The sequence below is a fragment of the Olsenella sp. Marseille-QA0557 genome (assembly GCF_965119725.1).
Classification (GTDB): domain Bacteria; phylum Actinomycetota; class Coriobacteriia; order Coriobacteriales; family Atopobiaceae; genus Coprovicinus; species Coprovicinus avistercoris.
On the sequence record NZ_CBCPMI010000001.1, the window covers coordinates 1,844,531 to 1,902,201 of the forward strand.

The following is a 57,671-nucleotide window of genomic DNA, read 5'->3' on the forward strand; positions in this document are numbered from 1 at the left end:
CAAAATAATTGCAAATGTAGTGAGGCCAGCAACATTAAGAATAATTCCCGCAAAGAAAACGAGAATCCACATGCTGGATGCCGCATTAACAACTGGAACAAGAGCGCTGCGCATACGCATAGGCACATAACCTGTAGCTCGTTGTAGAGCATGGCCAGCCTCATGACAGGCAACCGCCACCGATGCCACGGAGCCACCCGTGAGGTTTTCACGCGAGAGATGCAAGTTGTTGTCGCGAGGATCATAGTGGTCGGTAAGTTCTCCCGCCACAGGCACAATGCCAACATTAGTAACCCCTTGTGCATGCAACATATCGGTTGCTACCTGTGCGCCCGTCTCCCCCATCTGCGCGGGGACCTTAGACCAACGAGCATACGTCCTTTTGATATAGGCCTGAGCACCTAATCCAATAGCTGTGCAGATGATAATAAGCAGTAGATAACCGGTGTTAAATCCACCATATGGATACCCATAAAACATTACAAATCTCCTCCTCACCATGCCTGTTTTGCCGTTGGAGAGTGACAGGCTTGGTTGGCACTTTTATACCCAACAGGCAGCATTGTGACAACACAATCTGGTGGCTAAAGTATCTCCACGCGCCCTTCCTTAACAGTCAAACCTACCTGACCGTCAAGCAAGCGCTTCAATAAGTCACCCACCAGCTCAGAGCGCCAGGATTGTGAGAGTCGAGAAGAAGCAGGATCAAGTGCAAACTCATGAAGATCATCCCGCGTCGCAATAAGCTGTGTTGCAACCCCAGAGCGTTCTGAGACAAGCCGCACCAGTGCATACATGAGATCCATTACGCTTTCAAGATCCGCTGAAGGACGCGGACGCCTTTCCTGTCGCGGCGTTTTTTCAATAGGACAGGCGCGACCTCGACGCACAGCTTCCACGACAGTTTGAGCATCACGCTCTGAGAGATGATCCATTCCTCGAATTTTGAGAAGACGATCAACAGACACTGGCGAAAGTTTGCAGATTTCAACAATAACTTCGTCAGACAACACCCATTTACGCGGAATATCGCGATTTTCTGCACACAGATCTCGCCAAGCACAAACTTCTCGAGCAACCGACAGCTGGCGACGAGTCAGTGATCCAGATCGTTTGAGCTTGAGGTATGCCTTGCGTGGATCATGACGATAACGAGCAGGATCTGCCAGATCCTCCATCTCAGGTAACACCCAACCTAAGCGATTGAGACGAACGAGTTCATCGGTCATCTGCTGATAAATGCTGGGTAAATAACGAACGTCATCTTCTGCATATTCAAGCTGTTCTTCATCAAGAGGTCGATGCGACCAGTCGGTCAGAGAGGCAGCTTTTGGTAGATGCACGCCGGTATACGCCTCCACCAGCGCTCCATAGCCCATCTGCATGCGATGTCCTAAAAATGCAGCTGCAAGCTGTGTGTCAAAAACAGGATGGACATGGCAACCCAGCGCATGATCGATAACTTCCAGATCCTGCGAACAAGCATGAAAGACCTTTGTGACATCTGGGTTGACAAGCAAATCCACCAGACAAGAAAGGTCTTCAAGAGCCAAAGGATCAATTGCCGCACAACCTCCCTCATAGCCCACTTGTATAAGGCAGAGCTTGGGATGATAGGTGCGTTCACGCAAAAATTCAGTATCAATTGCAACCACACGAGCAGAGGCTGCCTTTTCAATAAATGTCTGCAACTGATTTGAATCGGTTATGTACACGTGCAGTCCTTAAATGGTCCGGTTTCAGTTTCGAGCAAAAACCGCTACTATACAAAGTCATTCCATTGCACACTCCGCTCTCAAAGATGGCATAGTGTATGAATCGACCTCATGCGGTTCCGTTCGTATCATATGCCATAACAACATTTTTTGCGGGTGATCAGAAAACGGAAGGGCGTGAAGTGAGGGCACTAATCATTCATAACCAGATGTCAGGCTTTGGTTCTGACGCCATTTATGAATTTCAACGAGCATTGCTTCATGCAGGAGATGAGGCAACGTTTCGTGTTCCCAGCCGTGACTTTTTGCCTGAAGATGTTGTTTCTGATGTAGACAATTACGATTTAGTTGTACTTTCTGGCGGGGATGGCACAATGGCATCGCTTCTCTATGCCTTGCGCAACCGTTCCATTCCTACCTGCATTTTTCCTTCAGGAACTTCCAACCTCACCTTTATCAATCTCGGTAATGCACCTGAACCTGCTTCAATCGCAAGGGCTTGTCGAAAATGCCGCACCATCCAAACCGATCTCGGTGAGATGAGTTGGATCGCTCCAGATGGCACCAAGCGTACAAAGGGGTTCTGCATGATGTCAGGCACTGGCTATGATGCCGATCTCATGCGAACGGCTGCAATAAATAAACAGAGTTTAGGTGAGGCAGCCTACTTTGCCGCCGCCCTTTCTAATCTCAATCCAACGGTTACGCACTTCACTATTACCGTTGATGGGATCGTACATGAGCGTGTTGGCATTGCTTGTATCGTGGCAAATAACGCCATGATTCAAAATGAAATAGAGATCATTCCTAACAACTCAATGACCGATGGTCTTCTCGATGTCATAGTCTTAGAGGTTTCACAACCTGTTGAATTGCTTCAGACAGGCGCAGCTGTGCTTTTTGATAAAGCTGGAACCAAGCGTGCACGCCCTCACATCGAAAGCTTTAGAGGACGATCGATCGATGTGTTGTCCTCCGATCCCATTCCTCTGCAGATTGATGGCGATCCAATGGAAGATGCTGTCACAGCTTATCATGCAGAGGTTTTACCTGGCGTAAATCACATCATTGTTGATGGACTTAGTCGCTATCGCGGGGAAGCAACTGAACCTGATCAGAGCTTCCCCGATGCATCTGTTATGCCCTTCCCTGCACTTTAGAACACAGAGAGTCCTTACGCGAAAATAACACCGATTTGCTCACGAATCTGATCCATCACTCGGAGAGATTCGAGGGTTACGCGCTCGGATTCTTCAATGGACATAATCTCTGCGTCCTGTCCACGCAAACCAGCCACAAAATCTTTGAGCTCGCAGGCGATGTTATTTGGTGCATCTTCAACATCTAAGGGATGCTCTACACCTTCACCCATTCCCCAGGCACCAGTAATGGGCTTTGGAATGACAAGAGAAACTGCACGAGGATCCGATTCGGTTGTAATGAGAATGGTGCCCTTTTCTCCTTCAATTTGAGAAGGAATATGATTATCAGAGGTTTTACCCCAAGAAAGATTTACAACCTTGTCTTTGTAGCCTAATAAGGCCTGTCCAGAAACATCAATTTGATGGTATGGCAGCGCTGTATCAATGCCAGGAACATCCACAAGCACGCCTGTTGCCTGCACTGTATCAGGCGCGCCAAAAAGGCCAATAGCAAACTCTACCGTATAGATACCAATATCCAACAGTGATCCACCAGCACGGCGAGGATCAAAACATGAAGGTGTCTGCCCGGACTGCAAAAGCTCCCAACGACCGGAGAACTTTGAAAAACGGATGGTTGCTGAACGAGTGGTGCCAATAGATTTCATGGTATCTCTTACAACACCAAAACCTGGATCATGGATGGAGCGCAACCCCTCCATAATCTGTACGCCCGATTCATGTGCAACTTGAAAAACCTCAAGGCCCTCTTTATATGTTGGGCAGAAGGGCTTCTCAAGTAATACATGCTTACCTGCACGTAAAAGACGAAGAGCTTGCTCATAATGAAGTGTATTAGGGCTTGCTATATAAACAGCATCTATCTCTTCACAAGCACCGAGTTTATCAAGGTCGTCAAAAAACAAATGGGCACCATGAGCCGAACCAAATTCCTGTGCCTTCTCAAGAGAGCGGGAATAGCAGCCAACGTAGGCAATGTCTTCAGGAAGCGTTGAGACCGCGTCAAGAAAAACTTCTGCAATGTGACTTGTGCCAATACTTGCAAAACGAATGGGTTCCATACCTCTCCAATCGTAAGGGTAGAAGCGCCCGATACAAACTTTGCATAACAGCAGTTCTTCATGCGTTAGTATGATTTTACTCTCTTGCAGATTGACCCTGTATTGTTTCTAGTTCTTTTTTAGGACAAGCGTATATCTATGTGTATTACCAAGTTCTCGCTTTTGAGGTAGAGTCCCGACAAGCACTATGCGCTACAGTGAGCGCAACGTTTATTACATTTTCGGGAGGCATACGTGATACAGATCTCAGGCATCTGTAAATCATATAAAACAGGTGATTTTGTTCAGCAGGCTCTTGATAATGTCTCTATTGCTTTTCGCGATAGCGAATTTGTTGCCGTCTTAGGTCCCTCAGGATCCGGCAAAACCACCTTTCTTAACATTCTGGGTGGTTTTGATCGGGCCGATAAAGGCACCATTATTGTTGATGGTATCTCCACTGAGAACTATCGCGATGCTGATTGGGATACGTATCGCAATCACCGTATTGGTTTTGTCTTCCAGAGCTATAACCTCATCCCCCATCAAACTGTCCTCGCTAATGTGGAACTCGCTCTTACGTTGTCAGGCGTTGGACGAGCAGAGCGCCGCGAGCGAGCTTTAGCAGCACTTGATCGCGTGGGACTTGCCGAACACGCCAACAAAAAGCCCAATCAGCTTTCCGGTGGCCAAATGCAGCGAGTGGCCATTGCTCGCGCTCTTGTTAACGATCCTGATGTAGTGCTCGCCGATGAACCAACAGGTGCGCTTGACACGGAAACTGGTGTGCAAGTGATGGACATCCTTGCAGAAGTTGCCCGTGATCGTCTGGTGATTATGGTCACCCACAATCCTCAACTTGCACATGACTATGCAACACGCATTGTCCAGCTTACCGATGGTCGCATCGTGGATGATTCGAATCCCTATATACCGGATGATTCAGATGCCGAGGGTAGCAATCACACACAAAGTGAAAATGACGAACTTGATGCACCTTCTGAAAAGAAGGAAAAGCAACAACGAGCTTCAATGAGTTTCTTGACCGCACTTGCCTTGTCTGCCAATAACTTACTCACCAAAAAAGGCCGCACCTTCATGACGGCATTTGCAGGATCTATTGGCATTATTGGTATTGCTGCTATTTTGGCATTGTCGACAGGTGTCAATAACTACATTGCCAAGGTGGAGGAAGACACCCTCTCAACCTACCCACTCTCCATTACGAAGCAAAGCTATGATTTCACAGGACTTCTCACCTCTGGAACTGAGGAAGCTGATACCGAGGCTTCTCAAAACCAATCCTCAACAACACAAGCAGTATCTTCCGATGATCAAAACATTCCCGGTGTAATGGTTCTTGGGGATATGTTTGCCAGCGTTCGCTCAAACGATCTCACGAGTTTCAAAAAGTTTCTTGATGAAGGCGGCTTAGCAGGTGACGTAAACGCCATTCAATATGACTATGGCATTACACCACTTGTTTATTCAGCTACCTCAGCAGAACCCGAACAGTTAAGTCCTGATGCTCTGAGTACAGCTATGAGCAGTGGCTCTTCATCAACTACGGTGGCGAGCTACGGTATGAGTTCCGGAGTGTTTAGTGAAATGCTCGATGATCAGGAACTTCTCAACGAACAATACGACGTCGTAGCAGGACGTTGGGCCGAAGGCACAAATGAAGCAGTTCTCGTTCTTGGTTCAAATGGCACACTCACAGACTACACACTTTACGGCCTTGGCATTCTTGATCCCACTGAGTTGGATAGCATGATGGACTCAATGATGAATGCCGAAGAAGTGCAAGTACCCGATCATGAAAATATTTCTCTGAGCTACGATGATGCTCTTAATCTGAGCTTTAAAGTCCTGAGCCCTGCCGACGTATGGCGAAAGAACACTGAAACAGGCGGCTGGACAGACATGTCAAACGACAGCGCCTACATGAGCCAGGCACTCGATAATGGTATTGACCTGCATATTGTTGGTATTGTCCAGCCTAAACCCACCGCAAATGCGACCGCCCTCTCGCAAGGCGTTGCTTATACTCCCGAGCTGACACAAGCACTTATAGATCGTGCGGCAAATTCTCAGATTGTTCAGGAACAACTTGCTCATCCTGATATCGATGTATTTACTGGTAAATCTTTTGAGCAACTGCGCGAAGAGGGTACCAGCGGCCTCGATTTATCCAGTATGTTTACCGTTGATGAACAGGCTCTTCAAAACGCTTTTTCATTTGATGCTTCCGCACTCGGAGACAGTCTCAATCTTTCGGGATTTGATTTCTCTGGTCTTAACCTGGGATCCATTGATATAGATCTTTCTGACATTAGCTCTCAAATTGATATGAGCAGTATTGCTGCTCATGCTCCGGTACCAGACTTCTCTGCCATTTTGGAAGGTTTGGCAACTGATTCCCCACTCACCCCAGAACAAACTGAAGAAGTCTCAGAAACAGCCGCTCAACTCGTTCAAGGTTTTCTTATTTGGACCAGCCGTCCAGAAAACGGTGGAGGGCTCGATCCTACCGATCCTAATTTTTCCTCTCAACTGGGAGCACAGCTTCAGGCATATCTCGCCACCGACGAGGCCCAACAGCTGCTTTCCAAGATTGCTGGCATTGCCGGGGATCCAGTAAGGGAACGCTTGGAACAAGAGCTCATGAGCTATGTTGAGCAGGACCTTGCACCATACTTTACGTCTGCCACCACACAGGTAGCAGAAAAACTCGGTAATGCTATCGCACAGCAGGTTGGTGAACAACTTCAAGCACAGCTCAGTAACGCTATGGGCCAATCTGCGCAGGCCTACGCAACACAGCTTGCCGCTGGAATGCAAAATGCTCTCACTATCGATGGAAATGCTTTTGCAAATGCAATTGGTTTCTCTATGACAGCTGATGATCTCTCTTCAATGCTTACCAGCTATGCCAATGCCAGTATGCTTACCTACGAAAACAATCTCTCGACACTGGGTTATGCCAATATCAACGACCCGGTTTCCATCCGTATTTACCCCATTAACTTTGAAGCAAAGGAGCGCGTGCTCACTGCCATAGATGCATATAACGATCGGATGGAAGCGGAAGGCAAACCCGATAGCACCATTACGTATACGGACTATATGGGTGTTCTTATGAGCAGCGTTACCGACATTGTCGACATGATCTCATTAGTGCTCATTGCCTTTGTAAGTATTTCTCTGGTTGTAAGTTCAATTATGATTGGCATTATCACGTATATATCAGTGCTCGAACGTCGAAAAGAAATTGGCATCCTGCGAGCCATGGGCGCATCAAAACGTAATGTCGCCAGCGTATTTAATGCAGAAACTTTTATTGAAGGACTTATTGCAGGTGTATTTGCAATAGCGGTGGTAGAACTAGTTTCTATTCCGGTTAATGCCTGGGTGTTACATGCCTTCGCCGTAGATTCAATTATGAGTCTCCCGGCTTCGGCAGCATTAAGCCTGATTTCTATTAGCGTCATCCTGACGGTAATAGCCGGCTTAATACCTGCCTCAGCCGCATCTCGTCGCGATCCAGTAGAAGCTTTAAGGAGTGAGTAGCCCTACCGCATATCAACAATTTTGGTACGAACATCTTGCACTGCATCATCATCGGCAAGCACAGAGATAATCGTCAAAGCAAAATCGATAGCGGTTCCCATACCTTGGCTTGTTATGAAGGAGCCATCAACAACAACGGGTTTATCAGCAACTACATGAGCACCGTGCTCTCCCAAAACATGCTGGAAGCCCGGATTTGAAGTTGCCATACGTCCATCGAGCAAGCCAAGCTCAGCAAGAATAGAAGGTGCGGCACAAATAGCACCAATAAGCAAACCGCGTTGCGCAAAATCTTTCAGTGCTTCGCATAACGGCTCACAAGCTCGAAGGTTTGGGGTGCCAGGGATACCTCCTGGAAGAACAATCATGTTGTAGTCGTTAAAGGAGAAATCTGCATCATATATGCTTCGATGACAGGTCAGCTTCACATTATGAGAAGAAGTAATCGTGCAATCGGCTGCGATAGATACCATGTCACATGGAATATGTGCACGAAACAGAAGATCTACAACCGTAAGACCTTCTACTTCTTCCAAACCCTCTGCAAACATAACTGCAACACGAGGATGATCCTTTTCCTCAATCATGCTGAATTCCTTTCTCGCTAGACATACCGAGTAGAGCATCTATGCTCAATCATAGAGATAGTTGCTTTGATTAATTGCGAGTGTTTTGATGACTAAAGAGAAACTCACCTTGTCTGTGCCTCCTCATACTCATCATAGTAAATCGATTGATACCAGCATTACTATTGCGATAAGACATAAGAAATAAATGCCTGATAAATAGGGGTAATCTTTCAGTACTCAGGACATGAAGCAAGACTGCACACTTCAAAAAATGCCCCAATAAACGTTTCAATTTGCAGTCATTTTCTGACGTAAGAGCAGGTCATTGCTAGTATGGAAGGGTAACAGCCCCCGGGGGGAGGCTGTAGTTCCGGCAAACTCGCAGAGATTGGAACTCTTAGATGAAGAAGGATCAGATTCTGCAAAACAGCGTCAACCTCAAGAGGGAGATGCATGTAACAGTTCACGGTGAGGCCGGCTACCCCATCATTGTCTTCCCTTCTCAGAATGCCATGGCAAGCAACTGGGAAGATTTCGGCATGATTGATGTTCTAGCTGACTACCTGGAATCAAATCAAATTCAGCTCTTTTGCCTTGATTCCGTTGATGCTGAGACATGGTCTAACACCAACGGCAATAACGAGCAGCGCGCTGAAACGCAAGAAGCATACTATCGCTATGTTTGTGACGAAGTAGTACCACTCGTACACCAAACGAATGGCTCTCAACTTCGTCCGCTTCTCGCTGGCACAAGCCTTGGCGCAACACAAGCAGTCATTCTCATGCTGCGTCGCCCTGATTTATTCCAGGGTTGCATTGCCCTGTCGGGTACGTACGATTCAGCCGATTTCTTTGGCGACTGGATGAACGAGACACTCTATCTCAATGCTCCAACAACATTCTTGCCTAACATGGCTTCAGATCACCCCTATGTCGATCTTTATAACAAGCGCCAGATTATTCTTTGCGCAGGCCAAGGCGCTTGGGAAGATGAGTCGGTTCGTACACAAGGCCTTCTTGATGCCGCTTTCCGAGATAAGGGCATTGATGCCTGGTGTGATTACTGGGGCGACGACGTTTCACACGATTGGCCTTGGTGGCATAAACAGATTCGTTATTTCCTCCCACTTGTCCTCGATAAGGTCCCCGCAGAAAGTGCTGAGCAGACCCCTGCAACAAAGGAAGAGATTCCTGTAAGCACAGAGCCTGCAAAAGCAGCACAAAAGGCGGCAGCCAAAGCAGCAGCCGTTATGGCAACTCCAGCACCTGCACCTGCAACAAAGCCCGTTACAAAACCCGCCGCTAAGAAGACCAGCAAGAAAGCAACCAGCGCTTCTTCTACGCAAAAATCGAGCACCACTAAAGCAGCAACAGTAAAAACGACAACAAGCAAAACTGGTGCCGCTAAGAAGACAACAGCAAGCACATCCAAAACAACTGCTGCAAAATCCTCGTCTACTAAAAAGACAATCCCTGCAAAAAAGTCGGTCACTACAAAAACTGCAACCACCTCTAAAGCAAAATCAGCTGCAAAGGTAAGTTCGAGCGTGGCTAAAACTACAGCAACCGAAAAGAAAACTACCAAGACCGCAGCAAAACCCGCAGGCACCGCTACAACAAAAGCCACCGCAGCAAAAAGAACGGCCACTAAGAAGAGCTCTGGTACTACTTCTAAATAACCATTTGAGCGTCGAACAAAAGCTCTAATCAAACAAATGCTCTAGTGCAAGATATTCTTACATGAGAAAGTCTTCACTAGAGCATTTTTCATACCTAAAACTATGCTATTGACGTGGTGTTTCTTTACCACAGCGGAATCGTTCAATCATGTCATAGGTGAGTGTACGCGTATTTGGAACAGGAGAAATCTCTGCTCTATCAACCCAACGAGCCACCGCAAGCTCATCAGTATCTATAGAACTAATCTCCAAATCTCCAGTTACATCGGCATAATATCCCAGGAGCAAATCACCATCCATCCCCCATGGCTGGCTTCCTGCATATCGAATATTCTTAACCTCCAGACCGACTTCCTCCATGACTTCACGGCGCACTGCATCTTCTGGCGTCTCACCTATCTCAATAAAACCGGCCAATAACGCCACATCTTTATAATCACGACCAGCATATCGACTCATAACAATGCGATCATGTCCATCAGTAAGCCCCACAATAACAGCCGGAGAAATCCTTGGGAAACTGAGGAACCCGCATTCAGGACACTCCATTGCTCGCTCCGGAGCAAAAAGTCTCATGGGGTGACCACATTTCCCGCAAAAGCGATTCGAGTTGTACCAACCCCAGAGATGTAATCCGGTAATGCCAGCAAAACATTCCCACATCGGATGAGCATCGCGAAATGCAGCAACCGATATCCATTCAAAAGGATCGCATGGCATTGGCGGTTCTGTTGCATACCAGAGATAGTACGTCTGATCATCCACGGTAAAAAGACGAACAAGACTTTGAGGATCAGCCATTGCCATATCTTTCACCTGCGGATAAGTAATTCTATTATCTGCAGATAGAGAGGCCAATACTTCTCTTCCCTTGAAAGCTAAAACAAAATCTTCCTCTCCGGGAGCATCATGGAGATACTCATGAGAATAGCGATGCGGCTGAATATCTTGAATCATTACATTCCCCTCACACAACACCTGGCTCAGCAAGCAGAGTACACTCAATACGAAAACCGTAACAACTCTAACGAATCGAGCTGGCATGGGAAGCTTCAATGAGCGAGTTTATGAGGTTGTCAAACAAATACCGCGAGGAAAAGTGGCCACCTATGGGCAAATTGCGCGACTTATTAATGCTCCCCGTTGTGCACGCTTTGTTGGATTCGCACTGCATTCAAATCCTGAGCCAGGCATTATCCCCTGCCATCGGGTAGTTTTCAAAGACGGTTCAACAGCCCCGGGCTTTGCCTTTGGTGGGCCGGATGAACAAAGGCGCCTTCTAGAATCAGAAGGGGTTATCTTTACCGATGAAGGTAAAGTAGAGATGAAAACCTGTGCTTGGGAACTATAGGAAGTCTCTCAAGTTACTTCTCAGCATCCTGGGTTTCTGCATCATTGTCCACGTGGTGTTCTTCAGATTTTTGAGGCGTCTTTGAGTCATCGTCAGAATCAGGCGATGCCTCAGTTTCATCATTTTCTGCGCTTTCAGCAAAATACGTTGTGATTTCAGGTCCTAAATACTCAGTCTTATCGAGACCAAGAATAAAGAGAAATACCGAGGGGAGCAGCCCAATCCCCACGCCAAATCCAGGACCACTTCCAAACGACCGCGATACCGCAAGCCCAATTAGGACGCCCACGAGAGCTTGTGCTACAAAGAAAAGCACCGTCAGCGGTAACTTGAGCGCTCCAAATTCAAACACCAGAGCGGTCAAAAAACAGAGCGCCTGTAAAGCAAGCTGAACCCAGAAAAGAAGACTCTTTCCACAGGTGAGACGAGTAAGCATCCAAATGTTGTAGAAAGGTACAAGTCCACGCCACCGCTCAATTCCGCACTTTCCGAAGAGGCTCCAGAGACCAAAGAACGGTAATGCTATTGCGGCAAGACAAAATACAAATCCGCCAATAATAAGAAACAAGCCCAGTGACGCATCAAAAGGACCACCAAATAGATATGTCAGCTTTGACCACATAATTGAGCCCCCTATGCCACATAATTATGAGGTGCACAGCATGAATGCAATACCATGCAGTATCGCATGGAAATCCTGTCTCTGTGAATAATCTCCGCGAGGGGTCAATTATTGTTTGTTAGATATGATCAGGTGCTGGTCCAAGCGAGGAAAAATCAGGCTCAATAAGCCCCTGACAAGAAAAAATGCCCTCATCATAATCGTATACATAGATACCGCAGTTTGGAGCGCGCTTGTCAATCTGAACCGGACTGTGATCAGCCTGTAAATTGCAGAAGAGCGTACAAACATCTCCACTTGATACCGCAAGCACATTGCTATGAGCAGGGCGTTCCATAATATCCTGAAGCGTTGCAATTACTCTCGCCTCAAGTTCTTCTTGTGTCTCCCCGCCAAAAGCACCAAAGAAATCCCCATAAGGAAATTGAACAGGAAAATTCACGCCACTTGTGCCTTCGAAAGCCCCAAAGTTCCATTCACGCAAACCAGCAAGCTGATCGTGCGGAAGCACCTCTCCTACCGCAAGCTCGCACGTTTCACTTGCTCGACGAAGGTCTGAGGAATATACATGATCAAGAGGAATCTGTTCTTCAACGAAATACTGCCCGGCAATCCGAGCTTGAGCTCTACCACGCTGAGTAAGCGAGGAATCACACCAACCCTGAAAAAGATAGCGCAGATTAAACTGTGTTTCAGCATGACGCATAAGGTACAGTCTCTTTGTCACAGCAATAACCCTCTTCATCAAATACTTCCAGCAGATATGAAGTGAAAAATCGTTCCTCTTCACCTTAGCAAAGCTATCTTATATAAGCACAAGGCTTCGAACTAGCACGCCTCAGCAAGAGGTCCCTGAACAAAGGTGATAAGTTTTCCCACGGGGCGACGGGCATCTGCGATAACTCGGCGAGCTTCATCGGGTATCTCAATGGCACACACTGCACCGGGATAAAAATGGAACTTTTCACCGCAGAGCCGTTCGCAAACGCGCTCGAGTGATGGAATATGTCCCACCACAATAGTGCACTCATTATCTGTCTGGGAAAGTGAGCGTAGAAGCTCATCTATATTCTGCTCATAGAGCGGGCGATTGAGATTAGAAAGATTGCATCCTGTTGCAGACATAACGAGATGACCAGTTTCCCTTGCACGCTGCGCAGGACTAATCCAAGCCTCTGTACGATCAGGAACACGCAGTGTTGAAAATGTCTGAGAAAAAGACTCCCGCAGTGCTTCACGGCCATCATTGGTGAGCATACGAAATTCATCAGTTACCTCTTCGGTTGCAGGTTCTGCCATGCCATGGCGAACAAGAACTACAAGAAGCGACATGAATCCTACTCCTCACATATCCACTAAGCATGTGCATAGGCACCAGAAAAATTGGCAATGCGCATGTAAACCTCTGGCAAACCAGTGACAGAATACCATGGCAAAGATTTCGGCACACGGTGTTTAATCACTGATAGACGGTATTTTCATAGATATAAACGGATGGTGCGTCTACTCCTACATCTTTTTGCCACATTATGACAAAAAGAGAACAGACAGCTTACAGTCCATGTTCGTAAACAACGTGCAAAGCGAACAAAATTTACAGCTGATCGCTGAGCGCGCTCGTTGCAACAGAAAACGCTTCTTCAACATCATCAGTAATACAAACGAGGTCTTTATCAAGATCAGAAATCATACCCTCTGAAAGTAATGTTCCTTCGATCCAGTTGAAAAGACCTTGCCAGTACGCTGTTCCTACAAGCGCAACAGGCGTGCGCGTAATTTTATGCGTCTGTACCAGAGTAAGTAATTCGAACAGCTCATCAAGGGTTCCAAAACCTCCTGGAAAAACGATAGCGCCGCTGGAATATTTCACAAACATAGTCTTACGAACAAAGAAATACCGGAATGACATGCCGAGGTTAACCCATTTATTAAGACCTTGTTCATGAGGCAACTCAATACCCAGACCAATGGATGCTCCTCCGCCCTCAGATGCACCACGATTTGCTGCCTCCATAATGCCTGGTCCGCCACCCGTGATCGTTGCAATTCCATGTTGCGCAAGAAGATTTCCCACCTTGCGAGCTGCTTGATACATCGGATCGCTACGATCAGTCCGGGCAGAGCCAAAGACAACAACAGCCGGCCCAACTTCAGCTAAAGCACCAAAACCATCAACAAATTCAGCTTGAATACGAAGAACGCGCCATGGATCCATATGGAGCCAGTCGTTTGAGCTTTCTGATGCAAGGAGATTGCCTGTGGTAGTATCCGTAGGAATCATGGGACCGCGCATGATAACGGGACCTCGATAATAGGTGCGCTCCGACATCTCCTGATCGCTATTCGATTGATCATTCTTCTCAGTCATATATATCTCCTCCTGAATAGCATTGTTTTATTTCTCAACAGGTTCCATGGCAACGCGAAAAGCAATATGACGTGTGGTTGCCATTTCATCGAATTTCACAACGTACGCATGCTGCCCTTCATCAACGGCAAGAATAGTTCCAAGACCAAATACTCGATGGGAAACGCGCTGCCCCTTCTGAAAAGCTGGACCGCGCTCGAGAGCTTCAAGAGCAGATTGACGTCCAACTATGAAGGCACGCGCTTCTTCAATTAATCCCGCCGTCGGCATTTCATCAAAATCGAGCAGGCTCTGATCTATATCGAGTAAAAACCGTGAAGGATAGCGTGGCGATCCATCAAATGAACGTCCAGATGCCTCAGAGAGAAAAAGTCGCTTTTGAGCACGGGTAATACCAACAAATGCAAGCCTGCGTTCCTCCTCCATTGCAGAAAGCGTAGAAGTTCGCTTTGTTGGGAAAGCGCCTTCATTGAGACCGCAAAGAAACACATAGGGAAACTCAAGCCCTTTAGCAGCATGAACGGTCATAAAACGGACGCGATCTCCACTATCGGCGGTATCAGCATTAGAAAGCAGAGCAATATGAGACAGGTACCTATCCAAGGTAGCCTCTTCACCGCAGCTCGTTTCATACTCATAGATCGACTGGCGCAACTCTGCAAGATTATCGAGTCGCTCCTGACTACCCTCTGTACGAAGGGCCTTTTCGTATCCACTTTCATCCAAAAGCCCCGCTAAAAGCTCTGATATAGATAACGTTACTGCAGCCATAGCATATTTATCAATGAGGCCCACAAAGGCTCGCGCATCAGTGCTCTTAAAAAGAGGATCTTCCAGCGATAAACGCAATGCCTCTAAAAGTGAGCAGTCCTGCCCTTGTGCAAATTCTCTAAGAAAGTGCATGCGTTGCTCACCGATATTTCTTTTAGGAACGTTGGCAATGCGCATAAACGAGAGATCGTCCTGATACGCCACCATTCTGAGATACGCCAATGCATTGCGCACTTCAACACGTTCAAAAAATTGCGCTCCGCTATAGATACGATACGGAACATTTTTCTGGATAAACGCAGCTTCTATAGGTCGCGTTATGTAGTGAGCACGATAGAGCACACAAATATCTCGCCAAGGAACACCGGCAGCGTTGAGTTCGCAGCACTGGTTTGCAATCCACACCCCCTCTTGATTTGCATCTTTTGCATACTTCACAAGAGGACGTAATCCCTCATCACAAGCGGACTGCAGCTCTTTATCAATACGCATAGTATTTTTTGCAATGAGCGAGTTAGCCACAGACAGTATTTGAGGAGTAGAACGATAATTCTTATTAAGAAGAATGGTTGTAGTGCCTGGATGGCGAGCTGGAAAATCGAGCAGAAACTTTACATCGGCACCGCGCCAGGAATAAATGGTTTGATCGGGATCGCCAACCACAAACAGATTGTGATGTAGGCCGCTTAAGACATCCATCAATTCATATTGCAAAGCATCAATATCCTGAAACTCATCAATCATGATGTATTCGAGACGTTGCTGCCATTTTTTCTTAATTTCAGGCTCTCGTTCAAAAATAAAAAGCGTAAGTTTGATGAGGTCGTTGTAGTCCAATCCGAAGCACTTGCGCTCTTGGTACAAATATCCCCAAAAAATAATGTCCTCTGGATCAGACGCCTGTTCATAGCGGGCGCGAAGTTCTTCCAGAGATAGTTCTACAAAAACCCGATAGTAAGTTGGGTCGCGCAAAAGTTTACGAATTTCAATCATGTCACGCGCTTGAGAATACGTCATATCTCTGAGGGTTAATCCGCGCTCGGCGTACACAATACCCAACATAGCATCTACATCGGAATTGTCGAGCACTAAAAAACTCTTTGGATATGAGATGGCGTGAGAGTCTTCCTGCAGCACAGATACACAAAATCCGTGAAACGTATTTACATAGCCCGTATCGTTATCACCGATGAGGTTATGAATTCGCTGGCGCATTTCTGCTGCACTTTTATTGGTAAACGTGACACAAAGAATATTTCTGGGAAGGATACCGAGCTCATTTACAAGATAGGCAAAGCGATAAGAAAGACATCTCGTTTTACCGGAACCAGCACCAGCTACAACACGTACATAACCTTCAGTGGTGGTAACCGCACGTTTTTGCTCCTCGTTTAAACCTTCAAGAAGATCGCTCATACACCCTCCCTTCGCTCACTATAACTATAGCGAACGGAGAGAGGGTTAGGAACATGTGTTCTATATCTTTACCGATATACCCTAATTATTTACATTGTGATGATCAACCATAGATTCACGCGTCAGTGCTTCAAGCGTATATCCCTGACCTTGGAAATATTCGATAATGCTAGGAAGTGCCTCTACGGTTGAAGTTTTAGCTGAAGCATCATGAGCCAGAAATACAAGATTTTCCTCTGAAAACTGCTGAGACTCCGCAATGGCCTCTTCTGTTGTAACGGTTGCGCCATCGCCACAATCGCTATTCCAGTCCCAATACTGGTATCCACGATCCTGAACAGCCTGAGCAAGCGTTGTCATAATGCCTGAACAATAATTTGCCGAAATTGTATTTGAAGACCCGCCAGGGAAACGTATAAATAGTGGCACATAACCGATGTACTCACTTACCACTTGTCCAATTTTATCGAGGTCTTCAAAGTACGTTTCTTCAGATGTATAAATCGAATAGTCGTGCGAATACGAGTGGAGACCCACGGTATGGCCGCGTTCATACTCTTCTGCAATAAGCGGCAGATAATCGGGGAATTGGTTTGTCACAAAAAACGTTGCTTTAGCTCCGTATGTATCCAATATGGAAAGAATGTCTTCGGTATTAGCTGAAGGACCATCATCAAAGGTGAGATAAAGCGTCTTTTTGCCGTTGCTCTCATAGTTCCAATCCGTACGAGAAGGATCGACAGCAAACTCTTTATCACGTGGATCGGGTGGCTCAATAACATCTGACACATCAGGAATACCTGGCATGGAGTCAGCAACTCCAGAAACCATAGGTGTAAGAATCCCGGATTTTGTCACAGCTATACCAGCTGCTGTTAATGCAACAACACCAGCACCGGCAAGCGCTGCACGGCGCGTAAGAGCACGCTTTCGTATCTGTAAACGTTTGTGATAGGCTCCTGGAGTAGCTCGTGAATAAGCTGCATAGCCATTAGCAGGACCATACATGGACCGCTTTTTCATATTTACTCTTTCAATCCGTTCCAAATACTCTTTAGTTTCACAGGTTAACAAACCTGTTCTACCCTATGCTCAACAAAGATAGAGCAAATTCGCCCTTCATCCAAACAGAGAAGCATTATTTCAAGGAAAGCTTTATTCTCTTTATGGAGAGCACAAGGAGGATCAATGCCCATTCCCGATATGCTGCGAGCAAATGCTCGTTTATACCCCAATGAGAGCGCTCTTGTTGAGGTTAACCCTGAAGTACGCGAAAGACGCAACCTTACCTGGAGGGATTACGATCTTATCGAAAGCACTTCAACGTGCGCTTATCGCCGTGAAATAACATGGGAAGTCTTTGATGAAAAGGCGAATCGCTTTGCCAATCTTTTGATCTCTCGAGGAGTTGGTAAAGGTGATAAGGTCGCTATCTTGTTGATGAATGGAATCGAGTGGATTCCAATCTATTTTGGCATTCTTAAGAGTGGTGCAGTTGTTGTACCACTTAATTTTCGTTATACCGCTGCCGAAATTGAATTCTGTCTCAACGAGGCAGATGTGGATGTTCTTGTTTTTGGTCCAGAATTCACCGGCAGAATTGAAAATATAGAGCCTGCCGTGAGCCGCGGTCGTCTTCTGCTCTATGTTGGTGAAGATTGCCCTACGTTTGCAGAAAATTATCACCTTCTCACCGCTCTGTGTGCAAGCACTGACCCGCACATTCCTTTGAGCGAAGATGAAGATGCAGCTATTTACTTTTCAAGTGGTACGACAGGCTTCCCTAAGGCGATTTTGCATGCCCATCGTTCGCTTACGCAGGCTGCTGAAATGGAGCAGCATCACCACAGTCAAACACATGAAGATGTCTTTCTCTGCATTCCGCCGCTCTATCACACAGGTGCCTTTATGCACTGGTTGGGAAGCCTCTTTGTTGGCGGCAAGGCAGTGCTGTTGCGCGGCGTAAAACCTCAAACAATCCTCAGCACTATATCCGACGAAAAATGTACGATTGTTTGGCTGCTGGTGCCCTGGGCACAAGATGTATTGCTTGCAATTGAAAATAAAGATGTTGATCTGGCAGATTACCAACTGAGCCAGTGGCGTCTCATGCACATAGGCGCACAACCTGTTCCTAAAAGTCTCGTTCGCCGTTGGATGCACATCTTTCCTCATCACCAATACGACACCAATTATGGCCTTTCGGAATCAACGGGGCCTGGCTGCGTCCATTTGGGTGTCGATAATATCGACCATGTTGGCGCCATCGGTATCCCCGGCTGGCATTGGAAGGTTCGCATCGTAGATGAAAATGGGAAAGATGTTGAGGAAGGCACAGTTGGAGAACTTGCAGTAAACGGGCCGGGCGTCATGCGTTGTTACTACAACAACCCAGAGGCAACGGCTGAGGTTCTTCATGATGGATGGCTCTTTACGGGCGACATGGCCCGTCGCGATGAAGATGGATTTATCTGGCTTGTCGACCGTAAGAAAGACGTCATTATTTCAGGCGGAGAAAACCTCTATCCTGTTCAGATCGAAGACTATCTTGCAGCGCATCCTGCAATTAAAGATGTTGCAGTCATTGGTGTACCCGACAATCGCCTTGGTGAGATTGCTTGTGCCATTATTGAACCTAAACCTGAATCTGAAAACACACTTACTGAGGAAGAGATCAACGAATTTTGTCAGGGTCTACCGAGATACAAGCGTCCGCGCCGCATAATTTTTGCTCCTGTACCTCGCAACCCGACTGGCAAAATCGAAAAACCTGCACTGCGAGCAAAATATGGAGCTATCGGTCTCGTGGACAGAGAGAATCAAGCCTAGAACTTACTTGAGGTCTTTAAGGGAGGAGATAACGTGGATATGGAGCTGCTTTCCGGCAACGAAGCCATAGCGGAAGGCGTATGGGAAGCTGGGTGTTCTATTGGAGTGGGATATCCAGGTACGCCATCTACCGAAACGCTTGAAGCACTTGTTCATCACAATGAAGTGCATTGTGAATGGGCACCAAATGAAAAGGTTGCCCTTGAAGTTGGCATAGGCGCCGCCATTGGTGGCGTACGCGCTCTTGTAACGATGAAACATGTCGGTGTTAATGTAGCCGCCGATCCACTCATGTCGGTCTGTAATACAGGCGTAAATGGAGGCCTTGTTATTCTTGCTGCCGACGATCCCTCCTGCTATTCCTCTCAAAATGAGCAGGACTCTCGTTTCTACGCTGATTTTGCTCGCATTCCTTGCTTGGAGCCTTCCGATTCTCAGGAAGCATATGAACTTGCACGTCAGTCATTCGATCTTTCTGAGCGCTTCGATGTACCCGTAATGCTTCATGAGACTATGCGTATTGCTCACACGCGTACAGTTACACGATGCGAAGGTGTCCGCCATGCAGCTGATCCTCGCGCTTTCGAAAATGACATCAAAAAGTATGTCATGATGCCCGCCAATGCAGTTACACGCCGTTCAGTTGCAGATGAGCGCACTGATAAGCTCATTGAGTTTGCCGAGACAACCGATCTCAACCAAGAAGAGATGCGCGATACCTCCGTTGGTATTATCTGTGCTGGCGCTGTCTATCAACATGTCCGCGAAGCACTTCCCCAGGCCTCTACCTTAAAGCTTGGACTGACCTGGCCTTTACCACCCGAGCGCATTCGCGCTTTTGCTCAAAAAGTTGATGCGTGTTATGTCGTTGAGGAAGCTAGCGAGTATCTCGCCCTTCGGGTACGCGCCATGGGCGTTAAACTGTCTGAGCCTCCAGCACATCCTCTCCCCCGAGGCGGCGAACTTAAACCCTCTGTTATTCGCTCTGCCTTTGGAGAAGAAGCGCTTCCTTCTGCTCCCGTTGAGCAGGATTTGCCCCCTCGCCCACCTGCATTTTGCCCTGGCTGCCCCCATCGTCTGGTCTTCTGTGAGCTACGTCGCATGAAGGCCATCGTTATGGGCGACATTGGCTGCTATACCCTTGGTGCTGTCGCTCCTTATGGTGCTGAGCACGCCGTTATTGATATGGGTGCTTCACTCTCCATGGCTCATGGCATGGAGCTTGCCGGCACACCTGAACGCGAGGGCCGTCCTGTTGTGGGAGTAATTGGCGATTCAACCTTTGCTCATTCAGGCATAACAAGCCTGCTTGGAACTGTCTATAACGGTGGAACAGGTACCCTCTGCATCTTGGACAACCGCACCACTGCTATGACTGGTACACAAGGCAATCCCGTTAATGGCGTAACACTGAGCGATTCCACACGCGGTAAAAGCGCACTGGACAATCCCTCTGGGGTCGCTCTTAACCTGGAAGCTCTTTGCCGCGCGATGGGTATTTCTGATGTTGCCACCGTGGATGCACAGGATCTCAAAGCTGTACGGTCTGCCCTCAAAGAAGCCACAAGCCATCCCGAACGCCTGAGTGTCATCGTATTTAAGGCGCCTTGTCGTCTCATTGATCGCTCTACTGAAAAGCCTCCGACCATTCACGATTGTCGTGCCTGTGGCGCATGTATCCAAATTGGATGTCCCGCCCTCGGACGCGATGCGGAAGGACACGCAACCATTGATCCGACTATGTGCGTAGGCTGTGACCAGTGTATTCAATCATGCCCATTTGGCTGCATTCAGAAGGACGGTGAGTAATCATGACCGATTCCTCTACTCGTACTATCCTCTTGGTAGGCGTGGGCGGACAAGGAACCATTCTTGCGGGTAATCTGCTTGCAATGGCAGCAACTGAATCTGGTCTCGACGTTAAAGTCTCAGAAATCCACGGTATGTCACAACGAGGTGGTTCTGTTTCAACCGTCATTCGTATGGGAGAACATGTCTCTACCATGGTCTGCGATCCAGGAATGGCCGATGTGATTGTTGCATTTGAAGCTGTAGAGGCACTACGAGCTCATCATTACCTCGCAGAAGGTGGCAGGCTATTTGTTAATGATGAACAAATTACTCCAGTATCAGTAAACATCGGTTCGTTCTCAATGCCCGATAATGTTGAGAAACGACTTGAAGCAATGAATGCCACCCTTATCAATGCTGGCAAAATTGCCCGCGATCTCGGTTCGCCTCGCTCAACGAATGTCGTACTTGTTGGCGCTCTCTCCACTGCTTTACCCTTCCCTCTAGACGTCTGGGAAGATGCAATCAAACGTCGCGTTCCACCTAAAACTATCGAGGCAAACTTGGCAGCATTCCATGCAGGCCGCGAGGCAGCACAAGCCTAAGCTGTTTTACATACATTCTTAAGCGGATAAGCACGGATCTTATCCGCTTTTTTCTTAAAGGAGATCCGATATGAATCCTCAAACTATGAACATTCGTCGAGCTATTCCAGAGGATCTTCCTGGCATTGACAAGCTTTTATCTCAGGTAAACGCAGTTCATCATGAGGGAAGACCGGACCTGTTTAATCTTGGTCGTAAATACACCGATTCCGAGTTGCTTGACATACTTGCTGATGACACGCGGCCTATTTTTGTTGCTGTAGATAATAATGGTGCTGAAGGCGAGATTATGGGCTACGCCTTCTGTGTTTATCAGCAAATTATTGGCGATAATATTCGCACTGATATTCGCACGCTCTATATAGACGACCTCTGTGTGGATGAAGATTTGCGCGGAAGTGGTGTTGGGACGGCTCTTTATAACTATGTGATCAACTTTGCTCGTGAACAGGGCTTCTATAACGTTACGCTTAATGTTTGGAGCTGCAATCCTTCAGCTCAAGCATTTTATGAAGCACGCGGTCTTACTCCATACCGCATTGGAATGGAACAAATTTTATAAAGGTCGGTTTAAAGGTGAGCTTTACAAGAAACCCCTCTCACCCTTACGAGTGAGAGGGGTTTCTCTGTTAAGCGAATTTCTACAGGCTCTTATACGCGGGCAATAGTTCGTACACGCATAACATCAGGAAGCTGTGCCACTTTTTCAACAACCGTGTTGGCAGCCTCAGGAGTACCAGAAACCTCAATAAGCGTATACGCATAAGCGCCACGGCTCTTATTGGACATATTTTCAATGTTGAGATCAGAGTCAGCAACACATTGCGTAATCTTACCGAGCATACCTTGGGCGTTATGGTGAAATACAGCAATGCGACCATCGGCTGCAATGGGTCCAAGATCGACTGCACCAAAGTTTACTGAGTGAACAATATTGCCGTTCTCAAGATAATCTTTGAGCTCGTTTACTGCCATAATGGCGCAATTATCCTCTGCCTCTCCTGTGGAAGCGCCGAGGTGTGGAGTCACAATCGCATTGCGCATATTCGTTGAAGCTGGATTAGCAAAGTCTGTGACATAGCGCGCAATATGCCCATCATCTAAGGCCTCTGCCATTGCCTGCTCATCAACAAGAACATCGCGTGCCAAATTAAGCACCACCGCACCGCGTTTCATGAGTGCAATTTCGTCGGCACCAATCATGCCTTTAGTATCGGCGGTTGCAGGCACGTGAATCGTAATAAAATCAGCGTTGCTATAGAGCTCGTTTACATCGGTAACATGCTTAATATTCCGGTCCAGACTCCATGCCGCATTGATAGAAAGATATGGATCATAACCCAGAACACGCATACCCAATGAAAGAGCTGCATTGGCAACGGCAGCTCCAATAGCACCTAAGCCGATAACACCCAATGTCTTTCCAGCAAGCTCACAACCAGCGAACTGCTTCTTTGCCTTTTCTGCCTTCTTGCCAACTTCAGGATCGTCAGAATTAGCACGCACCCAATCGATACCGCCAATAATATCTCGACAAGCAAGCAGCATTCCGCAAAGCACGAGCTCCTTTACCGCATTTGCATTTGCTCCAGGAGTGTTAAACACCACAATTCCCGACTCAGCACAGCGATCCAGCGGGATATTATTTACACCGGCACCTGCGCGTGCAATAGCAAGCAATTCTTTCGGTAGCTCAATATCATGCAGACGAGCGCTACGCACAAGGATTGCGTTTGCGTCTGCAAGTTCGCTGGTGAACTCGTATCGATCTCCAAGGCGATTAGTACCAACCTTGGATATGTTATTCATGCAATGGACCTTAAACATATCAGTCCTTCCCAGGTGCACTAAGCACGCCCATTCTCAAGCTCAAACTTTTTCATAAACGAAACGAGTGCTTCTACGCCAGCAACTGGCATAGCGTTGTAGATGGATGCACGCATACCGCCAACCGTACGATGACCCTTAAGGTTTACAAGGCCGGCTTGCTCAGCTTCGGCAACAAAATTTGCATCGAGTTCCTTGTCGCCGGTAACAAACGGTACGTTCATGAGTGAACGATCGCTTGGCACTACGGTTGATGAGAAGAGCTCAGACTCATCAAGGAAGTTGTAAAGCAGTGAGGCCTTGTGCTCATTCACTGCACGCATCTGATCAAGGCCACCACGCTCTTTGAGCCACTTGAATACCAAGCCACACACATAAATGCCCCAGCAGTTGGGGGTGTTATACAGTGAGTTTGCATCAATTTGCGTCTTGAAGCGCAACATCGTGGGCACACCAGGCAGATCCTCAGGCACCAAATCATGACGAACAATCACAATCTGCACGCCGGCAGGACCGACGTTTTTCTGCACGCCGGCATGGATAAGTCCATAGCGAGTAACGTCAACTGGTTCAGAGAGAAACATAGAACTCTGATCCGCTACGAGTGTATGGCCCTTCGTATTGGGGAGCTCAGGATACTTAGTTCCGTAAATAGTGTTGTTCTCACATATATAGACGTAACTTGTATCTTCACGAATAGGCAGATCTGAACAATCAGGAATGTAGCTAAAGTTCTTATCTGCAGAACTTGCAATTTCTGCTGCATCGCCGAGAATCTGAGCCTCTTTAAATGCTTTTTTAGCCCAGTTTCCCGTAAGAATATAATCCGCCTTGCCATTGCGAGCGAGATTCATAAAGACTGATGCAAACAGGAGTGAATCGCCGCCCTGAACAAAGATAACATCGTAATTCTCTGGAATGTTCAAAAGCTCGCGTAGATCTGCTTCTGCCTGCTCAATAATGCCACGAAAAACGGACGATCGGTGACTCATCTCCATGACGGACATACCACAGCCGTGGAAATCCATCATCTCGTCTGCCGCCTTCCTGAGAACTTCCTCTGGAAGGACAGCTGGACCAGCGGAGAAGTTATAAACCCTTGGCATCGTCCTGCCTCCTTGTTCGTGCGGACGCGATTGGCCAATCGCGTATGGCGTGCGGGCGCACACCATTGCATGCGATATTAGTCCTATTGAAGAGCTGGTTTGTATCCCACAGGTTAATCTCAGTCTACTTTTGAAATACAAACCGCTCTCTGAGGCATCTTTCCCTCAACTTTATGCACGCTTGCTTACCGCATCAGCCACAACTTGTGCAACCGTCTTATCGAGCGCCGAAGGAATAATGTAATCGGCACTTAACTCGTCATCCGTTACCAAGCTTGCAATTGCCTGTGCTGCCGCAATTTCCATATCTTCTGTAATTTGTCCGGCTCGTGCTGCCAGAGCACCCTTAAAGATACCCGGGAAGACAAGCACGTTATTGATTTGATTCGGAAAATCTGAACGGCCAGTTGCAATTACTGCAGCACCTCCAGCACGAGCCTCATCAGGCATAATTTCAGGTGTTGGATTTGCCATAGCAAAGATGATGGAATCATCGGCCATTGATGCAACCATCTCACGGGTTACTAGCCCCGGTTGAGAGACGCCCAAAAAGACATCGGCACCTTTCATGACGTCGGCAAGAGTTCCTGTGCGATGCTCACGGTTGGTTATTTTTGCCACTTGCTCTTTATACGGGTTGAGACCTTCACGACCTTCAACAATAGCGCCCTTACGGTCGCATACCACCACATCGCCAAAACCCATGTGCGTCAGAAGTGTTGCAATTGCGAGACCCGCTGCTCCTGCGCCTGACATAACAATGCGCATGGAACCCATTTCACGACCAGTTAGTTTTGCTGCATTGATAAGCCCTGCTGCAGTGACAATAGCTGTTCCATGCTGGTCGTCATGAAAGACTGGGACATCACACAGCTCACGCAAGCGCTTCTCAATCTCAAAGCAACGAGGGGCGGCTATATCTTCAAGGTTGATACCACCGAAACTCTTTGAGATGAGATAGACCGTCCGAACAAATTCATCTACATCATGCGTATCAACACAAAGTGGGAATGCATCTACATCACCAAACTCTTTGAAGAGAAGGCACTTTCCCTCCATGACAGGCATTCCAGCAGCAGGACCAATATCTCCAAGGCCCAAAACTGCAGTTCCATCGGTAATGACTGCAACGAGATTACCGCGACGCGTAAGATCCCAAGAACGTTTATAGTCCCGCTGAATGGCACGGCAGGGCTCTGCTACACCAGGGGTATATAGAATGGCAAGATCATCGGCTGTTTCTGCCTCTGCACGAGAAATAACTTCAATCTTGCCATGGAGCTGCTCATGAAGCTCCATGCTCCTTGCACTTGTGTTGTCCATTAGACCATCTCCTCTGGCGTAAAGATCTCATCAAATTGCTCTGCAGAAAGATATCCAAGCGCCACGCAAGCTTCACGGAGGCTTTCATTGCGAGCGTATGCACGTTTAGCAACTTCTGCAGCGTGCTCATAGCCAATATAGGGATTTAAACACGTAACGAGCATGAGTGAGTTGTTGAGGTTGTCTTTCATGCGTGAACGGTTTGCTTCAATGCCTTTGACACAACGATCTTCAAATGACTTCACAACATCGGTTAGCAAACGAACTGATTGACAGAAGTTATATGCAATAACCGGCATAAAGACATTGAGCTCAAAGTTTCCTTGGCTTGCAGCAAAACCAATAGCAGCATCATTGCCCATTACCTGAACAGACACCATGGTTACTGCTTCGCACTGAGTAGGATTTACCTTTCCCGGCATAATTGAACTGCCTGGCTCATTAGCCGGAATAGTAATTTCACCTAAGCCAAGACGGGGACCTGATGCAAGCCAGCGAATATCGTTTGCGATTTTCATCATATTTGCCGCAGCAGCTTTTACAGCTCCATGAGCAAAAACGAGAGCATCTTTCCCGGTGAGTGCAGCAAATTTATTAGGATCAGAGCAAAATGCTTTACCGGTTAGCTCTGCTACCTCCCGGGCAGCCGCCTCAGCAAACCCTTTCGGAGCATTGAGGCCTGTTCCTACCGCAGTACCTCCTAAAGCTAGGCGCATAACATTTGGCATAGCAGCTTCAAGTTCTGCTATTGCGTTCTCAATAAGACCGCGCCAACCAGCTATTTCTTGAGAAAAAGCTATAGGTACAGCATCTTGTAAATGCGTGCGACCACTTTTTATGATGCCTTCATTCTTCTTCTCAAGTGTATGCAAGGTTGTTACAAAATCTGTAAGTGCAGGTATAAGCTGATCGCTCACCATACATGCGGCTGCAATGTGCAGAGCCGTAGGAAACGTATCGTTTGAAGACTGAGAGCGATTAACCGTATCGTTGGGATGTAATAATTCTTTGCCTGCAGCACGATTACCAATATGAGCAATCACTTCATTTACATTCATATTGGTTTGGGTACCAGAGCCTGTTTGCCACACTTTCAGTGGGAACTGATCATCATATGCACCGGCGAGAATATCGTCACAAGCTTGTTCAATAGCCAATGCCTGCTCAGAAGTAATACATCCAAGTTGACAATTTGCTCGTGCAGCAGCTTTTTTGAGAATGGCAAAAGCCTGGATGATTTCAGGTGGCATAGTCTCAGACCCGATGGGGAAATTTTCATAAGAACGCTGCGTCTGTGCCCCCCAGAGTGCTTTTGCAGGCACCTGTACTTCGCCCATAGAATCATGCTCAATACGAACATCGCTGTCTTGTACAAAACGACTCTGCTGCACCTTTATCTCCTTTACGCTTGCTTCCAGCGGTTTCGAATAACGTCGTTAACAAAATCTCGAACTTTCTCAGAAATCTGAGAATCACGTAAACTCGCGTGGAGCACTGCCATACCTTCAGGAGCATCTGATGCTTGTTCTGGGGCATCTAACACAATAATGCCACGATACTTTGCTTGATTGCGATTAGCCTCTGTGAGAGCTGCTTCAGCAGAAAGACCGCACCCGCAAAGGAATAATTCCGCTTTGTCGCAGAAAGGTTCACTCAGCATGAGATCAGCTGCGCAAGCAAGGTCATCTGCAGCAGTTTTGACCGTAGCTTCACTGCCATCAGCCATCTGATCGCTTTTTACACTGTCTCCGCCACCGCGTAAATCAATTGCATAACTGACAATACGGGAAGAAGCTAACGTATCTGTAACAACTTTAAGCTGCGTATTATCAGCATGGATATCATGGGCACACACTACAACTGGAAACTCAAATCCCTGTCTGAAGTCTTCACCTTCCACAGGTAGATTGAGCACGCCAAACACTTTGCTTTTATCAGCATGCAAGCTCCACATATAGTGCTCGTGATACTTTGCTTCGCTCATGCTTCTCCTCTCGCAATATAAATCACCAAAGTATTTCTCAGCGATTCTCAATACGCCCAATATTCTTGAGTTCGATTGTTATTTTGCCGGTTTCATCTTTTCCAAATTCAATATAGTCCGATGAAGCGGCATATTCTGAAGGAAAACTCACTTCAATGCCTGTATCCGTTCGTATACGGTGTTTCTTTGCCAGGCGTGTAGCCACACCTTTGCGCACGCTCACACGAGCTGGCAGTTCGTCGGTATACGCACGCTCCTCTAAGCGTTGTTCATATCGCTCGACCATTGCAGGGTTATCCTGGAACACTTCTCGACCCACCTCGGCCGGTGTCACATCATCCGCAGCTGACGCCCTATCGATGACATATGATTTTGCGCGTGAAACCGCCACGGCACTCTCGATACCATATTCTTCGGCGACATCAGCCACCAGTTTCTCCACCGCTTCAATAACTTCTCTTCCCGAAGCTTCTGTCGAACAGCTCAAGAAACCCTCGGGCACCAGCAACATGCGTCTTCCAGCAATTGAGCGCTCAACATCATGGAACGCAATATCGAGCGTCTCGCCATCAATAACAGCATAGGTATCGATCTTTTGTGTTGGATTTGGAAGCGCTGAGTCGTGACGAACAATATCGTTGTAGGCAAGACCTTGTTCAGAACGTACATCATGTACAAACGTCTGCCGACGTGGAAGGAGCAATACGGCAAATGCTCGACGCGCTAAGCTCTCTTCATCATCCTCTATTGTTTCTCCTGCTGTTTGAGGAACCTCGTCATTTTGCTGTTCTGTCTGACGTCCAGCAGCATCAGTATCCTCAAAATCAGCAATGAGAAGATCACACTGACCAGCATCTTCGCTCATACGAAGCTGTTCATAAAAATAGCGGGCGATGTCTGCTGCAAAGTCGAGAAAACCACGAGATCCGCTTAAGTATCGGGTAAATTCTGGAGCAAAAGCAGAGGTATTGGCAAAAACTCCATGACGACTCTCAGCGTTCCCTGATACTTTTCGAAGCAGTCGCGTGACGTAGCTCTTTGTTTGGCGAACAGAAAGATCGAGTTCCCGTTCTGATAAATCGCACTCTCCCACCTCAAAATCAAAGGCATGAAGTACCGCGTGGGAGATTTTTATCATGGTCGCCTCCTTGGGCAGCGCAACGTTATTTTGTTCGAAAATCTATCCTATCCCAAGTGCGCATTTTTTCTCTTAATGTATGCCGACACTTTGATGATCTCCCAACAATTCCATCAACAACAGGAAATATCACGTTTACCTTATGCATAAGTAATTGGTATAAAATGTATATATTCGTCTGATTTTATGCATCTAATATTTTGATTTCGAAAATTTTTATATATTTTTTTCATTTTTACGTATAATAGCTAAACACGCGCAGCAGCTTTTATACCAACGTATGCATATCTGCGTGCACCATTATTAAGAGGGGGTCACTCATGAAAAATATTCACGCCACCATGACACGTCGTAACTTCATTCATTTCTCTGGATTTGCTGGAGCGGGAATTGCCACACTCGGAATCTTAAGCGGCTGTTCAAATTCCTCAGACAATACAGCTGCCTCCGGTGACTCATATACCCTTGTTGAAGATGGCAAACTTACTGCTATTGGAGACTGGTCATTCCCACCACTTGAATCTATGGATGAGAACACGGGTGAAGTACAAGGCTTTGACATCGACTTACTTAAGGCAGTTGCAGAGAAGATGGGCCTCGAGGCAAACTTTCTTCCCACACAAAAGTTCGATACCCTTGTTCCCACTATTACTCAGGGAGGCAGGGCTGATGTAGCCATTTCTGGCATCACCATCACAGACGAGCGTCTTGAGCAGATTGACTTTACTGATGCTTACCTCAGTTCAAACCAGGGTCTTGTCGTAAAAATTGGCAGTCAGTTCGACGGATTGGATGAAAAAGCCCTGATCGATGCCCTCAATACTCCAGAAAACCAAGTATCAGCACAGTCTGGAACGACGGGTGGGGACTGGATTCAAGAGAATCTTCCCAACTGCACCTATGTACCACTCGACGATCCTATTCAGTCAATGACTGGTGTTTCCTCAGGCCTTTATAGTGCTTGCGTTTCTGATTTGCCTGTTGTTTCCAACCTTTGCAATGAGTCTTACACCGACCTCACGGTCGCCCTTCAAATTCCCACAGGCGAGGAATACGGCATTGTTGTCTCTAAAGACAACCCTCAACTCACAGCAGCCATCAATGAGGCATTAAAAGAACTCGAAGAAGATGGCACGATGGATGAGCTTCAAACAAAATGGTTTGGTCAGACCATCTAATTACTACATAAGACACACTACTTGTTTATTACTTGCCATCCCTTCCAGCAGAGGGGATGGCAATTTTTGTGTACAAACTTACAAATTCGTTTGTCGTTTCACCTTACAGAACCTTTACCATTACAGAGTAATAACAAATTTAATGAAGGCGATTAGGTCATACATGGATACAACTGTCCCCATTATTGGCATTGTCTTTCTTTTGCTTGGGTTCTGTGGCAGGCAAATTTGGCGTGCAAAAAAGCATGATCCCATGCACTGGGAAGAAACGCCTTGGATCTTCCCCTCACTAGCGTTGCTCATTTTTCTCTTTTTTTGGAGACAAGCTGGCCTTATAGACTCTTCTGAAAGACATTATCTTTTTCTTAATGCTGGTATTACGCTCTGCGGTTTTGCTGCTTTGGGAAGGCTATTTCTCCTCAATCTTTTTGATCGACTCGCTACTTTTATTCGCGGGCAAGTCCTCCCAACCTGTACAGGAGCACATGCAAAAGATGCTTCGGAAGGAAAAACAAGTAAGCTCTCATGGAGTTATATCGCACGCAGCTGCTGCAGCTACAGCCTAGGAGGTCTCCTTCATGCTGTTATGCTCGTAGCAGTAACCTGTCTTTCTATTTTTGCGCTAGAAACTCCCTTTAATCCGGCTTTTCCTACTGATATTCCTCAGAAATTTGTGGTGTTGGAATTTTGTCTCATCTTCGGAGTATGTATTGCTCTTTACTTCCTTGGGCAGCGTAGAGGACTGCTCGTTGCTCTTGTGCCGATTCTGTCTCTCTTTGCGGGTGTTGCACTTGGCTTTGTATATAGCTTCAGAGCAACAGTCATAACACCTGTGGATCTCTTTGCTTTAGGAACCGCAGCGGATGTTGCTGGAAATTTCTCTTACGTTTTGTCAGACCCGTATTTGTATGCTATTGCAGCAGGCATCAGCGCCGTCACACTATGTGCTCTTCTCTTTCCAGTTAAACCCTATATTTGCAAGAAAATGCCTGTCCGAGCAGCTGCCAACACGGTTGTTGGACTTGTATGTACTTGCCTCTTAATTGGCTTGGTTGCAACGTATGATTTTCGCTCGTTTGGTATCACAATTGATGCATGGAATACAACAAGCTCGTACCTGTCTCAAGGCTCGCTCGTCTCTTTTATCACTGAAGCACAAAATATGAATGTAGAAGCACCTGAGGGTTATACGAAAGGTGCCGCACAATCTCTGCTCAACACATACGCCAACACTTTTGATAACAGCCTGGGTACCTCTTCCACACGCCTTGCAGCTGAAGCTCAATTTGCTCAACAACAGCCTGATATTGTGGTAGTGATGGACGAGACATTCTCTGATCTTTCCATCTATAACGGCCTTGCCTGCAACTATCCAGGGCCAACCTTCTTTAAGTATGGTATGCCCACCTCCTTGGCGTCAGGAAGCCTGTCGGTTTCTGTACTTGGCGGAGGCACGTGCAATACAGAATTTGAGATGCTTACAGGCCTTCCGCTGGCTTATGTGGGTGGGTCTAACTATCCTTACGCAATGTATGACCTCAAGGGAACGCCAAATCTGGCCAGTCAGCTCGCCGCTGAAGGTTATGACACAACCGCAATCCATGCCTTACTCGGTACGAACTGGAATCGAGATACGGTATATGAAAACTTTGGGTTTGAGAGATTTATTACTATTGATGACTTTGAGAACGCCCCCTATTTTCATAACTTTGTATCAGACAGAGCGACATTTGATAAAACACTTGAAGTGCTGCGCGAAGGAGACGGCCCTCAATTTGTTTTGAACATCACTATTCAAAATCATTCGGGTTATACCACGGGATCCATCCCAGAAGATCGTCTGACTGATTATCATCCAAATGGATATGACGATGGCACACTCAATAGTGAGCTCAATGAATATTTGTCATGCATACAGGCATCTGATGAAGATCTTGCCTATTTTGTAGACGAACTTTCAAAGCTCGACCGTCCCGTCGTGCTTGTCTACTTCGGAGATCATCAACCGAGTTTAGGATCAGCCTATAACGATCTTATTTGCCAAGAAGATGCGGGGACCCTTGCGCACCAGCAGCGCGCCTTCCAGACGGTTTATACCATCTGGACAAACTACGAAGTACCACGCGAAAGCGCTACGACCATCAATCGTCCGAGCTCACCATCTTTTCTCTCTGCTCAGATGTTATATGCCATTGGAGCTCCGCTTACCGATTATCAAAAAGCTCAGCTCGTTATCTCGCAAGAAGCGCCTTGCCTCAATTCTTTTGGCATACAAGACATTGCAGGCACATGGTACCCCTTAAACGATACGAACTCTCCTCTTGCGCAGATAAACCGCGATTACTCCTATATGGCCTATTACACCTTCGAATCGAGAAAATAATAACTCCGTGAGTATGTTAGCTGTCGCCCCTTTTGTTGGCCTCCTTATACTTGTTGGCCTTACGTTGTTTATGCAGCGCAAGGCTTCACTGATTGACTCATCAGCCAGTACATCCTTAATCAAACAATCACTCAAAGGCTTACAGCCTGTTGCACTACCATTTGCAGCCCTTATCTGTTTGCTGTGCCTTTGCGCAGCTCAGCTCATTTCTGTTTCGTTTTTTGAGCTGCTTCTCATCTCTTTTGGCATTTGTGGTATAGGCATTGCACAGCTCAAGCTTCCAAACTTTCTCACACAGCTCATTAATGCACCTTATGCATCGTCAATACGCAGCAATAAAAATGTCATTTTTATTCGCTGCACCTGCATACGCATTCTTTTGATCGCTTCAATTGTGGGGTGCTGTTTTTTAACGCTTGAAACTCCCTATCGGACAGAACCGATGGAGATTTTCGAACCGTATCTCTATATTCAGACAACCATGATTGCACTGGCTGTTCTCACTGCTTACTTTGTGGGACAACAACGAGGCGTTGGACCCCGCATCTGTGTGTGGATTTTTGCCTGCATTGGCCTTGCCCAATATTTTGTGTGGCAGTTCAAAGGTACAACGATTCTTCCTACTGACCTTTTTGCTCTGGGAACTGCCGCAGCTGTAGCAGGTGGCTATACCTATGTTTTTAATACATCAGCGCTTATCGGCATTGTTTGGGCACTTATAGGAAATCTTCTCTGCACTGCACTTGCAGAGGTACGGAGAACACTTCTTCACGCATCAGAGAGGCCTACCGTTTCCAAGTTCCCACGTGCTGTTCATATACTTGCACACACATCATGTGCCCTCTTATGTTTTATCTCACTTTTCTTACTTTGCAGCATTCCAAATTACACCGCTATGACGGGCGAAGGAATCAATTATTTTTATCCCATATGGACCTATCAGCATTACGGTTCAATGCTGTCATTTGTGATGGGCGTTCAGGATCTTTCACTGACAGAACCCGCGAATTATTCCTCATCAGCAGCCCAAACGCTGCTCACTTCGTACGCAGAAACCTACGACAAAACTCACGGCAGTAACACATCACGACAAGCCGCAGTTGAGCAATTTGCAGGCGAAGCACCCAGCATAGTCGTAGTGATGGATGAGTCCTTCGCGGATTTATCTATCTATGAAGGAATGCATGCAGGATATGAGGGCCCACACTATTTCAAAACCGAACTAGCTCCCAGCTCTGTGGCAAGTGGATCACTCTCAGTAAGTGTACTTGGTGGAGGCACGTGTAATACTGAATTTGAATTCCTTACGGGTATTTCTATGGCTTATCTTGGCGCTGGAAAATACCCCTATGCAATTTATGATCTTTCAGAGACAAACGCCCTTCCAAAACAGCTCTCAAGTATGGGCTATGAAACAACTGCTATACATCCCAATCTTGCCAGCAATTGGAATAGAGACGACATATACGAGCAAATAGGTTTTGACACGTTCTATTCCGTAGAAAGCTTTTCAGATGCTCCAACTCTGCACAACGGTGTAACCAATCGTGCCACCTATGACAAAGTGATTGAGGTACTGAACAGCAGCGAAACGCCTCAATTTATTTTCGATGTAACTATGCAGGGGCACTCAAATTATGATGTGGGAAATATTCCCGATAACCTGAAACTCAATTACAAGCCAGAAGGCATTTCGGATACAGATAGTATCGATCAGCTCAATGAATATCTTTCGTGTGTACAAGCCTCCGATGAAGATCTTCAGTATTTGGTAGAAGAGCTCTCAAAGCTTGATAAGCCTGTCGTGCTTGTCTACTTTGGTGATCATCAACCCAAACTCTCTGCCACTTATAACGATCTCTGGTTTAGTGATGAGAGTGACGAACTTCATGCTCAGAGGACACATCAGAGCATCTACGCCATTTGGACAAATTACACACTGCCCGGACAAACAGATTCATCCTCCACTGGCTCAGAAGACAAAGCTTTCTCATCAGCACAGTATCCAATAAGTCCGAATTATTTAGCAGCATATATGCTTGAATCCATTGGAGCCCCTCTGAGTGACTATCAGAAGGCACAGTTGGTGATGAAAGAAACAATTCCTGCCATAAATGCCTTTGGCATAATGGATAGCAATGGAAACTGGCATTCGCTTGATACGACAGAAATGTCTCTTGCCACCACATTTCAAGATTTGTCTTGGCTTACTTGGCTAGAATTTACCAGTAAGGTTGCATAAAGCGATTAAATCAGTCATCTCTTGTGATAAAGGCATGCCATGTTGCAAATAATTATTTCTCCTGCCAAACAAATGCAGGTAGAGGAAGCAATACCAGTCAAAGGTATTCCTCCCTTTCCAGAGAAGACAAACCGTCTTTATGAGGCTCTTATCGCGCTCGAAAAAACTGACGGGAAAACAGCGCTTAAAACACTCTGGAAGGTTAGCGACAAGCTATTAGAACAGTGTTTGGATCTTCTTCACGAATTCATTCCTGTTGCTAGTAAAAAGATGCTAGAAGATGCCTCAATTTCGCCGCACGTCTCTGCCGCTCTTTTTACTTACAAAGGAATTCAATTTCAGAGTATGGCGCCTCAAGTAATGGATGCAGAATCGCTATCCTGGCTTCAAGACCATCTTTGGATTCTTTCTGGTCTCTATGGATGTGTACGACCTTTCCAAGCAGTAGAACCCTATCGCCTTGAAATGGGTGCGCCACTATCAGTCGATGGAACTCGTAATCTCTATGAGTTTTGGGGTGATATGCTTGCACAGAAAATTCAGAAGGATTGCTCCGAAGTTATTAATCTGGCAAGTGTTGAATATGCAAAGTCAGTCCTCCCCTCTTTAGACAGCACTACCACCTGCGTTACATGCCTATTTGCTGAAGTATTGAAGAACGGCCGACCTATTCAACGCGCCACTGCAAGTAAAATTGCACGCGGATCTATGGTGCGTTGGATGGCAGAAAATCGTGTGAACTCCTTTGAGGAGTTAAAGGCTTTTGATTTAGGCTACACATACCGGCCAGAGCTTTCCCAAGCTACTAATCTTGTCTTTTTGCGTACAGAATAAGAAGCGTCTATTTTTGCCTTATAGGCTTATAGGACAAAAAGTGTGCTGTCAGTCTAGCCAGAACGGGTACGGGTCCTTGTGGTGCAGCTCCTCCCACACGGCTCGATCACCCCATTCTGGACCCCCATCCTCTCTCTTGGGTGATAGCGAGTAGGTCCTATAGAGGAAGTCGATATCGTCGTCAGTTGGCATGGAGCGGATAAGCTCTCTTGCCGGTCTTGGGCTCTCGGTGTGCATGTAGCACCACCAGAAGACCGCCTTGACCCGACGCATGAGTGACAGCCCGCGGTGGTTGCGCAGGACATCCCTGAGTTGTGAGTTGACGCCGCCCTCGATCGGGTTGTTGGTACGCGGCAGTGGACCCTCTGCGGTCAGGGTCGGATCAAGGTAGGTAAAGAGCGTTCCTTGGGAGACGAGTCTCGAGAGTGATGAGCGGGCCTTTCTGAGCCTCTCGTGTGTGAATACGCGTCTCCCGTCGATGAAGGAGACATCCTCGAGGAAGTCGGCCCAGAACCCGCACCACTGAAGATAGCGCTCGACCCACCAATCGGCCTGCCGAAGGGTGTCCAGATGCATGAGCTCGATGGAAAGCGCGTAGAGCTCTCTGCCGGCCTGGAGCCTTGGCCTCGTCGTCGTGTACCTCCTCACCTGCGAGAACGCATGGAACAGGCACCTCTGGACTCTCGTGCGCGGCCATGTCCGGCGGACCGCCGAAGCGAACCCTGTTCCTCCATCGCACACCACCACGTCCGGAGCCGGGATGGGCGCCATGAGCGCCTCCCAGGCCCTTGAGGTTTCCGACTCGGCCATGTACCACGAAACCACATGCTCCCCGTCGTAGGCTATCAGCACGACGAGGTTCCGGTCGAGCCAGATGCCGTCGAGGAAGAGCACCCTGTGGACCTCACCGGTCGGCTCGGGCATGGGCCACACCCGCCAGAATCCGGAGGTCTTCCTCCTGAACGTGCGCCCCTGACCGGGCATGTCTGCCTGCCTCGCCTTTGAGAGCAGCCACGCCAGAAACTCTTCGAGCCAGGCGGCACTGTCGTCGTACGAGACGGTCCTCGATGCCCCGCAGGACTCGCAGCGCCATCTCTGCGCGCCCGCCGTGGTCCTTCCGTTCCTGCGCATCGCCGCTCCACAGCACGGGCACTTCACCCTTTTCATCGAGCCCTCCCGTCCGAGAGATTTAACAGCTCGATTTTCCGGCTCCTACCTGCGACGGCACCGATTCGGACAGCACACTTTCTGTCCGAGTGCTAAAAGGGGTGAGCAAGATTTAAGGGTATGGGAAACGGCCGCCCACCTGCGTAGACGACCGTTTCGACAGCACACTTTTTGTCCTATAAGCCGCCTTATAAGCCTTATCCGGGCTTTTTAGTGACATAAAAGAAGCGGGCAGCCCTCTTAGGAACTGCCCGCTCGTGAGGTTAACCTTTATGAGCCCTTTGGACTCTCCTCCTTAGTAATTACCTTAAATTATTTATCAAATGACATATAACTCAGAAAAGTAATTATCGTTTCGTTGACCCTGTCTACCCTCGCAGCGCCTCTTGTGGCGCTCTGGCTCCTGCGCGAAGGCATCGGTTCATCCATCTATCCTCTCAGGGATTTTTTGCGATGCCTGTATCGCTTTACGAGGTCCTGTGAATCAGTGGCCTTAATGTGAGACGGGACACGCAATGCACTTCGCGGGATGCCAATTTGAATAATCTTCGCTGTTCACTGGCACCACCTCCTACTTCGGCCGTCGGTATCGTCGCGGCTTCTTTATTTCTTGATTACATAATACTCTAAATTTTAAGTTGTACACGTATCTTTAGTCATTTAATGTGAACGGTAGGTATTTACGGATAAACGGCGCTCTTGCTTATAGCTTCGTTCACTACAGCGAGTTTGAATATAAGGTTTATCTATTGTTTAACATTGTTTCACGATACAAAAAGAGGCCAGAGGCTATACACCCTCTGACCTGCAATTTCTCTGGAGGCGGCACCCCGATTCGAACGGGGGATAAGGGATTTGCAGTCCCGTGCCTTACCACTTGGCCATGCCGCCATATGAAAAAGGCCGAATACAAATCCGGCCATAATCATCATGGAGCGGGCTACGGGGTTCGAACCCGCGACCTCCACCTTGGCAAGGTGGCGCGCTACCAACTGCGCTAAGCCCGCAACGCGAGGGATAATATACGTGAGTTTTCGGTTCAGTGCAAGTGGAAATCGCAAAATTTTTTAAATTTTTTTGGCCATCCCTCATTTCGGCGAAAAACCCGCCTCTATATACCTCTTTTTCAAATTCTGACTTGCATGATCTTTAGAGATGCTTTATAGTTACCTCCGCTGTCAGATGCAGCACACATTCGGGCGCTTAGCTCAGGGGGAGAGCGCTTCCCTGACACGGAAGAGGTCAGAAGTTCAAATCTTCTAGCGCCCACCATACATTACAAAGCCACCTGCTTTCACAGGTGGCTTTTTTATTCTGTTATGCATTAATTCTCTTTTTGCAAGACTTAAATTAACCTTTGTTTCAAATCCTTTATAGTCAGGCTTTGCACGCTATGCTTTATAAAGCTTATTGCTTATACATAACAAAGAGAGATTAATTTGATGAATAGCACGTATTCACATACGAATAATCAGGAGTCCATCACCTCCTCCTTTCATAACCATATGACCACGCTTGCAGATATTGCTATAGGCGATCGTGTCCGTGTTGAAGTTGTTGGTGGTCAAGGAGCGCTCAGACAGCACTTCCTTGATATGGGCATCATCCCCGGCACCGTTATGGAACTTGTGAAATTCGCTCCCATGGGAGATCCCATGGAATTTCTTATCCATGGATATGAGCTCACCTTAAGAAAAGAAGATGCTTCCCGTATCTCTATCTCACCCATAGGTCAGTCGGATACACAGAGTCCATCTGCCGCAAAGTTCGACACACCGTTGCAAACAGCTTCGCAAAAGTTCGAAAACCGCCGTATAGCCCTGACGGAGCATCCTGGATTAGGAGAAGGCGGGCGCTTTCACGAAAAAGCTACCGAGCACCCTCTGCCCGAAGATACCACTCTTACCTTTGCGCTAGCCGGCAATCAAAACTGTGGTAAAACGACACTCTTTAACCAGCTTACAGGATCAAATCAGCATGTAGGCAACTTCCCTGGAGTTACAGTAGATAGAAAAGACGGCGCTATTAAAGATCATCCCAATACCGATATTGTTGATCTTCCCGGCATCTACTCGATGTCACCCTACACAAGCGAAGAGCTTGTGAGTCGTCAATATATTCTCGATGAGCGACCTCGCGGCATTATCAACATCGTGGATGCCACTAATATCGAACGCAATCTCTACCTCACCATGCAGCTCATGGAGCTTGATATCCCGATGGTTCTTGCCCTCAATATGATGGATGAGCTCCAGGGAAACGGCGGTTCAGTGCGTGTTAACAAGATGGAGGAACTGCTTGGAATTCCAGTGGTTCCCATCTCTGCCGTAAAGAACCAGGGTGTCGATGAGCTCGTAGATCATGCACTGCATGTGGCTCGCTATCAAGAACGTCCCAGCAGACAAGACTTTTGTGATCCCAACGATCACGGTGGAGCTGTACATCGCTGCTTGCACGCCATTATGCATCTCATAGAAGATCATGCTCACCGAGCAAACATTCCCATACGCTTTGCAGCCACAAAAGTCATCGAGGGCGATACAGCCGTTCTAGAGCGCCTAAATCTTGATAAAAACGAATATGAGGCAATGGAGCACATTATTAGTCAAATGGAGGAAGAACGGGGCTTAGATCGCGCCGCAGCCATTGCAGATATGCGCTTCTCATTTATTGAAAAGGTTGTTTCACAAACGGTAACCAAGCCACATGAAAGTCGCGAACATGAGCGCTCTCGACAGATAGATAAGATTCTCACGGGGCGATTTACTGCTATCCCCATGTTTATTTTGATAATGGGACTTGTCTTTTGGCTCACTTTTAATGTGGTTGGTTCGTTCTTTCAAGACCTCGTCGCTCAAGGCGTAGAAATTCTCACTCAGACAGTTAATAATGCCTTGGTAGAGTCTGGTACCTCTGAAGTGGTGCGATCGCTCATCGTAGACGGTGTTTTTGGCGGTGTTGGCACCGTATTGCCTATCGCACCAATCGTAGTAACTATGTACTTCTTCCTTTCTCTTTTGGAAGATACGGGCTATATGGCACGTGTTGCCTTTGTTATGGATCGGCCGCTGAGAAAAATTGGTCTTTCTGGCAGATCTATCGTTCCCATGCTCATGGGATTTGGCTGTACCGTGCCGGCAGTGATGTCCACAAGAACCCTGCCCTCGGAGCGCGATCGCAAGCTTACAGTGCTTCTAACTCCTTTTATGAGCTGTTCAACAAAGCTTACGATCTATGCATTTTTCTCAGCAGTCTTTTTCCCAGGAATCGAAGGGGTCGTTACGGTAGCTCTCTATGCCCTGGGTATTGTGGTAGGGATTGCCACTTCAGCAATTGCCAATCACACCATATTCAAGGGTGAAGCTGTCCCGTTTGTTATGGAGCTACCCAACTACCGTATTCCCTCCGTAAAAAGCGTTCTACATCTTGTATGGGATAAGATGGCAGATTTTCTGCAGCGAGCTTTTACTGTCGTATTTGTTGCCTCTATTGTCGTTTGGTTCCTGCAGTCCTTTACACCAACACTCACATTAACCGACAACCCCAGCACCTCAATTCTTGCTGCCGCCGCAGGTTGGATGGCGCCGGTGTTTTCTCCGCTCGGCTTTGGAGATTGGCGTTTTTGCGTGGCACTTATCTGCGGATTCATGGCAAAAGAGATAGTGGTTTCTACGCTCTCAGTACTATTTGACGGTACAAGTGCCCTGTTGGCGACACTTACACCTTTAGGAGCAGCTTCATTTTTGGTCTTTTGTTTGCTCTATACTCCTTGCGTTGCCGCAATTGCTGTTGTTCGTAGAGAACTTGGCGGAAAATGGGCGATAGGCATTGTAATCTTCCAATGCTTAGTGGCGTGGGTATGCGCCTTTGCGGTACATCTGATTGGTTCTTGTATCGGCATCGCTTAAGATGGGAGAAGAGATGCTGTCTTCACGCAACAACACACAAGACGCAATGGATCTAGCTCATCTTTGTAATGATGCCTCTGCCATTCGTCTTATCCTTACTGATATTGATGGCACAATTCTCCCCTATGATCGCTCAGTTGTTTCTCAAGAGTGTCGTGATGCGTTTCATGCAGCATATGATGCTGGGATACACATTGGCCCTGCCACCGGTCGCGGAGCCACACGGGTTCCAAGTGTCTTTGAACACGATGAGAAGTGCTATGCCACCATGTTGGCAGCAAACGGCATGCAGGTCATACTTGACGGCCAGCTCATCTATGAGGCGCATATTCCACATGAAGCGCTTATCCATCTGGCAAGTGTCATTCACGAACTGCCCGATTGTGGCATGATTTGCTTTGATGGTCCCCAGGCGTTGGTAGTTGAGGGAACCATAGACAACCTTGCCAAAAGTTTTCGTTCGTACGCAGCGACAGCTCGTCTGGTCTCTGAAGTCCCTTCGTTTCCAGTCATTAAAACGAATATCTTTACACCACCCATACAGGAAAAAACGGCTGAAATAGTGGCTTTACTTCGTCGAGAAGTGCCAGAGATAGACTATTCACTCCCTATGCCCGGTTTTGTTAATACCACTCCACGTGGCTGGAATAAAGCTGCGGCAGTAGATTATCTTGCGCAAACACTTGGTATTGCGCCAGAACAAGTTGTTGTTTTCGGGGACTCTGGTAACGATTTAGAGATGCTTTCGCACGTGCCCCATTCCGTTGCTGTTGCAGGTGCCACCGATGAAGCGCGCGCTGCCGCCCGTTGGCATATTGGATCTTGTGAGGAAGAAGCGGTTCCTCAGGCAATCAAAAAACTTGCCCAAGGACTCTGGCCGTTTACTAACTAGAGTCTCTCTAGCTTTCTAACCAACCTCCACGCTCTTTTTCAAGATAAAGAGGGCGTTTTTTGACCTCAAGATACAATTTCGAGAGGTAATAACCGATTACCCCAAGACCCAATGTCAGCAAGCCCCCAATAAGCACAATAACTGTCATGAGTGATGGCCAGCCAGCTACCGGATCGCCAAACAAAAGTGCTCGCACAACAATAAAGATAAGGCCAACGAGAGCTAGCAACGATATGGCGCCGCCAAGCAAAGAAAGCACTTCCAGTGGCTTAGTAGAGTAGGCGACTATACCGTCCAACGCATAACGTAACAGCGAGAAGAAGGACCAATTGGTCTCTCCTGCTACGCGCTCAACATTATGATAAGAGATCCATTCTGTTGAGTAGCCGACCCATCCAAACAGGCCCTTTGTAAAGCGGTTATATTCACCACAAGATAGTACCGCTCCTACAAAGCGACGAGTCATCACTGAAAAATCGCGTGCTCCATCGCGCAGATTGAGATCGGTCACTTTATTCATGAGCGCATAAAAACGCCGAGCAAACCACGATCGAATAGGAGGCTCACCGTCACGGCTCACCCGATATGCTGCAGCTCGCTCACAGGTACCATCCTGTACAAGCCCGCACATTTTCAACAATAAAGCTGGAGGGTCTTGTAAATCAGCATCCATTACCGCAATAAGATCCGCTTCTGATGCATATGCCTGTACAAGACCGGCATACAGCGCTGCCTCTTTACCAAAGTTGCGTGAGAAAGAAATAAACGCAGCATCTGAACGTTCTGCGCAAACATGACGCAGCACCGCAAGCGTGGCATCTGACGAGCCATCATCCACAAAGATATAGTGAACTTTAATGCCGAGAAATGCGTCTAGTTGCTCTGCAACCCTAGAACATTCATCCAAAAAGGGATTGATAGTATCTTGTTCATTATGACAAGGCACAACAATTGTCAGTAAAGTCTCTTCAGCTGCTTCTTGATCTGAAAAGGCCGAGCAGTCTTCAGCTTCTATCCGAGCCATAGCTCACCTTTCCATAACGGTAATGGTCAACTTCAATGATTTATACGGAATATAAAATGATTCGCTTTCCATAATACCAGAGGCATTATATGACGTTGCTGCATAATCAACCGCGGTACCTGGATACCCCTCAAAAATAGGATCTTCCTTTGTACCATTGGTAACGCAGACAAACTTTCCTTGGTAGTCTTCAAGTGCGCCTGGGCGCCTCTCATCAGAGATCGTAAGTGCGGGTGAAAACGCCTCATAGGCATCATAGTCCCCTTTTGGATACACATACGTATTATCAAGCGTTATGGATACTTCAGGAACTTTAACGGCTAATATACCGGCCGGCTGAATATCAGAATATACATTGACACCAACAACAACCGGTAAGTGCCCGTCTTCGGTTTGAGTTACTTCTCGGTAATATGCGATCGCTCTCTCGTTTAAAGGATCGTAGGCAGCTATTGCAGAATTAATCTGAGAGCAAAGCGCTAGCACCGAAAGTGACGCTATTCCCACACTCACCACAAAAGGCCTGCGGGCCCGTACAAAAATTGTCGAAATCATAATTGCAAATGGCCCAATAGCAACAAATAAATAGCGCGCCATAAGCACGGGACTAATACTCAGAGAAATGATCAGAGATATAACGATCGTGCCAATATATACAAACCCAGCAGCTACAGAAGGGCTTACCAAAACAAATACCGATTTGATAAGAATCTGCTTAATATGACTAAATTTCTGCCCCTCCCCACGGCGAAATAGCGGCATGCAAGCATTGCGTCCAGCCAATACCAAGGCCGCCAAACATGCGGCAACAAAAGCGGATAAAGCGCTGAGGCACACAACTTGCCAGATTAGACCATTTCCACCAGAGACAAGCGATTCTATAGTTTCATTAAAAGCTGGAAAGAGCGCGATATCCAAAAAAGTATCTGGAAACGTAAGGGAGATCCAGAAGCCTTGGCGTACATGTGAGACTTGGGCAAAAAGGACATGCAGCCATGGCATATAAGCAAGGATACAAATAATTAACCCTACACCAAAGCATATAAACTGTCGTTTTATATACGGCGTTTTTGGACGAGCTGCATGACCTGCAATGAGCGCTATAAGTACAAAAAGAAGACACAGTGCTGCAGCAAGACAGGAAAAATAATGCATGTAAGCACATGCGATTGCTCCAACAAATGCCCCTATCCACCACTGAAGAGGAATATCTTCTTGAGTGTCATTTAACACGTGTCGGGCTATACGCGAACACATAAGAAATGTGAACATGACGAAAAAAGCAGCCCAGGAATACATGCGGATATCAACCGATTCAGCCAATGCCCACGGGCTAAATAATACGATGAAGGTATATCCCAGACAGGTTTTATAGCCTATATCACGCCGTACGAAAATCCAACCAAGTGCTGCGCAGGCAGCAAGACCAGCGACTGAAAAGAGGCGGCAGATAATAGGGTTCTGTCCAAATAAAGTGACAACCCCATGCAACATCCAATAGTACAAAACCGGATGAACGTCTGCGGATCCAATGCGCCAAATATCAGCAAGTGAATGGTGAGCTAAAGCAATTGAATAGCTCTCATCAAACCAAATTGCACTGGTAAATGCGGTAATCAAATTAAAGGAAAGGCCCAGAAGAAAAAGGATCACCCATACATAGCGAATATGGCGAAACGCTTGCGTAGCAACAGAAAGAGGAACTGAATTGGTAGCATTAGAACTATTATCTGGAGCATCATCTTGTGTCATGGAAGAAGAACTCATGCGTCTCTTTCGGGTTCCCGGATAGCATTACCTATCCTTATTTAAAGCATAAAAGTTTCTGAAACAGCAACTTACAGATATTCTCATGCCCAAACAAGTTCTTGTCAACGGTTGTAAAAACACGAACTGTTCGCATGCGATAGATGGGGACATCATGAATAAAACCTTTGAGAAACACGGTGGTTTTAAGGAGGATCTTCGAGGAGAGGCAGCTGCACTTGCCTGGCTTAAGGCCGCCGAATATCAAGGTGGCCTTCCTGCAGTTACTGTTATTTCTTCTTCGCAAGATACTCTTATTGAAGAGCAAATATTTACTACGTCACCAACAGCACAGGTAGCTCGAAAAGCTGGAAGAGCACTAGCAATAACCCACGCAGCAGGAGCCGGATGGTATGGTTGTCCTCCACCTGATTGGCATGGTGGTGGCTATGTTATTTCTGGTGTTTGCACGCCTGTTGTTTCTCAAGAGAATTCGTACACCTCATAGGGTGCATTTTTCGCGCATGAACGCCTAGAGCCGTATATGAAATACGCGCGCGATCGTCAGGTCCTACAAGCGAGTCACATAAAGATACTTGAACGCATATGTACCCGCCTTGATAGGGGCGATTTTGATGCGCCACAACCTTTGCTCGTAGAGCAGACTTGTACCAACCCCAACATAGCATGCGCTCGAATTCATGGGGATCTTTGGGCTGGCAATCTCTTATGGGATGCCAACCCCACAAACCCGATAGGAGCCATACTTATAGACCCGATGGCACATGGTGGACATGCGGAAACAGATCTCGCCATGTTGACGCTTTTCGGATGTGCATATCTAAAGGAATTTATTGAGGGGTACGAGAGTATTTCTCCCCTTGCAGATGGTTGGCAAGAACGAATTGCTCTCCACCAATTATCGCCACTGCTTTTGCATTGTGCTCTTTTCGGCAGTGCCTATGTATACGAAACAATGCGCGCTGCTGAGCGGTACATATAATTATCGCTCATAAAAAGGGATGCTCTTACACGATAAGCATCCCTTATTCGCAAAGGTTGTTATCGATTGATTATCGATCGCCAAAATTAATACCGAGAGCACGCGCCTCACGTACGAGATCGCTCTTAGGATCGACATACTTAAGTTTTCCTGCAATCTTATCTAGTGGCACGTGAGTCATCTTGCCGTTGACCAAAGCAACCATATATCCAACTTTGCCACTTAAGAAACCAAGTGCAGCTTCGACACCACACTGAGTTGCAAAAATGCGATCCTGAGCATCCGGTGCACCACCACGCTGTGTATGCCCTGGAATGGCAACGCGTGTTTCACGTCCTGTTTGCTTTTCAATTTCCTTGGCGATGTCATACACAATGGAAGGGCTCTTACGTGCAGCAAGCTTCTTCTTGTACTCCTTCTTTGGAAGCTTAGAATCCTCTTTGGAGATTGCGCCTTCTGCTACGGCCACAATGGTGAAGCGACTACCTGTTTCCATGCGTCGCTCGATTGTCTTTATGACGTTCTTCATCTCATAGGGAATTTCAGGAATAAGGATTACGTCAGCACCGCCGGCAACACCAGCATAGAGAGGAATCCAGCCAACCTTATGACCCATAATCTCAACTACAAAAACGCGTCCATGTGAACTTGCCGTAGTATGAATGTTGTCTATGCATTCAGTTGCAACTTCCACTGCACTGGTAAAACCAAAAGTCATATCGGTTCCCCAGGTATCATTATCAATTGTTTTAGGAAGTCCAATAACTGAAAGTCCTTCCTGAGAAAGGCGATTTGCTGTCTTAAGAGAACCATTGCCACCTAAGACGAACAGGCAATCCAGCTTATGGGCATGATAGGTTTCTTTCATTGCAACGACTTTATCCACACCATCTGCTTCAGGAACATCAAGCAGCTTAAAAGGCGTACGGCTTGTACCTAAAATGGTTCCACCTCGCGTAAGGATTCCGGCGAAGTCATGGGAATCCATCTTACGGAAACGGTCATAAATGAGACCTTGGTAGCCGTCTTCAAATCCAATAATTTCTACGCGCTCCCCCACCTTGCGAGTTTCGTGAAGCAGTGTCTTTATGATTCCACGCATAGTGGCATTGAGGGCTTGGCAATCGCCACCGCTGGTAAGAAGGCCGATTCTAATCATTGCTTCTCGCTTTCCCTAAAGGGCGCAAGGGTTTTACGGAGCAGTCATACCCTCACGTCTCCGAACCGTTCTAAGACTAAGTTTGGCACAAGCGGCGCTTAAAGCTGTGCAAAATTAGAGATAAACGACAAGCGAGCCAGATACAAAGAGAACGAATGTCTCACGCACAAAATGCAAGTAGGTTTAAGCAGACGCTCTAGCGGTTTCTACCTTCGCGAACGTTTCTTGTGGCGTAAACGATGTGGGTTGATGCGTGCACCATTTGGTGAGATACGCTTTTTTCGCTTTATGCTTGTCCAGAACGACTGGAAGCGAGTGCGCACCCGACGCCACCGCGTATTGATAGAAACACCAGAATCAGAACGAAGACCCATAACAAGCGCTGAAGCAAGTACAGGCAGGAAATATTGCACCATACGCCATACGACAAAACCTGCCGCAACCTCTGAGCCGAACATAGGTGCAAACAAAAATGCAAAACCACCTTCAGCACCACCAGTGCCGCCCGGGAGTGGCACCGCGGAGGTGAGAAGTTCAATCATCGACCCACAGGCAAGACAGGTAAGAAAATCTGCTTCAATGCCAAATGCTTTGAGTACAAACCACGGAAGAGAGAATTGCCATCCGAGCTGAATAAGGGTGACCACCAGCGTAGCCAGCATACGCCGCCAATCACGAGCTGCATGAGAAAACCCTCGAGAGAATTCCAGAACTTGCGTATCGAGAAAAGACCGATATTTTGAAAGGTCTTTGTTGGGTGCAAAACGTTTAACAAGTCTAAGAACAGCATTTCCCAGGCGCATTACCAAACGAGGCGCTAAACAAATAGCGAGAAGCGCAATGACTTCCACTATTTTGAAGCCAAAAAGAGCTGCTCCGATAAGAAAAACATTGCCGTACGTCTCAACAAAATATCCCCCACGGAATATAAGCATCAGCGCAGCAAAGATTCCTTCACCGGCCTCATAAACGATAAAGCGCGTATATTGCAGTGCACCCGCACCACCCATGGACAGGCCTGTACGCGAAAGACGAAATATCTGCGCCGGAGCACCGCCAGTGCCATTGGGAGTGAGGTTAGAGAAAAAGATACCTGTGGCCTCAACGCTCATAAGGTCACGGATACCAACAGGCGATTTTGGATCATCAATTACTGCCAATACATAGGCAAGTACACCAAAGAAAAAGTAAACCACATAGGCGCCCATGGCTAAGACAACCCATGTATTATTCAGCGTTCTCAGGGATTCAATAAATTCGCCCCATTGTCCCGAGATAACAAGATAAGCTGCATAGATAAGAGCTACTACGCAGAGAAAAATAACACTCTTGCGCACTGATCCCATATTTTGATGGGATGAATCAGCGCTACTCGAGACAGTTGTACGAACCTTCGCACGCTTATTTCTAGCCATGGAATCTACAGCGGTTTGGTGTTAGTTGAACTTTACTATGCGTCGTGCGAGACGATAGGCGCCAGACGTAATATCTTTTCCTGCCTTACTCGGCAAGTTAGTCATGATGCCAATAAAGCCTAAACGACAACGACGCCAGAGACGCCTATCGTAATCATGTAGATCATTCCAAAGCTTCTTAAGCTCATCCATCGCATCCGGACGATCGGAAAGCTTTGAGAACACCGAGCAAATTGCCATCATAATGACAAAATAATTCACCATGTAACTACGCAGCTGTACTGAAGCAATGTCTTCATACAGGTGGTAGCTATTCATCATGATGCGTGTAACGCGCACCTGCTGATCAATTCTGCTAGCCATCACATGCTCATTAACCGATTGATCTTCACGTCCAATAAAGTAACGATAGAGATCAACATCGAGGTAGCACATGGTTTCACAGCGTGGGAGCGGGACATAGGCATAGATATTGTCTACATAGAAGGTATGAGCTGGGAGCGGTAAGCCGCCACCAGCGCGCAAAACATCGGCTCGGTAACAAAGAGAATGCATGAGCAAGTTTTGCGTCATGTGGAAGTGCCCTATTTCATTCCAGGCAAATACTCGGCCTTCAGGAAGCACCTTACGATAATCCACAACATTTTGCTTTCCATCAACCACATGTTCGTACACATAGTTGGTGATAAACAAGTCAATTCTATTATCTGTTTTGATAGCAGTGCGGATATAATCAAGCAGCACGCTCAATGCATGGGCATCAACCCAGTCGTCAGAATCCACAACCTTGTAATACACACCATCTGCATGCTCAAGACCCGTCTTGACTGCTATACCATGTCCACCATTTTCTTGGTGGACTGCTTTGATGAGGTTGGGATAGCGCTCCGCCCACTCATCGGCTTTCTGAGGGGTGGTATCTTTCTGAGAGCCATCATCAACAATGACAATCTGAATGTCATCTGCATACTCAGACCCTTCCAGAATGGAAGAGATGCAATGATCCATATAGTCAGCAGAGTTGTAACAAGGAATACCAAATGTGATGATTTTCTCACTCATAGCGTGTATCCCCATTTCTCGTAAGTAATAAGCTCCAGATGCAAAGTGTATGGGCTTCATGTAACCAGCTATTAAGCACTGCAATTGTCTAGTTTACCGTAGGGATGCAATAAACTCGCAACTGACACGACATCTACGCATCAAATGTAACCAATCCACATGAGCCATAGCTTATCCAGCAACATCGGGATGTAACATCTTAATCAGTGATACTACTGTCCCCTGCCCTACACGCTTACGTGCAATTGAGACTGAGTCCACAAGAAGACGCATCAATCGTATACCGCGACCACGCTCTTCTCCTCCGTGTTCAGGCGTGGGTTCTTCATCTTGGGCAATCTCAAAGCCCTCTCCACAATCGCTCACCTCAACAACCACACGATCTGGAAAGCTGGTTACGGTGATACAAATTCCATCATCACTGCATGCATGATCAACAGCATTTCCCAATGCTTCTCCACTTGCCAAGGTCACATCAAAAACCTCATCAGCAGAAAGCGGCAAGCGTCTCAGCATGCGCTCAACCCATGAACGCGCCTCGGAGAGGCGCGTGAGGTCAATACGCAAGCTTCTACTCCAAAGCGGATGTATAGAAGGATCTAATACCGGTACATGGCGCTTCGTACCAGCTCGTGAAACAGGAATAAGGTCTACAACACACGCAACACTGAGCGCTCGGTACACTTCTGGAGAAACATTGTCGATCGATAAGACGCCGCCTACACGTCTCAGTCGTCGAGTCTCATAAAAGATGACGCCCATGCCAGCTGAATCAATATGAGCAACTTTTGCCATATTGAGAATGACGCGCCGACAACCACCGTCTATCAGATCGTCAAGCGCAATCTTAAGACGCGGGGCTGACGTGACGTCAAGATCGCCTTCTACGGGCAGCAATGTTATGTCAGGAATAAGGGACATATGTGCGTTGTTCCCCGTTTTATGCCACAAGATACATAAATTGCGACTTTATTTACTTGAAGCGTCAGACGATTCGGCAATTGTTAAACGAACCATTGCCACGTCATCCTCAAGATTACGACCAGTAAAGACATCAAGTGTCGCAAGCAAACGGTTAAGCAGGCCCTTTGGCCCCACTTCAATTTCGCGCATAACTGCCTCGCGAAGACCATCTTCTCCAAAGAAAGCACCGTTTTTGTCACGCGCTTCTGTAACACCGTCGGTATAGAGCACAAGCGTATCGCCCGTATTGAGCTGTACAACGCCATCCTGATAGTGCATCTCTTCAAAAGCACCCACTACACCTGACTGAACGTCAAGCGTCTCTACCATATTGGTATGTGCCCGAACCAGAAGTGCCGGCGGATGTCCGGCGGAACAGTAGGTGAGCACGCCCTTACGCAAGTCAACGATACCAACAAAGAGTGTTGCAAAGGTTTCGAGACGAGAAAAGCCAAGGAGAAAACGATTGAGAGTCCGAACCATACGTGCAGGTGAAAGTCCCTGCCACGCATAGGCTCCAAGCGCTGTGCGGACCGCAGCTGAAACCGACGCAGCTTCCACACCTTTACCTGATACATCCCCCATAATCACGCAAGCAAACCATTTCGGCAGACGTATCAAATCGTAGAAATCACCACCGACATAAGCATCAGCCGTTGAGGAAGAATACACGCCTTCTGCATCAATTCCTTCCACCTCTTGCAGTTCACTACGCATGCCCAACTGCAATGCCTGAGAAATATGCTTGTCTTGCGTACGAGCAATCTGTCCCTCAAGGACCTCTCGAATGCCTTCGGCGATTCTGCGCAAAAATCCAAGTTCAATATCGTCAAATGGCTCATCTTCGAGGGGGCGAAGTGCCAAGAAGCACTGATGCTCCCCAAAGAGCTCACCCATATCAACTACAGCTCCTCGGCAAGGCTCTCCGAGCTGTTGCAGATATGAGGTAAGCGTAAGAGCTTCTTTTCCCGCATCAAGCGGAACAACAGAGACGCTATCGTCTTCATTTTTAGAAATAAGTTTTGTTAGATCGACCGGCAAAGAATGCATTCCAGATTTGGGAAGCTGAGCAATAACAACACCTTGATGCGTATTAATTTCAACAAGTGAAAACGTTGCCGAGAGCTCCTCACACGCCGCTTGTGCCACTTGTTTAATATCGTCCATAGTTATGTTTGGGACTGCGGCTAAACGATCATGGAGAGATGAGCCAAAGGAATAAAGCTCTTGAGAACGGCGAGTTCTTAAAGCGCTTAATGCTCCAGCAATCTGTGTAGAGAGATATTTCCCCACCGCATCAAGCAGCCGCGCATCATCACGATGAGAGGGATGGCGAATATCCCATCCAACTGCCACAAGAGCAACTGCATGAGAGTTAAACCAAATTGGCACACAAATCATGCTTTCAAAAGGCAAAAGCATTCCCATGGGAATATCTTGCTGTCTGCCCGTCTCCTCATCAACGGCCGTTCGAAACGCAAGCGAACCTGTACGTAGATTTTGAGAAGAGGGTGCCTGCATATGGATTCTTAGCGCATGACCAGCAGTAACACACATCATCTGGATACCTTGGCCTGCAGGTAGGTATTGAGGAATATTCCTTCCACTCAAAGAAGCAGATATCCCCCTCAGATGAAATCCAGTAGTGGTAGCAAGGTATAAGACGGCGCCGGAACCCTCCATAGTGGTTGTAAGCTGCTCTAAAACACGAGAGATGAGTTCAGGTACATCCAGCGCGTCAAGTGTGCTTAAAACAATATTAAGAATGCCGGAAAGCCTACGGTTGGCTGCCTCTAGCTCCACGAGCGCTAATGCCCTCCGCGCCCTGCCAATATTTGCATCCCGCTCATGAATAACATATAGAAGCGTATCTCCCGGTGCGTTGACAGTGTCACAACGCACCATGAGAGGTAAGCCATGTACAGTACGCGCTAGAACTGGCGAGCCATCGGTAGGAAAGTCCATTTCATAACTCTTACCATCAGGGATAAGAAATGATGTAATGACATCTCCTACGATTTCATTACCCTCGGCAAGAAGGCCTCTGGCTAAATTATTTGCGTAAATGATGCGCTGCGGCTTATAGGACAAAAAGTGTGCTGTCAGTCTAGCCAGAACGGGTACGGGTCCTTGTGGTGCAGCTCCTCCCACACGGCTCGATCACCCCATTCTGGACCCCCATCCTCTCTCTTGGGTGATAGCGAGTAGGTCCTATAGAGGAAGTCGATATCGTCGTCAGTTGGCATGGAGCGGATAAGCTCTCTTGCCGGTCTTGGGCTCTCGGTGTGCATGTAGCACCACCAGAAGACCGCCTTGACCCGACGCATGAGTGACAGCCCGCGGTGGTTGCGCAGGACATCCCTGAGTTGTGAGTTGACGCCGCCCTCGATCGGGTTGTTGGTACGCGGCAGTGGACCCTCTGCGGTCAGGGTCGGATCAAGGTAGGTAAAGAGCGTTCCTTGGGAGACGAGTCTCGAGAGTGATGAGCGGGCCTTTCTGAGCCTCTCGTGTGTGAATACGCGTCTCCCGTCGATGAAGGAGACATCCTCGAGGAAGTCGGCCCAGAACCCGCACCACTGAAGATAGCGCTCGACCCACCAATCGGCCTGCCGAAGGGTGTCCAGATGCATGAGCTCGATGGAAAGCGCGTAGAGCTCTCTGCCGGCCTGGAGCCTTGGCCTCGTCGTCGTGTACCTCCTCACCTGCGAGAACGCATGGAACAGGCACCTCTGGACTCTCGTGCGCGGCCATGTCCGGCGGACCGCCGAAGCGAACCCTGTTCCTCCATCGCACACCACCACGTCCGGAGCCGGGATGGGCGCCATGAGCGCCTCCCAGGCCCTTGAGGTTTCCGACTCGGCCATGTACCACGAAACCACATGCTCCCCGTCGTAGGCTATCAGCACGACGAGGTTCCGGTCGAGCCAGATGCCGTCGAGGAAGAGCACCCTGTGGACCTCACCGGTCGGCTCGGGCATGGGCCACACCCGCCAGAATCCGGAGGTCTTCCTCCTGAACGTGCGCCCCTGACCGGGCATGTCTGCCTGCCTCGCCTTTGAGAGCAGCCACGCCAGAAACTCTTCGAGCCAGGCGGCACTGTCGTCGTACGAGACGGTCCTCGATGCCCCGCAGGACTCGCAGCGCCATCTCTGCGCGCCCGCCGTGGTCCTTCCGTTCCTGCGCATCGCCGCTCCACAGCACGGGCACTTCACCCTTTTCATCGAGCCCTCCCGTCCGAGAGATTTAACAGCTCGATTTTCCGGCTCCTACCTGCGACGGCACCGATTCGGACAGCACACTTTCTGTCCGAGTGCTAAAAGGGGTGAGCAAGATTTAAGGGTATGGGAAACGGCCGCCCACCTGCGTAGACGACCGTTTCGACAGCACACTTTTTGTCCTATAAGCCTAAAAACGGAAAAAGTAATTTTGACCGCGTAAAAAAATTGCTCCCGGATATCCGAGAGCAATTTTCATAACAGTCGTATTTCGCTACGGCAGCTTAGGAAAAGGAATGCCAGGCATCTTCAGGGACGGTAAATTCTTGTTTGCCATCAAGGAGATTCTTTAGCTCATCCTCATGCTCGTAGAATTCCTCTTCAGAGATTTGCGATTCGGATAAGCCACTCCCTGCATAGAATTCTCCATTGGGTAAAGATGCCCCATAATCTGCTTTCACAACAGGCAGTCCATCCTCAATTGCGGTAAGACGGACATGATAATTAGTGCCGGAATTGGTAACTAAAACCGAACCATCAGTATAAATTTGCATAAATGGCGGACTGGCTACCCACGCGCACAGAATTGATTCGATAACACTTACCTCATCACCTGCGTGAGAATATACTGCCACCAAAGTTGCCGTGCCATCTTCTTCTAAAGCTGCAACGACTAAATCGAGAATGCCATCCTCGCCTAAATCTACGAAGGCATACCGCATGCCTACATAACTACTGGAACGATTCTGAGAAAAGGTGTAGTCATTCCAAGCAGCTGTTGAAACATCCTCGGACACTTGTGCGTTCTCAAGATCTTGAAGGGCTGCAGTATACTCGGCGATTTTCGCTGCATACACATCTTCCTGACTTGCAAGGGCCTGAGAGGCATCCTCGTCTGTACTTTCCTCCTCTGGAACTACAGTTTCTTCTTGCTGCTGAGAAGGTTGGATAACCTGCGTGTATACCATCCACGTAGCAAAGGCAGTAACAGAGAGCGCAAGGATAACGAGAATCACAATGAGGACAAGCGGCATACGGCGACGTGTTCTTGTACGTGCTTGATGTATTTGTGCTTGCACATCCCCACGCTCGGACTGTTCACTAAACGATGCAGTGTGTACTTGATTGTCCGCTGCTGTTTCGGACGGAGCTGACGCAGCCCTTCGAACAACAGGCGCTCCACAGGCGTTACAGAACTTAGCATCGTCGGCCATGCGTGCACCGCATTTTCCACAGAACATAGTTACACCTCAAATATGCGCCACTGCTCGACAACTAAACACCGTAAGACATCTTACGAGCGTTAAACAGACCCCAAACACCTACACCGATCAGTACCAATGATGCAATCAGCATAAGATAATAAGCTGGACCTAAGTTGAATAACACACTACCAAAAGCGTCTTCAAGGAAATCCTTATTCGATATGCTAATAACCAGCAGCAGCTCAAAACAGCCGCAAACAATCTGACAAATAGAACGTTTTTTCGACCGCAGCAAAATTGTTCCTGCTCCAGCCAATACTCCCGCAAGCAACATCACACTATTCTCAATGCTTCCTGTGATTTCCATACTTGACGATTCATATCCAAACGTAAATTGCGCTGCAGAAACCCCGAGAGAGCTTCCAAAAACTTCAAACGTTATCAGCGGCAAAAAGAACGCAATGATAATTACCGCCGCTGATCCAAGTTCCGCTTTTTCCATAAGGCTGAGCGACAAGAGCCAATCAGTTGAAATGGAAGGGACGCGAAACGACGCCTCGTGGGTGTGGGCGTGTATTTTTTGGTTCTGATCTTGAGCGCCGATTGCCGTACCGCAGACACTACAGAACTTCGCTCCATCGGGATTTTCAGAGCCGCAAGAAGGACAAAACATAATCAACCTCTTTCCATCACAGAAGGAATGTGTTCATTTCCGCAGGTAAAGGACATCATCAGCTGATACGCTTATCCTATGGAATCCTCAAACGCTAAAACAGTATTTTTGGTAGCGTGAAAAAAATTGCCGCATTGGAACTGAAACACTACACTTGGAGCAAAGCTACAAGAAGGAGCCGCTATGGCAACGCTCGACCCATTCGCGCAAACACGAACATCCACCGGCATTGTTCCTTGCAAGAATGTTGCCGCCGTTCACATGGAAACAGAAACGGGCGAAAAAGCACTCGTAGCTCTTTCATTCATTCCCGAGGATCCCACGCACATCTCTCCGCTTACACACAAACCTGGCCGCGCTTCAATGGACTTGGTTGATCTTGGTGCAAGCGCAACGGTGCGCACTACTCCTAACGGTCCTGTTACTCAGGTCTCTGCCGATTCACTTCTTTCATTTGCAAAAAAGCATGGTCCACTCTTTGCGCGCACCCCTTTTGCTTGGAATGAAGAAGGAGATAATCCTGCCGCTGGTGAGCTCTTTGAAGAGGATGCTGGCGCTTGGGTATCGGCTGCTTCCATGGCAAATCTAGCTATTGTTGCTCAACAGCTCTCACAGGGACGCTTACCGCTCGTAACCGCAGGCGATGTTATTGGCAACCTCGTGCGCTGGCACGTTACGACCCCTGAAATTCCTGAAGACCCTGGCTTTGATCTGCTTATTGTTGCGCGACCGGTAACACCTGAATATGCCGATTGGTTGGGTGCTCCCCTCTTCATACGTCGAGAAGAACTATCAGACCGTATCGACTATTCCTTCTTACTTCGTGGAGATGAGCAGAACGGCACCGCAGAAAGCGGAACTTGGCTCGAGGTAGTTGTCGCTTCATTTGTACATGAAATTACCGCCGCAGATTATCGCCTACTCAGCCAGGCGCTTGGTTTCTCCGAAAGCCTCGATAAAGAAGTGCGCACACGCCTTTCTCTCAATCTTGAAAAGGATGAAAAACCTCGCAAACCCAATGCCAGCTTAATTGTGGGTGCAAGCCATCTGGCCGACACCAACCTTTTGGGCAAACCTCAGTCTATTGAAGAAGAAGGAGGCAGCGAACTTTTGGCCTCTCTGGTACGCGCCCTTGTCGCAGCACATTTGCGCGATGCCTATGTGGATGTCTTTTCCGCCTCCGATGAAACAGGATTTCTTTCGTTTAGGAGCTATCTTTCCTGGCTCTGGTATGACTTCTCGAGTGGTATTGATAAGGCCCGCATCAAGTATTGCGTGCGTTGCGGACGTGCATTCTCTGTAGTAGGCCATCGTGGGCCAGATCGCGTTTTTTGCAGCGATGAATGTCGCAACGCCTCTCATAATGAGCGATCAAACCGGCGACGCGATGAGCTGCGTCATGAGTTCTTAGAGCAAAACAAAACCGTTCAGGAACTTGCCCGCAGATATTTTCCTGAGGAGAAAAAAGCCACAGGAGAAAAACGTGTTCGCCAGTCGCTGCAATCGTGGCCTTCGCTTAAGCATGCGGTCGACGATGATATTGAGCGCAACGGGTGGTCCTCACCTTTGTTACAGCGGTGTCGCAATGAAAAACTGAGCCTCTCTCACCTGCTTACAACGAAGCGTCGCAACCAGCTTGAACGCATACGTGAAACAGTTCAAGACTCACAGAAAACCAAGGCAGCACACTCATAGCGTGCTAAAAGCAGCTCTAGGCTTAGCGATGGGGGCTTCCGGAGTACGCAAGCCATGTTAAGAGTGCCTCACGCGTATTCTCAAGCCGTCCATGTACCACCTCACGCAAACAGGCATCCAAGGTAGCTCCTACCCACGGACCAGGACGGCCGCCGAACTGTTGTAGGACATCACGGCCGCTGATGGCGAGATCTTGCACACGGTAAGGCGCGTTTTCGGAAAGCACCTTCCGAAGCATGCGCTCGATCTTATCAACCTCAACGGCATACCCACGGTATTCCGGTGCTTTGGACAGCGCATCGGCACGCTTGAGCACCAAAGTCTCAAAGGCAAGCGGCACCGCTTCACCGGGGCTACGACCATCCAAATCGGACAACATGCGCAATACAGAATGGCGTGTAGCTTTAACCGGACGGTCATGAAAACGCACGAGATCCACGCAGGGGCGGATCAACGAGAGCGGCAGCGCCAGCGAACGCAAAATAGCCTCGCTCATCTCTGCGCCTGTAGAAGGGTGCCCGAAGAAATGGCCTTGTCCACGATCGTCCACAGTAAAGGTCTTTGGTTTACCCACATCATGCAGCAATGCAGCCCAGCGCAGTCGACGGGATGCAACGCCTCCCGACAACTCCTCAGTGGCCTCTACCACATGCACGGTGTGATCCCATACGTCGTAGCAATGATAGGGACTGCGCTGCTCAAAGCCGACCATCGGAGCTAGATCAGGAATCGCAGCAAGCAACACTTCGCGCTCGGACCTCATGGCCAATGCCAAACGACCGGTCGCGATAATACCGTCCAACTCGGCTCCAACACGCTCTCGAGCCACATGCGCAAGCTCTGGTGCGCAAGCAACCAAAGCATCATGCGTATTTTTCTCAACCGTAAAGCCCAAACGACAAGCAAAGCGTACGGCTCGCAGTACCCGGAGCGCATCTTCGCTGAAGCGCTTATACGGATCTCCCACCGCCCGGATAATACCTTGGGCAAGATCTTCTGCACCGCCATACGGATCGAGCAAACCGCGAACAGGGTGATAG

45 protein-coding genes, 3 tRNA genes and 1 pseudogene (2 of these 49 running past the window's edge) are annotated in these 57,671 nt (G+C 47.7%); 18 read left to right on the top strand and 31 right to left on the bottom strand.

What is annotated here, in order from left to right:
- Both ACQY6Y_RS08370 and rnd read right to left on the bottom strand, forming a co-directional pair.
- A protein-coding gene (locus ACQY6Y_RS08370) for a zinc metallopeptidase (RefSeq protein ID WP_428379884.1) crosses the window boundary here: on the bottom strand, window positions 1–480 show its 5' portion. 219 nt of this gene lie to the left of the window's left edge; the window shows 480 of its 699 coding nt (coding positions 1–480); the start codon lies at window positions 478–480; its stop codon lies beyond the left edge, outside the window.
- Between the two features lie 104 nt (window positions 481–584).
- A complete protein-coding gene (gene rnd / locus ACQY6Y_RS08375) occupies window positions 585–1,715 on the bottom strand; it encodes a ribonuclease D (protein ID WP_428379885.1) in 1,131 nt (376 codons plus the stop codon).
- 182 nt (window positions 1,716–1,897) lie between these two features.
- Between rnd and ACQY6Y_RS08380 the strand changes: the two genes are divergently transcribed.
- On the top strand, window positions 1,898–2,875 hold the full coding sequence (locus ACQY6Y_RS08380) for a diacylglycerol/lipid kinase family protein (protein ID WP_428379886.1): 978 nt from the start codon (window positions 1,898–1,900) through the stop codon (window positions 2,873–2,875).
- Between the two features lie 14 nt (window positions 2,876–2,889).
- Here ACQY6Y_RS08380 and ACQY6Y_RS08385 read toward each other — a convergent pair whose 3' ends face one another.
- Window positions 2,890–3,939 (bottom strand): Gfo/Idh/MocA family protein, encoded by a 1,050-nt coding sequence (locus ACQY6Y_RS08385; RefSeq protein WP_428379887.1) that lies wholly within the window; start codon window positions 3,937–3,939, stop codon window positions 2,890–2,892.
- Between the two features lie 234 nt (window positions 3,940–4,173).
- On the opposite strand from ACQY6Y_RS08385, the gene ACQY6Y_RS08390 reads away from it, so the two are divergent.
- On the top strand, window positions 4,174–7,488 hold the full coding sequence (locus ACQY6Y_RS08390; protein ID WP_428379888.1) for an ATP-binding cassette domain-containing protein: 3,315 nt from the start codon (window positions 4,174–4,176) through the stop codon (window positions 7,486–7,488).
- A 2-nt stretch (window positions 7,489–7,490) separates the two neighbouring features.
- On the opposite strand, the gene ACQY6Y_RS08395 is transcribed toward ACQY6Y_RS08390, so the two are convergent.
- Complete coding sequence (locus ACQY6Y_RS08395) at window positions 7,491–8,075, bottom strand: DJ-1 family glyoxalase III (RefSeq protein WP_428379889.1); 585 nt, start codon at window positions 8,073–8,075, stop codon at window positions 7,491–7,493.
- 383 nt (window positions 8,076–8,458) lie between these two features.
- Here ACQY6Y_RS08395 and ACQY6Y_RS08400 point away from each other — a divergent pair, with 383 nt between their 5' ends.
- Entirely contained in the window at window positions 8,459–9,736 is a 1,278-nt protein-coding gene (locus tag ACQY6Y_RS08400; protein ID WP_428379890.1) for an esterase family protein, read from the top strand.
- Window positions 9,737–9,841: 105 nt separating this feature from the next.
- Here ACQY6Y_RS08400 and nudC read toward each other — a convergent pair whose 3' ends face one another.
- Complete coding sequence (gene nudC, locus ACQY6Y_RS08405) at window positions 9,842–10,693, bottom strand: NAD(+) diphosphatase (protein ID WP_428379891.1); 852 nt, start codon at window positions 10,691–10,693, stop codon at window positions 9,842–9,844.
- 85 nt (window positions 10,694–10,778) lie between these two features.
- On the opposite strand from nudC, the gene ACQY6Y_RS08410 reads away from it, so the two are divergent.
- Window positions 10,779–11,087 (top strand): MGMT family protein, encoded by a 309-nt coding sequence (locus tag ACQY6Y_RS08410; RefSeq protein WP_428379892.1) that lies wholly within the window; start codon window positions 10,779–10,781, stop codon window positions 11,085–11,087.
- 13 nt (window positions 11,088–11,100) lie between these two features.
- Here the strand turns inward: ACQY6Y_RS08410 and ACQY6Y_RS08415 are convergent, their stop codons facing one another.
- From ACQY6Y_RS08415 to ACQY6Y_RS08440, 6 genes are all read right to left on the bottom strand, one after another.
- A complete protein-coding gene (locus tag ACQY6Y_RS08415) occupies window positions 11,101–11,709 on the bottom strand; it encodes a DUF5684 domain-containing protein (protein WP_428379893.1) in 609 nt (202 codons plus the stop codon).
- Between the two features lie 118 nt (window positions 11,710–11,827).
- On the bottom strand, window positions 11,828–12,436 hold the full coding sequence (locus ACQY6Y_RS08420; protein WP_428379894.1) for a histidine phosphatase family protein: 609 nt from the start codon (window positions 12,434–12,436) through the stop codon (window positions 11,828–11,830).
- A gap of 101 nt (window positions 12,437–12,537) precedes the next feature.
- Window positions 12,538–13,041 carry a SixA phosphatase family protein gene (locus ACQY6Y_RS08425; protein WP_428379895.1) on the bottom strand — a complete coding sequence of 168 codons (504 nt, stop codon included), beginning with the start codon at window positions 13,039–13,041 and terminating at the stop codon, window positions 12,538–12,540.
- Between the two features lie 262 nt (window positions 13,042–13,303).
- Complete coding sequence (locus tag ACQY6Y_RS08430) at window positions 13,304–14,077, bottom strand: TIGR00730 family Rossman fold protein (protein WP_428379896.1); 774 nt, start codon at window positions 14,075–14,077, stop codon at window positions 13,304–13,306.
- A gap of 27 nt (window positions 14,078–14,104) precedes the next feature.
- Complete coding sequence (locus tag ACQY6Y_RS08435; protein ID WP_428379897.1) at window positions 14,105–16,264, bottom strand: ATP-dependent helicase; 2,160 nt, start codon at window positions 16,262–16,264, stop codon at window positions 14,105–14,107.
- Between the two features lie 81 nt (window positions 16,265–16,345).
- Window positions 16,346–17,287: a polysaccharide deacetylase family protein gene (locus tag ACQY6Y_RS08440; protein ID WP_428379898.1), complete on the bottom strand. Its 942-nt coding sequence runs from the start codon at window positions 17,285–17,287 to the stop codon at window positions 16,346–16,348.
- A gap of 165 nt (window positions 17,288–17,452) precedes the next feature.
- On the opposite strand from ACQY6Y_RS08440, the gene ACQY6Y_RS08445 reads away from it, so the two are divergent.
- From ACQY6Y_RS08445 to ACQY6Y_RS08460, 4 genes are all read left to right on the top strand, one after another.
- Window positions 17,453–19,093, top strand: coding sequence for a class I adenylate-forming enzyme family protein (locus ACQY6Y_RS08445; RefSeq protein ID WP_428379899.1), 1,641 nt, complete (start codon window positions 17,453–17,455; stop codon window positions 19,091–19,093).
- Window positions 19,094–19,132: 39 nt separating this feature from the next.
- Window positions 19,133–20,902: a thiamine pyrophosphate-dependent enzyme gene (locus ACQY6Y_RS08450; protein ID WP_428379966.1), complete on the top strand. Its 1,770-nt coding sequence runs from the start codon at window positions 19,133–19,135 to the stop codon at window positions 20,900–20,902.
- A gap of 2 nt (window positions 20,903–20,904) precedes the next feature.
- The gene (locus tag ACQY6Y_RS08455; RefSeq protein ID WP_428379900.1) at window positions 20,905–21,489 is read left to right on the top strand and encodes an indolepyruvate oxidoreductase subunit beta; all 585 of its coding nucleotides are present in this window, start codon (window positions 20,905–20,907) and stop codon (window positions 21,487–21,489) included.
- Window positions 21,490–21,559: 70 nt separating this feature from the next.
- Window positions 21,560–22,051 carry an N-acetyltransferase family protein gene (locus ACQY6Y_RS08460; RefSeq protein WP_428379901.1) on the top strand — a complete coding sequence of 164 codons (492 nt, stop codon included), beginning with the start codon at window positions 21,560–21,562 and terminating at the stop codon, window positions 22,049–22,051.
- Between the two features lie 89 nt (window positions 22,052–22,140).
- Here the strand turns inward: ACQY6Y_RS08460 and ACQY6Y_RS08465 are convergent, their stop codons facing one another.
- The 6 genes from ACQY6Y_RS08465 to ACQY6Y_RS08490 all read right to left on the bottom strand — a co-directional run bounded on the left by ACQY6Y_RS08465 (window position 22,141) and on the right by ACQY6Y_RS08490 (window position 28,867).
- A complete protein-coding gene (locus ACQY6Y_RS08465; protein WP_428379902.1) occupies window positions 22,141–23,298 on the bottom strand; it encodes a 3-phosphoglycerate dehydrogenase family protein in 1,158 nt (385 codons plus the stop codon).
- A gap of 38 nt (window positions 23,299–23,336) precedes the next feature.
- Window positions 23,337–24,422 carry a 3-phosphoserine/phosphohydroxythreonine transaminase gene (gene serC / locus ACQY6Y_RS08470; RefSeq protein ID WP_428379903.1) on the bottom strand — a complete coding sequence of 362 codons (1,086 nt, stop codon included), beginning with the start codon at window positions 24,420–24,422 and terminating at the stop codon, window positions 23,337–23,339.
- A gap of 171 nt (window positions 24,423–24,593) precedes the next feature.
- Window positions 24,594–25,745, bottom strand: a complete 1,152-nt coding sequence (locus ACQY6Y_RS08475) for an NAD(P)-dependent malic enzyme (RefSeq protein ID WP_428379904.1) — start codon at window positions 25,743–25,745, stop codon at window positions 24,594–24,596.
- Complete coding sequence (gene fumC / locus ACQY6Y_RS08480) at window positions 25,745–27,136, bottom strand: class II fumarate hydratase (protein ID WP_428379905.1); 1,392 nt, start codon at window positions 27,134–27,136, stop codon at window positions 25,745–25,747. The genes ACQY6Y_RS08475 and fumC overlap by 1 nt, the downstream gene beginning before the upstream one ends.
- An 11-nt stretch (window positions 27,137–27,147) precedes the next feature.
- Window positions 27,148–27,729: a hypothetical protein gene (locus tag ACQY6Y_RS08485; protein ID WP_428379906.1), complete on the bottom strand. Its 582-nt coding sequence runs from the start codon at window positions 27,727–27,729 to the stop codon at window positions 27,148–27,150.
- A gap of 37 nt (window positions 27,730–27,766) precedes the next feature.
- Window positions 27,767–28,867, bottom strand: coding sequence for a nucleoid-associated protein (locus ACQY6Y_RS08490; RefSeq protein WP_428379907.1), 1,101 nt, complete (start codon window positions 28,865–28,867; stop codon window positions 27,767–27,769).
- A gap of 320 nt (window positions 28,868–29,187) precedes the next feature.
- Between ACQY6Y_RS08490 and ACQY6Y_RS08495 the strand changes: the two genes are divergently transcribed.
- The 4 genes from ACQY6Y_RS08495 (at window position 29,188) to ACQY6Y_RS08510 (ending at window position 35,504) form a co-directional block, all read left to right on the top strand.
- Window positions 29,188–30,045, top strand: coding sequence for an ABC transporter substrate-binding protein (locus ACQY6Y_RS08495; RefSeq protein WP_428379908.1), 858 nt, complete (start codon window positions 29,188–29,190; stop codon window positions 30,043–30,045).
- Window positions 30,046–30,208: 163 nt separating this feature from the next.
- Window positions 30,209–32,428 carry an LTA synthase family protein gene (locus ACQY6Y_RS08500; protein WP_428379909.1) on the top strand — a complete coding sequence of 740 codons (2,220 nt, stop codon included), beginning with the start codon at window positions 30,209–30,211 and terminating at the stop codon, window positions 32,426–32,428.
- A 13-nt stretch (window positions 32,429–32,441) separates the two neighbouring features.
- A complete protein-coding gene (locus ACQY6Y_RS08505; protein WP_428379967.1) occupies window positions 32,442–34,670 on the top strand; it encodes an LTA synthase family protein in 2,229 nt (742 codons plus the stop codon).
- Window positions 34,671–34,709: 39 nt separating this feature from the next.
- Window positions 34,710–35,504, top strand: coding sequence for a YaaA family protein (locus ACQY6Y_RS08510; protein ID WP_428379910.1), 795 nt, complete (start codon window positions 34,710–34,712; stop codon window positions 35,502–35,504).
- Window positions 35,505–35,552: 48 nt separating this feature from the next.
- On the opposite strand, the gene ACQY6Y_RS08515 is transcribed toward ACQY6Y_RS08510, so the two are convergent.
- The 3 genes from ACQY6Y_RS08515 to ACQY6Y_RS08525 form a co-directional block, all read right to left on the bottom strand.
- Window positions 35,553–36,671 carry an IS1249 family transposase gene (locus ACQY6Y_RS08515; RefSeq protein ID WP_428378537.1) on the bottom strand — a complete coding sequence of 373 codons (1,119 nt, stop codon included), beginning with the start codon at window positions 36,669–36,671 and terminating at the stop codon, window positions 35,553–35,555.
- A gap of 817 nt (window positions 36,672–37,488) precedes the next feature.
- Window positions 37,489–37,562: transfer RNA gene (locus ACQY6Y_RS08520), tRNA-Cys, on the bottom strand.
- Window positions 37,563–37,602: 40 nt separating this feature from the next.
- Window positions 37,603–37,678, bottom strand: a tRNA-Gly gene (locus tag ACQY6Y_RS08525).
- Window positions 37,679–37,868: 190 nt separating this feature from the next.
- Here ACQY6Y_RS08525 and ACQY6Y_RS08530 point away from each other — a divergent pair.
- The 3 genes from ACQY6Y_RS08530 (at window position 37,869) to ACQY6Y_RS08540 (ending at window position 41,471) form a co-directional block, all read left to right on the top strand.
- Window positions 37,869–37,943: transfer RNA gene (locus tag ACQY6Y_RS08530), tRNA-Val, on the top strand.
- 170 nt (window positions 37,944–38,113) lie between these two features.
- Window positions 38,114–40,579 carry a ferrous iron transport protein B gene (feoB, locus tag ACQY6Y_RS08535; RefSeq protein ID WP_428379911.1) on the top strand — a complete coding sequence of 822 codons (2,466 nt, stop codon included), beginning with the start codon at window positions 38,114–38,116 and terminating at the stop codon, window positions 40,577–40,579.
- 13 nt (window positions 40,580–40,592) lie between these two features.
- Window positions 40,593–41,471: an HAD-IIB family hydrolase gene (locus ACQY6Y_RS08540; RefSeq protein WP_428379912.1), complete on the top strand. Its 879-nt coding sequence runs from the start codon at window positions 40,593–40,595 to the stop codon at window positions 41,469–41,471.
- 7 nt (window positions 41,472–41,478) lie between these two features.
- On the opposite strand, the gene ACQY6Y_RS08545 is transcribed toward ACQY6Y_RS08540, so the two are convergent.
- Both ACQY6Y_RS08545 and ACQY6Y_RS08550 read right to left on the bottom strand, forming a co-directional pair.
- On the bottom strand, window positions 41,479–42,495 hold the full coding sequence (locus ACQY6Y_RS08545; RefSeq protein WP_428379913.1) for a glycosyltransferase family 2 protein: 1,017 nt from the start codon (window positions 42,493–42,495) through the stop codon (window positions 41,479–41,481).
- Between the two features lie 3 nt (window positions 42,496–42,498).
- Entirely contained in the window at window positions 42,499–44,262 is a 1,764-nt protein-coding gene (locus ACQY6Y_RS08550; RefSeq protein ID WP_428379914.1) for a glycosyltransferase family 39 protein, read from the bottom strand.
- 154 nt (window positions 44,263–44,416) lie between these two features.
- Here ACQY6Y_RS08550 and ACQY6Y_RS08555 point away from each other — a divergent pair, with 154 nt between their 5' ends.
- Both ACQY6Y_RS08555 and ACQY6Y_RS08560 read left to right on the top strand, forming a co-directional pair.
- On the top strand, window positions 44,417–44,749 hold the full coding sequence (locus ACQY6Y_RS08555) for a hypothetical protein (protein ID WP_428379915.1): 333 nt from the start codon (window positions 44,417–44,419) through the stop codon (window positions 44,747–44,749).
- A gap of 15 nt (window positions 44,750–44,764) precedes the next feature.
- Window positions 44,765–45,244 (top strand): annotated as a pseudogene (locus ACQY6Y_RS08560) (fructosamine kinase family protein); the annotation flags it as partial.
- A 70-nt stretch (window positions 45,245–45,314) separates the two neighbouring features.
- On the opposite strand, the gene ACQY6Y_RS08565 reads toward ACQY6Y_RS08560, so the two are convergent.
- The 8 genes from ACQY6Y_RS08565 to ACQY6Y_RS08600 form a co-directional block, all read right to left on the bottom strand.
- Window positions 45,315–46,403: a 6-phosphofructokinase gene (locus tag ACQY6Y_RS08565; protein ID WP_428379916.1), complete on the bottom strand. Its 1,089-nt coding sequence runs from the start codon at window positions 46,401–46,403 to the stop codon at window positions 45,315–45,317.
- 206 nt (window positions 46,404–46,609) lie between these two features.
- Window positions 46,610–47,818 (bottom strand): lysylphosphatidylglycerol synthase transmembrane domain-containing protein, encoded by a 1,209-nt coding sequence (locus ACQY6Y_RS08570; protein ID WP_428379917.1) that lies wholly within the window; start codon window positions 47,816–47,818, stop codon window positions 46,610–46,612.
- 21 nt (window positions 47,819–47,839) lie between these two features.
- Entirely contained in the window at window positions 47,840–48,880 is a 1,041-nt protein-coding gene (locus tag ACQY6Y_RS08575) for a glycosyltransferase family 2 protein (protein WP_428379918.1), read from the bottom strand.
- Window positions 48,881–49,051: 171 nt separating this feature from the next.
- Window positions 49,052–49,801 (bottom strand): anti-sigma factor antagonist, encoded by a 750-nt coding sequence (locus tag ACQY6Y_RS08580; RefSeq protein ID WP_428379919.1) that lies wholly within the window; start codon window positions 49,799–49,801, stop codon window positions 49,052–49,054.
- Window positions 49,802–49,849: 48 nt separating this feature from the next.
- Window positions 49,850–51,934: a PP2C family protein-serine/threonine phosphatase gene (locus ACQY6Y_RS08585; protein ID WP_428379920.1), complete on the bottom strand. Its 2,085-nt coding sequence runs from the start codon at window positions 51,932–51,934 to the stop codon at window positions 49,850–49,852.
- A gap of 11 nt (window positions 51,935–51,945) precedes the next feature.
- Complete coding sequence (locus tag ACQY6Y_RS08590) at window positions 51,946–53,064, bottom strand: IS1249 family transposase (protein WP_428378537.1); 1,119 nt, start codon at window positions 53,062–53,064, stop codon at window positions 51,946–51,948.
- Between the two features lie 278 nt (window positions 53,065–53,342).
- Window positions 53,343–54,299 carry a zinc ribbon domain-containing protein gene (locus ACQY6Y_RS08595; RefSeq protein WP_428379921.1) on the bottom strand — a complete coding sequence of 319 codons (957 nt, stop codon included), beginning with the start codon at window positions 54,297–54,299 and terminating at the stop codon, window positions 53,343–53,345.
- 34 nt (window positions 54,300–54,333) lie between these two features.
- On the bottom strand, window positions 54,334–54,936 hold the full coding sequence (locus ACQY6Y_RS08600; protein WP_428379922.1) for a zinc-ribbon domain-containing protein: 603 nt from the start codon (window positions 54,934–54,936) through the stop codon (window positions 54,334–54,336).
- A gap of 183 nt (window positions 54,937–55,119) precedes the next feature.
- On the opposite strand from ACQY6Y_RS08600, the gene ACQY6Y_RS08605 reads away from it, so the two are divergent.
- Window positions 55,120–56,631, top strand: a complete 1,512-nt coding sequence (locus tag ACQY6Y_RS08605) for a hypothetical protein (protein ID WP_428379923.1) — start codon at window positions 55,120–55,122, stop codon at window positions 56,629–56,631.
- A 22-nt stretch (window positions 56,632–56,653) separates the two neighbouring features.
- Here ACQY6Y_RS08605 and ACQY6Y_RS08610 read toward each other — a convergent pair whose 3' ends face one another.
- Window positions 56,654–57,671: the 3' portion of a CCA tRNA nucleotidyltransferase gene (locus tag ACQY6Y_RS08610; protein WP_428379924.1), read on the bottom strand. It continues 383 nt past the right edge of the window; 1,018 of the gene's 1,401 nt are visible here — the last part of the coding sequence; the start codon falls outside the window, past its right edge; it ends in the stop codon at window positions 56,654–56,656.

Excerpts from the sequence above, each read along its gene's own strand:
- ACQY6Y_RS08600 (WP_428379922.1), bottom strand. The coding sequence starts at position 54,936 with ATGTTTTGTCCTTCTTGCGGCTCTGAAAATCCCGATGGAGCGAAGTTC.
- ACQY6Y_RS08410 (WP_428379892.1), top strand. The coding sequence starts at position 10,779 with ATGGGAAGCTTCAATGAGCGAGTTTATGAGGTTGTCAAACAAATACCG.
- ACQY6Y_RS08485 (WP_428379906.1), bottom strand. The coding sequence starts at position 27,729 with ATGAGCGAAGCAAAGTATCACGAGCACTATATGTGGAGCTTGCATGCT.
- ACQY6Y_RS08595 (WP_428379921.1), bottom strand. The coding sequence starts at position 54,299 with ATGTTCTGTGGAAAATGCGGTGCACGCATGGCCGACGATGCTAAGTTC.
- ACQY6Y_RS08570 (WP_428379917.1), bottom strand. The coding sequence starts at position 47,818 with ATGGCTAGAAATAAGCGTGCGAAGGTTCGTACAACTGTCTCGAGTAGC.
- ACQY6Y_RS08550 (WP_428379914.1), bottom strand. The coding sequence starts at position 44,262 with ATGAGTTCTTCTTCCATGACACAAGATGATGCTCCAGATAATAGTTCT.
- serC (WP_428379903.1), bottom strand. The coding sequence starts at position 24,422 with ATGCCAAGGGTTTATAACTTCTCCGCTGGTCCAGCTGTCCTTCCAGAG.
- ACQY6Y_RS08540 (WP_428379912.1), top strand. The coding sequence starts at position 40,593 with ATGCTGTCTTCACGCAACAACACACAAGACGCAATGGATCTAGCTCAT.
- feoB (WP_428379911.1), top strand. The coding sequence starts at position 38,114 with ATGAATAGCACGTATTCACATACGAATAATCAGGAGTCCATCACCTCC.
- ACQY6Y_RS08385 (WP_428379887.1), bottom strand. The coding sequence starts at position 3,939 with ATGGAACCCATTCGTTTTGCAAGTATTGGCACAAGTCACATTGCAGAA.
- ACQY6Y_RS08475 (WP_428379904.1), bottom strand. The coding sequence starts at position 25,745 with ATGGACAACACAAGTGCAAGGAGCATGGAGCTTCATGAGCAGCTCCAT.
- ACQY6Y_RS08450 (WP_428379966.1), top strand. The coding sequence starts at position 19,133 with ATGGAGCTGCTTTCCGGCAACGAAGCCATAGCGGAAGGCGTATGGGAA.
- ACQY6Y_RS08435 (WP_428379897.1), bottom strand. The coding sequence starts at position 16,264 with ATGAGCGATCTTCTTGAAGGTTTAAACGAGGAGCAAAAACGTGCGGTT.
- ACQY6Y_RS08430 (WP_428379896.1), bottom strand. The coding sequence starts at position 14,077 with ATGACTGAGAAGAATGATCAATCGAATAGCGATCAGGAGATGTCGGAG.
- ACQY6Y_RS08605 (WP_428379923.1), top strand. The coding sequence starts at position 55,120 with ATGGCAACGCTCGACCCATTCGCGCAAACACGAACATCCACCGGCATT.
- ACQY6Y_RS08490 (WP_428379907.1), bottom strand. The coding sequence starts at position 28,867 with ATGATAAAAATCTCCCACGCGGTACTTCATGCCTTTGATTTTGAGGTG.
- ACQY6Y_RS08460 (WP_428379901.1), top strand. The coding sequence starts at position 21,560 with ATGAATCCTCAAACTATGAACATTCGTCGAGCTATTCCAGAGGATCTT.
- ACQY6Y_RS08415 (WP_428379893.1), bottom strand. The coding sequence starts at position 11,709 with ATGTGGTCAAAGCTGACATATCTATTTGGTGGTCCTTTTGATGCGTCA.
- ACQY6Y_RS08395 (WP_428379889.1), bottom strand. The coding sequence starts at position 8,075 with ATGATTGAGGAAAAGGATCATCCTCGTGTTGCAGTTATGTTTGCAGAG.
- ACQY6Y_RS08555 (WP_428379915.1), top strand. The coding sequence starts at position 44,417 with ATGAATAAAACCTTTGAGAAACACGGTGGTTTTAAGGAGGATCTTCGA.
- ACQY6Y_RS08575 (WP_428379918.1), bottom strand. The coding sequence starts at position 48,880 with ATGAGTGAGAAAATCATCACATTTGGTATTCCTTGTTACAACTCTGCT.
- ACQY6Y_RS08565 (WP_428379916.1), bottom strand. The coding sequence starts at position 46,403 with ATGATTAGAATCGGCCTTCTTACCAGCGGTGGCGATTGCCAAGCCCTC.
- ACQY6Y_RS08465 (WP_428379902.1), bottom strand. The coding sequence starts at position 23,298 with ATGAATAACATATCCAAGGTTGGTACTAATCGCCTTGGAGATCGATAC.
- ACQY6Y_RS08590 (WP_428378537.1), bottom strand. The coding sequence starts at position 53,064 with ATGAAAAGGGTGAAGTGCCCGTGCTGTGGAGCGGCGATGCGCAGGAAC.
- ACQY6Y_RS08455 (WP_428379900.1), top strand. The coding sequence starts at position 20,905 with ATGACCGATTCCTCTACTCGTACTATCCTCTTGGTAGGCGTGGGCGGA.
- ACQY6Y_RS08445 (WP_428379899.1), top strand. The coding sequence starts at position 17,453 with ATGCCCATTCCCGATATGCTGCGAGCAAATGCTCGTTTATACCCCAAT.
- ACQY6Y_RS08515 (WP_428378537.1), bottom strand. The coding sequence starts at position 36,671 with ATGAAAAGGGTGAAGTGCCCGTGCTGTGGAGCGGCGATGCGCAGGAAC.
- ACQY6Y_RS08425 (WP_428379895.1), bottom strand. The coding sequence starts at position 13,041 with ATGTCGCTTCTTGTAGTTCTTGTTCGCCATGGCATGGCAGAACCTGCA.
- ACQY6Y_RS08580 (WP_428379919.1), bottom strand. The coding sequence starts at position 49,801 with ATGTCCCTTATTCCTGACATAACATTGCTGCCCGTAGAAGGCGATCTT.
- ACQY6Y_RS08495 (WP_428379908.1), top strand. The coding sequence starts at position 29,188 with ATGAAAAATATTCACGCCACCATGACACGTCGTAACTTCATTCATTTC.
- ACQY6Y_RS08545 (WP_428379913.1), bottom strand. The coding sequence starts at position 42,495 with ATGGCTCGGATAGAAGCTGAAGACTGCTCGGCCTTTTCAGATCAAGAA.
- ACQY6Y_RS08500 (WP_428379909.1), top strand. The coding sequence starts at position 30,209 with ATGGATACAACTGTCCCCATTATTGGCATTGTCTTTCTTTTGCTTGGG.
- ACQY6Y_RS08400 (WP_428379890.1), top strand. The coding sequence starts at position 8,459 with ATGAAGAAGGATCAGATTCTGCAAAACAGCGTCAACCTCAAGAGGGAG.
- ACQY6Y_RS08505 (WP_428379967.1), top strand. The coding sequence starts at position 32,442 with ATGTTAGCTGTCGCCCCTTTTGTTGGCCTCCTTATACTTGTTGGCCTT.
- ACQY6Y_RS08510 (WP_428379910.1), top strand. The coding sequence starts at position 34,710 with ATGTTGCAAATAATTATTTCTCCTGCCAAACAAATGCAGGTAGAGGAA.
- nudC (WP_428379891.1), bottom strand. The coding sequence starts at position 10,693 with ATGATTCAAGATATTCAGCCGCATCGCTATTCTCATGAGTATCTCCAT.
- ACQY6Y_RS08440 (WP_428379898.1), bottom strand. The coding sequence starts at position 17,287 with ATGAAAAAGCGGTCCATGTATGGTCCTGCTAATGGCTATGCAGCTTAT.